We start from the raw sequence: 55,242 nt of genomic DNA, 5'->3' as shown, positions 1-55,242 counted from the left end.
CATGGTGTCCGGCATGAACCCGGATGCGGGCCGCGCCATGACGACCCGCACCGTTCCGGCGGCGCCCGCTCCCAAGGTCGTCGACCGCGCCGCCGAGCGCAAGGCCGCCGAAGCCGCCGCCCTGGCTGCCCGCAAGGAGGCCGAATCCGAGAAGCTCGCCGAGGCGCGCCGTCTCGTCGAGACCAGCAAGGCCGCCGAGAGGAAGGCCGCCGAGGCCAAGCTCACGGACGCCCGCAAGCTCGCCGAGGCGAAGAAGCTCGTCGAGACCCGCAAGGCCGAGGCCGCCAAGGCGGTGGCCGAGTCCAAGGCCGCCGATGCCAGGAAGGCCCATCCGCGTCCGGGCCAGGCCGTCGCCAAGGCCGACGACAAAGCCGTGCGGAAGATCGAGATCAAGGAGGCCAAGGCCGAGACGAAGCCCGATGCCGCCAAGGTGAAGGCCGACGCGGCCAAGGAGACGGCGAAGAAGGCCGCCGAGGCCGAGGCCAAGGTCGCCAAGCTCGAAGCCGCCAAGGCGGCCAAGCAGGTTGTCGAGGCCAAGGCCGCCGAAGCCGCCGCCAAGGAAACTGCCAAGGAAGCCGCGAAGACGCCCGTGAAGGTCGCCGCCGTCGAGACGCCGAAGGCCGAGCCCGCCAGCACCGGCTCGGTCGCGTCCGACACCTCGTTCCGCTGGCCCGCCAAGGGCCGGGTGATCTCGGGCTACGGCTCGTCCGGCAACGAAGGCATCAACATCTCGGTGCCCGAGGGTACGGCGGTGAAGGCGGCCGAGGACGGCACGGTGGCCTATGCCGGCTCAGACGTGAAGGGCTACGGCAAGCTCGTCCTCGTGCGCCACACCAACGGCTACGTCTCGGCCTACGCCCATAACGGCGAACTCGATGTCCGCCCCGGCGAGAAGGTCAAGCGCGGCCAGACCATCGCCAAGTCTGGCGCATCCGGCAACGTGACCTCGCCTCAGCTCCACTTCGAGATCCGCAAGGGCGCGACCCCCGTCGATCCGATGCCGCATCTCGCCAGCAACTGAAGCGGCCCGCAGGGGCTGAAACGAAGAACGGCGGCTCCCCAGGAAGCCGCCGTTCTTCGTTTGGGGAAAGGCGACCTGCCTTCAGCGCAAGAAGTCGCCGAAGGATCGGGGACCGTCGGGGACCGGGATCTCCTTCGTCACCTTGAGGGTGGCGGCGTCGAGGATGCTGAGGGTGTTCGAGCCCCAGTTCGCCACCACCAGGCTCGTGCCGTCGCGGGTGGCGGCGATGCCCTCGGGGTGGTCGCCGACTTCGATGGCCGCGACGCTGGTGAGGGTCTGGAGATTGAACACGCTCACCGTGCCCGCATACTGGTCGGTGACGAAGCCGCGGTTGCCGGCAAGGGCCACCACGTAGGGCCGCTCGCCCGTGGTCACCCGGCCGATTTCGGTGCCGGCCGCGACATCGATCACAGAGACGTCGTTCGAGGTGACGTTGGCGGTGTAGGCGCGGGCGCCCGCCGCATCGAGGGTGAGACCGAACGGGTGCCGGCCGACGGGAATCGTGCGGGTCAGGGCCAGGGTGGCGGCATCGACGACGGAGACCGAATCGCCCTCACGGTTGGCCACCAAGATCGTGGCGCCGTCCGGCGTCACGGCGATGCCGGAGGGCGAGGCACCGACCTGGAACTCGGTCTCGAGGCGGGAGCCATCGGCAGGGATCACGAAGACCCGGCTGCCGTACCAATCGGCCACGTAGACGACACCGGACTTCGGGTTCACGGCGATCCCGAGCGGGCCACCCGGCAGGGCGAGGGTGGTGGTGACGGTGCGGGTCGCGAGGTCCACCACCGCGAGGCCCGGGCCCTCGGGGCGGGTGACGTAGGCGGTCTTGCGGTCCGGCGAGAGCGCGATGCCGGCGGGCGCGCCATCCAGGGCGATCTGGCCCACCACCGCACCGGCCTCGAGGTCGACCACGGCCAGGACATTGGCGCCCTGCGCCGTGACGAGGGCTTCTTCGGCGCGTGCTTGCGCCGTGACGAGCATCAGGGCGAGGAGGAGAGGGCCGGCATGACGCCGGCCCTTCCGTGCTGCGCGATGCGAGCGGATGTCGCTCAAGAACCGCTCTTCTCGACCTTGGCCTTGAGGGCGTCGAGACCGGTGCGGTAGAGGCCGCGCACGGCCTTCTGGGACGCTTCGTCGTTCAGCTCGGGCGGCGGATCGTTGTTCATGTAGCCGCGGTAGAACGCGCCGTCCCACGACACTTTGGTCTTGCCGCCGGCATCTTCGACCTTGATGGTGGACGAGTAGTCGTTCACCGGTAGAGTCTTCACGTCGACCTTGGTGATCCGGTACGAGTAGCTCATCTTCTCGGCCGAGTACTTGTACAGCTCCTCGTCCACCGTGGCGCCGCCCTTCAGGGTCAGGGTCCGGGTGGCCTTGATCTCGTTGCCGCCCTTGCCCTCGGTCTTCTCGACCGGAGGCAGCCAGCTCATGTCCTGGAAGTTCGAGATCACGGCCCAGACCTTATCCGGCGTGGCGTTGATCTCGACGGTCTCCTCGACCTTCTTGCGGGTGGGGCCGTGCGCCTGGGCGCCGAACGAGACGAGGGCGAAGGCCGCCGCCGTCGTGAGTGCCAAAAACTTCATCGGGGTCTCGTCTCCTCGGGAACACACACTCTTAAGGTGCTGCGGGGGGCTTATCGAGGATGCGGTCGTCGCGCCCGAGGGCGGCGGCGACCTTGTCCTCGATCCAGTCCCAGGCCTCGCGCTCGGCGGGCCCGGCGGTCTTGGCGATCGCGATGGCGTGGTAGCGCATCTCGGTCAAAATCTTGTCGGGGTCCAGCATCTGGAGGCGCGTCGAGAGGATCGCCGCCTCCAGCACGGCGGCCTGCGCCCGGTTGTAGCCGAAGAACGGGATATGGGCGGCGGAATGGACCATGCGTCCCCGATAGCGCGGACGGGTCTCGTCCGGTTCCACCCCCACCACCTCGAATTCGGCGTGGCCAAAGCTGTCGGCGAGGCGCCGGCCGGGAATGCGGTCGCAGGGCAGGGTGGCCCAATCGCGCCGGCCGGTGACGGCGCCGGCGATGACCCGGATGTCGCTGGGGCTCGATGCGGCGAAGACCGGATTGGATTCGAGGTTGAGGATGGTGGGCGACGGCCGGAACGGGGCCAACACCCACTCCGCCCCGTCCTGGATCAGACCGAAGGGCACGAGGTGCAGGTCGCCGGCGGGCGAGGTCGTGGTGACGACGGTCTCGAGGATCAGCGGCACGGCGTTACGCTTTCCCGGCCGGTACGAGCTTGCCGCAGACGATGCGGGCGCCGGCCTCCGACGGCACCTCCGACACCGCATCGGCGGCGGACGTCTCCCCTGGGCCCAAGGTCTCGGGCCGGCCCGCATCGGCCTCGGGCGATGTGGTATCGCGGCTCGCGCCGTCCGGGCCGGAATGCTTGGTGTGCCCGGCCTTCTTGAAGGCGGTGGTGTCCTCGATTTCGGCGTCGGCGGCCGCACCCCAGACCAGGGCCTCGTCCTGTACGTAGCGCTTGCCGAGACGCCAGGCGGTCTCGGCCTTGGTGAGTTCGCCGCCGAGGTAGAAGGCGTGGGCGCCGTCCTGCGCCACGTCGAGATCGGGGAAGAACGCCATGGCGTTGGTGCCGATGGCATGGGTATCGCGGTTGAACACGTGGATGCCGTCCTCCGCGACCGCGATGCGGTAGTTCGGGTCCTTCACCTCGGCCGCCTGGGCCGCGATCTCGTTTGGGGTCTGCACATAGGGGCGCTTGTCGTGGAGCGCCAGGAGGGAGCGGCCGTAACCTTTCGGCAGGGCCGAATCCGCCTTGGCCGCGTACATCACCCGCCGCGCCGCGTCGTGCTCCTCCACCGTGCGGCGGGTATGGTTCGAGACCTGGACGATGAGCACGTTGCGGATGGCGAGTTCCGAGCACATGCCCACCAGCAGCGCCGTGACCCCGAGGCTGTCGGCCTCGGTGAGTTCGGTGAGATTGCCGGTGCCCATCATCATCTCGATGCCGGGCCAGCGTCGCCGGGTCTCGTGATAACGCGTGATGGATTCGACGAAGCCGAAATGGATCGGCTCCAGGATCGGGTCGGCCATGTAGGGACGCCCGGCCTTCTCCATGCGCTCGATGGCCCGGTCGAGGGAGGCGAGATCGTCGGGCCGCACGGGCACGAGGACTGGCACCGCGTCGGTCTCGAAGGCGAGATCGAGGGTGTCCTCGTTGAGGCTCAGGAGGAAATCGGCGCCCGCCTTGGCGCCGCGGGTGAGTTCGTCGAGGGAGAAGGAATCGACGCTGACCTTGAGGCCGGCGCCCTTCAGGAGGCGCACGCAGTCCTCGAGGTGCGGGAAATCGGTGTCGGGCAGACCGCCGAGATCGATGACGTCCGCGCCACGGCGGGCGAGGTCGAGGCCCTTCGCGAGGATCTGGTCGGGAGTCATCTTGGAGGCGTCGACGATCTCGGAGAAGATCCGCAGGTCGTGGCGCGACAGATCCACCGTGCGTCCGGCGAGGCCGAGATAGGCCGGCAGGTCGACGATCTCGTCGGGGCCGCGCTCCACCGGCAGGCCGAAATGTTGGGCCAGGGCCTCCGGGTTCGCCCGGCAACGGCCCGGCAGGACGATGCGGGTGGCGCCCTCGGGAATCGTCACCCGGCGTCGGATGATTTCTTCGGTCATCAGGGCCGCGACCTTCACCCCGGCATCGGCGATGCTCCAGGCGAAGCGATCGGCCGGGAGCGTGGCGGCGACCTTCTCGAGGCGCGCCTTGGCCATGCGACCGGTAATGAAGACGAGGTGTTCGGGGGTGCTCATGCGGCGGCCCTGGTCTCGGCTGGGCCACGCAGGACGACGGCACCGGTGTAGCGCGCCGCGAAGGCTGGGAACGCGGCGTCGACGAGGCCGAGACGGGCGAGGTGCTCGAACGATGCTCCCATGGGCACGAGGGCGGATTTCGCCAGGACGCAGCGCGGCGCGTTCCATTGCGTGGCGAGCCACACGGCGAGGCTGTCGGAGGTGACGTCCCAGGTCTCCGGGATGTCGGGATGCCCGGCCTTGAGGGTGATGGGGTCCCAGACCGGCACACCGCCGCGGGCGAGGATCGCCGATGCCGCATCCCACGTCGTGGCGATGGCCAAGCGCGGCTCGAACGCCGAAAAGATCTCGGCCATGCGGCCCATGGCGTCGAGGGCGAGGCGGTGGGCCAGCGCATCGCCGAAGCCGAGCGCCGCCTGAGAGGTCCGCACGGCCTCGGCGAACGGGCCGCCGCCGGGGACCACCACGCAGGGGCCGTCCCGGCCCTCCGCGAGGCCGGCGAGGACAGCGCGCAGGCGGCCGGCGTCGGACAGGAGGCTGCCGCCGACCTTCACGACCATGACTTCGGAACTCATGCGGCGTCTCGGCGGGCGCGAGCGCGCAAAATCCGCACGGCCTCCGCCACCCGGGCCGGATCGAGGCCTTTCGTGCGATCGCTGTCGTGGCACAGGCCGCCGCGGAAGCCGAGGTAGTGCGGGCCGACAGGAGCCAGGCTCTTGATGTCGGCGAGCGCGAGGGAGCCGGCGAGGCCCGAGACGAGGTCGTGCCGACGGCAGGCGCGGGTGAAGGCCGTCAGGACCGGAATCGGCAGGAGGTCGGGCAGGCGGCGCCCGTCCTTGGTCGCCGTGTCGATCATGGCACCGACGAATCCGGCCGCCGCCACACGCGCCACGAGAGCGGGCGCGGGTTCATGCTCGGCGAACAGCACGGCGATGAGCCGGCCGGGCGCGGCCGCGGCGGCCTCGGCCAGTGCCGTGTCGGGAAAGTCCCCTTGCACGGCGACTTTCACGTAGTTCACCCCCGTGGCGGCCATGGCGGCGACGCAAGGGGCGAGGGCGGTCGCGTCCGTCGGCTCGCCCGCCACGGCGCTGGTGACGGCACGTCCAGCGATGCGATCGACGAGGGCGCGCACCGTCGTGACGGGGAGGGCACCGAGGGCCCCCCGGTCCGGGTCCTTGGCATCGACCAGATCCGCGCCCGCGGCAGCGGCGGCCAGGGCCTCGTCGGCGTCGCGTACGCTCACGAGGAGACGCGGAACGGCGTCGTCGGGATACGCACCGCGTTCGAAGGGGGAGGGCATCAACAACGGTGGTTTCGACTCGCTCGGACTCATGGGATCGGCAACGTTCGGGATCGGCAACGTTCGGGATCGACAACGTTCAGCTGGCTTTCCGCGCAACCCTGCGCGGATGCGACGTTGGCCCTAGCAAAAAACCGGACGCATCACGAGCGGTTCGGCAGGGGTTCGGCGAGCAGGCGGTTCTTCACCACCCAGCGCATGGCATGCGCCCAGGTGTCGTCGGTGTCGGCCCGGATCACCACCCGGCCGCCGCGCACGATCTTGCCGGTGGCCGCGTCCGCGATGGTCACCGTGAGGTTGAAGATCTGGTTCGAGCCCTTCTCGACGTAGCCGCTGATGGCGAGGTCCGCCCCGAGGGTCTTGGCGATGCTGGCGGCGCAGCCGTCGCACTTGTAGAGCGGTGCTTGCTTGGCGATCTCGGCGGCCTGCGGCGCGACGTCGATGGGCTCGACCGCTTCAGCGAGGGCCTTGCGCAGCTCCTCCGTGACGAGGACGAGGCGCCGGGTCTCGTCCGGCCGCGCCTTACGGCCCCCGACCACGCCGGGATCGAACAGTTCGATGCCGAAGATCGCCGCTTTCTCGGGGGCGGCTTGTGCGGGTGCTCCCACGGCCAGGGCCAGCAGGAGACCGAGGCTCGCGCAAACGTGTCCGGCACGGGGGAGGGGGATCGGTCGCGTCATGACTTCGCTCGTCTCGCGTCGGGCGCAGCCCGGGCCTGTCGGCAGGATGATACCCGAACCACCGGCTGGCAACGCCGGGGGAGGCAGGGTGATCCCTGCATCCCGGCGGTATCCTGCCGCGTGCACCGTGCGCCCGGAACGGCTCGGGCTGCAGGCGGGGCTTATGATTTCCTTATCAAACGCCGATTGAGCGTGGCGGAACAATGTTGTTAGCGTGATCGCCTCATGCAGGCTTCGACGCGCTCCCCCCTCGCCCCATTCGCTCTCCTCCTCGGGTTGTGCGGCTCGTGGTGTCTCCCCGCCGTCGCGCAGGAGCCCGCACGCTCGGAGGCGGCGGCGGCTCCGACGCCCGCCGCGACGGAAACCCGGATCGGGCTGATCTACCGGCCCGAGCTCGCCCCCTCCTCCTACGATGCCGAGGCCGCGCCCGAGGACGAGGGCGTGGCCGGCGCGCGCATGGCGATCAAGGACAACAACACGACCGGCCGCTTCACCAAGCAGACGTACGCCCTCGATGAGATCGCCCTCGACGCCACGAAGAGCCCCGTCGATGCCGCCCGCGAACTGACGGGGCGGGGCATCAAGTTCCTCGTCCTGGCACTTCCCGCCGACGCGGTCCTGGCCGTCGCCGATGCGGTGAAGGGGGAGGGCGTCACGGTCTTCAACGTCGCGGCCCCCGACGACCGCCTGCGCGGGGCCGATTGCCGGAGGAACGTGTTCCATGTCTTGCCCAGCCGGGCGATGCAGACGGACGCGCTGGCGCAGTTCTTCACCCTGATGCGCTGGCGCAAGATGTTCCTCATCACCGGCCCGCAGGACGGGGACCGGCTCTACGCCGAGGCGTTCAAGAACTCGGCCCGCAAGTTCAACCTCAAGATCACGGCCGAGAAGCCCTGGACCTTCGGGCCGCTCGCCAAGGCGCGGGGCGACACGCCGACCCGCTCCGAGGCGATGGTGTTCACCCGCGGCGTCGATTACGACCTCGCCATCGTGGCCGACGAGGCCAACGACTGGGGCGACTACGTCCCGTTCCGCACCGTCGATCCGCGCCCCGTGGCCGGCACGCAGGGGCTCATCGCCACCACCTGGCATCCGACCCTGGAGACCTGGGGCGCGGCGCAGGCGCAGAACCGGTTCCGGCGCCAGGCCGGGCGGCTCATGCGGCCCCTCGATTATCAGGCCTGGGCGGCCGTGCGCTCCATCGGCGAGGCGGCGACGCAGAAGAAGACCGCCGACCCCGCCGTGCTCGCCCCCTACTTCGCCGACCCCGCCTTCAGCCTGCCGGCCTACAAGGGCGTATCGCTCACCTACCGGCCGTGGGACCACCAGTTGCGCCAGCCGGTGATCGTGGTTCAGCCCAAAGCCATGGTCTCGGTGGCGCCCGAGCAGGGCTTCACCCACCAGCGCACGCCGCTCGATACCCTCGGGATCGATCTCCCCGAGACCACCTGTAAATTTCCCTGACGGGGGTCCCTGATCGACCGGGGCCTGCGGCAATGGGTGACCGTCCCGCTTGCGGTCCGGCGCTCCCCGTGAGACGGGGCTGCACTATAGTAACGCTGCATGCCCAACCGCGCGCGAGACAGCGGTGGGCGCGAGGAGGACACAGGATGAGCCGCGGCTTCAAGGCGAACGCGTCGGGATCGGTCTTGGCATGGGCGCTCCTCGCCGCCACGACTCTCGCCGGGACCGGTTCGGCCAGCGCCTACACCGTCTACGTGACCAACGAGAAGGGCAACTCGGTCAGCGTCATCGACAGCGAGACCCTGGCGGTGACGGGCACCTGGAAGGTCGGCCGGCGCCCCCGCGGCGTCACCACCAGCAAGGACGGCAAGGAACTCTTCGTCTGCGCCAGCGACGACGACCGCATCGACGTCCTCGACACTGCCACCGGCAAGGTGGTGCGCTCGCTCCGCTCGGGGCCCGATCCGGAGCAGTTCATCCTGGGGCCGACGGGGAACCTGCTCTACGTCGCCAACGAGGACGACAGCCAGGTCACTGTGATCGACGTCGAGAAGAACAAGGTCATGGCCGAGGTGCCCGTGGGCGTCGAGCCGGAGGGGATGGGCCTGTCGCCCGATGGGAAAATCCTGGTCAACACCTCCGAGACCACCAACATGGCCCACTTCATCGACACCACCACGTTCCAGGTGATCGACAACGTGCTTGTGGATGCCCGCCCCCGCTTCGCCGAGTTCACCGCAGACGGGAAGTTCCTCTGGGTCTCGGCCGAGGTCGGCGGCACGGTGAGCATCATCGATGTCGCCGCGCGCCGCGTGGTCAAGAAGATCACCTTCAAGATCCCGAGCGTGAACGACGAGGCGATCCAGCCCGTGGGCATCCGCATCACCAAGGACGGCTCGAAGGCCTTCGTGGCGCTGGGCCCCGCCAACCGCATCGCGGTCATCGATGCCAAGACCCACACGGTGGAGAAGTACCTCCCCGTCGGCCAGCGCGTTTGGCAGCTCGCCTTCACCCCCGACCAGAAGCTGCTGTTCTCCACCAACGGCTCGTCGAACGACATCTCGGTGGTGGATGTGGCCGCCGAGAAGGTGGTGAAGAGCATTCCGGTGGGATTGCTGCCGTGGGGCGTCGCGGTCTCACCGAACTGATCTTTTGGGGTGCGTTCGCCCTTCCCGGCGTGGGGAGGCAAACGCCATGGGGCGGCAAACGGGAGGATCCGCGGACGTGATGAAGCGAATGATGCGTGCGGCGGCCCTCGGGCTCGCGGCCTGGATGATGGCCGGACCTGCCTCCGCCGTCGATCTCACCAAGAAGCGGTCGAACCTGCCCGATCTCGTCCTCGGCAACGAGGAGGGCAACGATTACGTCGTCGAGAACCGGGAGATCGAGCTCGAATCCGGCAAGGCCTACCGCCTGCGCATCGTCGCCAAGGGCCGGCAAGAGTACAAGTTCTACGCCACCGAGTTCTTCCGCAACATCTGGTTCAACCAGATCGTCATCCAGCACCTCGAGATCCACGGCAGCGGTCCGCCGGACCACCTCGAATTCGACGATCCGGGCGAGATCGCCATCGAGTTCGTGACGATCAAGCCGGGCGAATACCCCTGGTCAGTCCATGGACTGGAGTCCAAGGGCATGACCGGCAAGTTCATCGTGAAGTAGGGGATGTTCATGCGCTTGCCCCTCCTCGCCCTCGCCGCCGTCGCCCTGGCGAGCCCGGCGCTCGCCGACGACAGGACCGCCTGCACGGACGGCATCGGCATGATCCGGATGGAGTTCGGCAAGAACCCGGCCGAACCCCTCCAGGGCAAGCTCAAGAAGGCGCTCCGAGTCGCCGAGCGCGAGCTGGGCGAGGGCGAGTTCGACGAGTGCCTCGACGCCGTCGGCGACGCCCGCCGGGCCCTGAAGCCTTGAGCGCCGACCTCGTGACGGAGAGCACCGCCCTCGAGGTCGCGAACGTGAGCCATCGTTTCGGCTCCCGCGCGGCCCTGTCCGACGTGTCCCTCAGCGTCGTTCGCGGCCGGTTCACCGCCCTCCTCGGCCCCAACGGAGCCGGCAAGACGACATTGTTCTCGGTGATCACGCGGCTCTACGCCAACCAGGACGGACGGGTCTCGATCCTCGGCCATGCCCTCGACCGGGAGCCGAGCCGGGCGCTCGCCCGCCTCGGTGTGGTGTTCCAGGCCCGCACCCTGGATACCGACCTCACGGTGGCGCAGAACCTCCTCTACCATGCGAGTCTCCACGGCATGACCCGCAGGGCGGCCAAGGAACGGATCCAGACGCTGCTCACCCGCGTCGGGCTCCTTGATCGGCGCGACGACAAGGTCCGGACCCTGTCGGGCGGCCAGTCCCGGCGCATCGAGATCGCCCGCTCCCTCATCCACGGTCCGCGCCTGCTTCTGCTCGACGAGCCCACCGTCGGCCTCGACCTCGAATCGCGGGCCGACATCGTCGCCATCGTGCGGGCGCTGGTGCGCGAGGAGGGCCTGTCGGTCCTGTGGGCGACCCACATTTTCGAGGAGATCGAAGCAGGCGACGCCGCCATCGTCCTGCACAAGGGCCGCATCGTCGCACGCGGCACCGCCGGCTCCATCGCCCAGGGGACCGAGTCCCTGGAAGCCGCCTTCCGCCGCCTCGTCGCCGAACCCGCCAAGCAGGCTGCATGAGCAAGATCCTCGCACCGACCCCCGTCGACAAACCCGTGACTCATCTCGGACGCCTCGACGCCGTCGGCTACCTCATCTGCCTCGGCGGTATCGTTCGGCGCGAGCTGCTGCGGTTCTTCAATCAGAAGGAGCGGTTCTTCTCCGCCTTGGTGCGGCCCCTGGTGTGGCTGTTCATTTTCGCAGCGGGGTTCCGCAACACGCTCGGCGTCTCCATCGAGCCGCCCTACCAGACCTACGTGCTCTACGAGGTCTACGTGGTGCCGGGTCTCGCCGTGATGATCCAGTTGTTCAACGGCATGCAATCGTCCTTGTCGATGGTTTACGACCGCGAGGTCGGCTCGATGAAGGTGCTGCTTACCAGCCCCTATCCGCGCTGGCTGCTGTTGCTCGCCAAGCTGATCGCCGGCGTCACCGTCTCGGTGGTGCAGGCTTACGCGTTTCTGGCCATCGCCTGGTTCTGGGAACTCGACATTCCGACCATCGGCTACGTCGCGGCCCTGCCCGCCTTCATCGCGGCGGGGCTCATGCTCGGCTCCATCGGCTTGCTGCTGTCGTCGATGGTCAAGCAGCTCGAGAATTTCGCCAGCGTGATGAACTTCGTGATCTTCCCGATGTTCTTCGCCTCCTCGGCCCTCTACCCGCTCTGGCGCATCCGCGAATCCTCCGAGACCCTCTACCTCATCTGCATGGCGAACCCCTTCACCCATGCGGTGCAGCTCGTGCGCTTCGCCCTCTACGGGCAGTTCGCACCCGTCGCCTGCGCGGTCGTCCTCGGGACGACCCTTGCCTTCTTCACCCTCGCCGTCGTCGCCTACGATCCCGGCCGTGGCATCATGGCCCGGCGCGGTGGCCCGGCCGGAGACCCCGCATGATCCGCTCCATGATCCGTTCTTGCACCCTCTCGCTCCTCGCCCTCGGTCTGCTGGCCGGACCGGCCCTCGCCCAGCCCAAGGGCGATCCCGATTGGCCCTGCGTCCAGCGCAAGGTCTCCACCCTCAGCCCCGGCACGGTTTGGACCGGGCCGGATCTCGCCGAGGCCGGCGCCTGGGGCGACGATTTCGAGGCGGCGCAACTCGCGCAGAAGATCGCCTCGCGCCGGACGCCGCTCAACGAGGTCGATCCGCTCCTCGACGCCTTCGGCGAGACCGCCGGAGCGGAGAAGGGCAAGCGTCTGACCCGGGTCTTCGCCGGGGTGTTCGAGGTCCTCAACGGCGAGCGCAACAAGGTCATCGCCGGTATTGGCCGCTACGCCCAGGGACAGCGCCGCATGGCCGAACGCATTCGCGACGAGGCCGACAAGATCAGCGCGACGAAGGACGGTCCGAGCGCGCAGGACGCGCGCGACATGCCCAAGGAAGCGTCCGAATTGGAGACCAAGTTCGCCTGGGACCGGCGCATCTTCCAGGAGCGCAGCCAGTCCCTGACCTATGTCTGCGAGGTTCCGACCCTCCTGGAGCAGCGCCTGGGCGAGATCGCCCGCAAGATCCAGGCACGCCTCTGATCTCCCAGGCACGCCTCTGATCTCCAGGACCGGTCCGCCCCCTGCTCGCCGTGCCGGCGAGGCGCGGGGACCGGTCTTCTCGCTCGGCATTCGGCGCGGCTTCCTCGGAGCCGCGCCGTTTGCGTTTCGGCCTGCGCGATGGCCCGCTTCGATGCGGGCACCCGCTGGCCGGGCTCCAGGTTCCGAATCAGGGAAAAGTCCCAGTGGGTATTGCCAGATTCTCCCGGGTCAATTAGGCAATTCGGCGAGACGGCGTAGCTCGCCGCGGGGGGCTCCGGTACCCCGAGACCAGATCCGCCCTCGACCTCGGAGAACGGTTTCGTTCTGCGTCCTGATTTTAGGAGACTTCTTATGATGACGTCGCGTTTGTCCGCTGCCGCCCTTCTGTTCGCCGCCCTCGGCCTCGGTGTCGCCGCCCCCGCCTTCGCCGCCCCGGCCAGCGTCGCGGCGTTCGATCCCGACAAGGATGGCACCATCGATCTCAAGGAGGCTCAGGCCGCTGCTGCGAAGCAGTTCGACATGCTCGACCCGGACAAGGACGGCACCCTCGACGCCAAGGAGCTGAACGGCCGCCTCACCGCTGCCGAGCTGAAGGCCGCCGATCCGGACAGCGACGGCACCCTCGACAAGAAGGAATACCTCGCCGTGGTGGCTGCGCGCTTTAAGGCCGCAGACCCGGATGCCGAGGGCACCATCGATGCCAAGGAACTCGCTTCGCCCGCCGGCGCTTCTCTTGCGACGCTGTTGCAGTAAGCCGTTCCTCAGGGGCGGCCGTCCCTCAAGGAAATAATTGATGCAGATTCGCTACGTTCTGCCGGCCGCCCTCCTGATGCTCGGTTCTGCCGGGCCTGTCCTCGCCTCCTCCTGTACCGATCAGATCGCCACCATCGAGCGGCGTCTCGACAGCACCGGTGCGGAGAAGGTGACCGGCAAGGAGCCGGCCGGTGGTCCGACGACATCCAACTCGGACAAGGCCCTCGACAAGCCCCCGGCCGGCAAGCCCACCGATCCCTCGACCAAGGCGAGCGCCGGTGGCGTCGCCGAGGCGCGCGACCTGATCAAGAAAGCGCGTGCTCAGGACAAGGCCGGCGATACCAAGGGATGTGAGGATACCATGACCCAGGTGAAGGAGAAGGCCGGCGCCTTGCCGTAGCCCTTCCGTCTCCGGCTCGTGTCAGAGAGGGTCGTTCCCGGTCGGGAGCGGCCCTCTTCGCATATCAGGCGAGGGCCATGACGACCTCGGCCATGAGGGGCCTTCGCATCACCTCGGGCTGCGTGCAGGCTTCCGCGAGGGCGACGAGGTCCGGCAAGGGGGCGGAGCAGCAGGCCAGCAGCTCGCCGAGTAGAATTCCCCAAGCCCGCACCTCGATCCGCCGAAGGGACGCGCCGGCATCGCCGGGCGGCAGACGGCAGGCGGCGCCGAAATCGCTCAGGACGGCTTCGCCCATCGTCCCGTCCCACAGAATGTTGTGAGCGTAGAGATCGCCGTGCAGGAGGCCGCCCGCGTGCAGATGGCACGCCGCCGTCGCGATGCTCCGGGCGATGGCACGGACCACCTCCTCGTCGAAGCTCAGGCCAGGCTCGTAGACGTCGCGGCTACAGCTTTCCAGGCTCGGCGGCCCGGCCAGCACCCGCCAATCACCGGGCAGGCGCGGCATGATGAGTCCTTGCGCTCCTTCCGGATGATCGACGAGGCGGCCGAGGCCCCCGGTGAGGTTCGGGTGCGGCCCCGCTGCGAGGCATGCCTCCATCTCGCGGTCCGGCAACCCGTCGCTGGTCATGGCGCCCTTGAACATCTTCAGGGCGACGGGCGTGTTCGGGGTGGCAGGATTGTTCGAGGTGGAAGGCTTGTTCGAGGTGACAGACTCGCCGGCTTCGATTCCGTCGCGTTTCCACAGGGCCGCGAAGACCTGTCCCGATGCGCCCTCGCCGAGACGTTCGCCGACCGCGAGGTCGGACCACGGGATTCTTCTGTCATCCGCCGGTAGGGGGCCGCCTTCCAACGGGTTGCCGGCCCAGGTCGGCCAAGCCAGGGACGGCAGCGCTGCGAGCCAAGCCGGCAGAGCATCCAGCGCGTTGGCGGAGAGCCTGAGCAATTGGAGGTGTGCGGCGTCCGCGAGACTTTCGGGCAGGGCGGTGAGTCGGTTTCCCGACAGCATCAGCTTCTGCAACCCTCGCCGTTGCCCGATGGCGTCGGGCAGGCGGGCGATCCGGTTGTCCGTCAGGGTCAGCCAACGCAGGAGCGGCGGCAGGGCCTCGCCGGGAACCTCCCTCAGGCCGCAGCCGCGAAAGCCGATCTGGCTGAGGGCCGGGCAGTCACCGAGCGCGGGCGGCAGCCGGTCGAAGGGATTGCCGGAGCAGAACAGCACTCGAAGCTTGGTCAATCGCCCCAGATCGTCGGGCAAGCGGGTCAAGGAGCCGGCGCCGAGGTCGAGAATTTCCAGGCTGTCGGCGAGACCGAAGAGATCGCGCGGAAACTCCGTGAGGCCGCCTGACAGGCGTAGTTCACGGATGCCGCCGAGATCGCCGCGTCCCAGCGCATCGAGCTGTCGAGCCGTCCCTGCGTTCGTTGTCATGCCGTCGCTCCCGCCCCGATCGTTCGCCCCCGAAAGGGCGTCTTCGATCCGGGCGTGCGGATCAATATGCGTTCTGGGTCCGGAACAGCGACAGAGGTGTCGCGAGCATGATCTTGATGTCGAACAGGACCGACCAGTTTTCGATATAGTGCAGGTCGTGTTCGACCCKGCGCTGGATCTTGTCGCTGGTGTCGGTCTCGCCACGCCAGCCGTTGACCTGCGCCCAGCCGGTGATCCCCGGCTTGACCTTGTGGCGGGCGAAATAACGCATGGGGCCGTGGTCCGACGAGGGACAACTCGCCCTTGATCACGTTGAACAGCTGCGGCAACTCGTCCAGGGACGTCCGGCGGATGAAGCGGCCCACCGGCGTCACCCGCGGGTCGTTGCGCGTCACCAGCTTGGCGGCTCCCGCATCGCTCTGGGTCACGTACATCGAGCGGAACTTGTAGACCTCGATGAGTTCGTTGTTGAAGCCGTAGCGCTTCTGCCGGAACAGGACCGGACCGGGCGAGGTGAGGGCGACGGCCAAGGCCACGCCGAGCATCACCGGGCYGAGCGCCACCAGCATGGCGAGRCCGACGAGGCGGTCGAACACGCTCTTGGCGATGATGTCCCAGTCGGCCATCGGCTTGTCGAACACGTCGAGCACCGGCACCGTGCCGAGGTAGGAGTAGGCGCGCGGGCGCAGGCGCAGTTTCGAGGCCTGGGCCGAGAGGCGGATGTCGATGGGCAGGACCCAGAGCTTGGCCAGCATCTGGAGGATGCGGTCCTCGGCGGTGATGGGGATGGTAAAGATGACGAGGTCGAGGCGGGTGGTGCGGGCATAGGCGACGAGGTCGTCGACGGTGCCGAGCTTGGGGTACCCNCCGACGAGGCGGTCGAACACGCTCTTGGCGATGATGTCCCAGTCGGCCATCGGCTTGTCGAACACGTCGAGCACCGGCACCGTGCCGAGGTAGGAGTAGGCGCGCGGGCGCAGGCGCAGCTTCGAGGCCTGGGCCGAGAGGCGGATGTCGATGGGCAGGACCCAAAGCTTGGCCAGCATCTGGAGGATGCGGTCCTCGGCGGTGATGGGGATGGTGAAGATGACGAGGTCGAGGCGGGTGGTGCGGGCATAGGCGACGAGGTCGTCGACGGTGCCGAGCTTGGGGTACCCCGCCACCACGGTGTCGGAGCGCCGGTCGCCGCGGTCGTCGAACACGCCGACGATGCGGATGCCGGACTCGGCCTGGGCGTCGAGGGCGCGGATCAGGTCCTCGGCCACGGGCCCGCCNCCCCGCCACGACGGTGTCGGAGCGCCGGTCGCCGCGGTCGTCGAACACGCCGACGATGCGGATGCCGGACTCGGCCTGGGCGTCGAGGGCGCGGATCAGGTCCTCGGCCACGGGCCCGCCRCCCACGATGGCCGTGCGCCGGTCGAACCGGCCACGCCGCGTCTGGGCACCGATGATCCGGGACAGGATGAAGCGGCCCAGCAGGAGCAGGCCGAGGCCCGCGACGAAGACGGTGCCCAGCCAGACGCGCGAGTAATGGTCGGCGACCTTGGCAAACACCATCACGGTCGCCACGACGAGGAGAACGAGCGTCCAGGCGGCCACGAGGCGCAAGGCCGGCTTCAGGAAGCCGCGCAAGGCCCCGATGCCGTAGAGCCCCATGACTTGGAAGAGGATCACCGCGACCGTGGCGATGCCGAGGATCGCCGTGGCGTAACGCGGACCGAGCGGAACGACGCCCGCGAGCTGGAGCCATTGCGTGGCCAGACCCGTGACACCGATGAGGGCGAACTCCGCGATCCGCACACAGCCCGTCAGCACGACGGGCGAGAAGGCCGGTGCCGGCCGAGCCGTGGCCTCGGCCGGGGGGATCGCGCTCGAGCCGCTCGGCAGAGAAGCTTCCTGTTCGGAAGCGGGAAACGGTCGGGCCGCGGCTTCCAAAAGGTCGCGGACGTCGAAGGCACTCATCGTCAGGGCTTCCGGACTTCGGTCAACGTCGCGTCACCACGACGATGATCCACTCTGTCAGGAAGGCCTCACGGAACGTTTAACGGCCCCGGTGGTACGGGCTCCGGATCAGATCGCCTGTCCCGCATGCGCGGCGGCGGGCTCGGCTTTGACACGGGCTCGGAAGGCGGCGGCATAGCCCGACAGGACATCGGCGCCCATGCGCTTCATCGAGAAGCGCACCTGGACCGAGGCACCGAGATCGGCGAACCGCGCCGCGCGGGCATCGGGGGCTTCGTCGAGCACCCGGACGATGGCGTCCTTGAGAGCGCCCGCATCCCGGGGAGGGACGAGGTGGGACGCAGCCGCCCCGAAGATTTCGGGAATCCCGCCGACATTCGTCGCCACCAGGGGGTGCTGGGCCGCAGCCGCTTCGAGCACCACGTAGGGCAGGGATTCGGCCAGGGACGGCACCACCATGATCCTGCCCCGCGCCAACACGGCACGGATGGGCTGAGGCGCCTCGAACGCGACGGCGTCGCCGAGTCCCATGGCCCGGACACGGGCGGCCAGGAGGTCGGCATCGGGACCGGAGCCCACCATCAGCAGGCGTAAGTTCCGGCCCTCTTCTCGCAAACTCGCCAAGGCTTCGAGGAGAAAGGGCACACCCTTGGCATCCCGCAATTCGCCGATATAGAGCAGATCGTAGGGATCTGCCGCGGGCGCGACGGGCAGGAACTCGGATTCGCAGATCCCATTGTGGACGATCCGGGTCAAGCGGGCCGTACCCGCATGAGCGCGGTGGCGCCCGGCGACGTACTCGCTCTCGAACAGGAACAGATCCGTCCGCAGGGCCAGAAGGCGCTCGATGCCCATGTAGAGCCTGTGCCGGATCGTGCCGGGCTTGTAGTTGTAGCTGCCCCCATGGGGCGTATAGGCCCGAATCGGATTGGGTCCGGCGACCCTCGCCGCCCGCGCGTAGACGCCGCCCTTGGCTCCATGGCCGTGCAGCACCGTAGCCCCCGTGATCCTGGCCCGCTCGGCGAGGACGCGCAGAGCCGTCAGGTCGGAGGGATGGGGATTCCGGTGCATCGGCACCCGAACGATCCCGAGTGCCAGGCTGGGCGCGAGTGCTGCGAAGGCCTGGGCCGCCCGATCCCCACCGGTGTTCGCATCGCAGACGATGCCGACCTGATGACCGGCCGCTGCCTGCAGTCGGGCGAGATCGACCACGTGGCGGAACAGGCCCCCCACGGGGGCTCGGAAAACGTGGATGATGCGGTGAGAGGTGGGTGACGGGCCTTCGGCCAGGGTGGCGGAACGAGATGCGTTCGAAATGGAAGCGGACGCACTCACGATCGGATTCTCCACGCGGCAACCGGTGGGCGGCGGCGCCCGGATGGCCGTGATCCTGTCGTCAGCGGGATGGCGGGAACATTAAGAGCATCCCGGTCACATGCTCCAACTTCGACTTGCGGTTACGCAAGGCTTAAAGGCGCCGTTTCGCGCGGATGCCTCAGAAGAAGCGCTCCTTGACCACAATGGTGTCGCCCGGGCGAACCGGGTAGGTCATCGGCACGATGCCCGAGACGAGGCCGCCACGACCCTCACGGGTCAGGACAGCGTAGTCGCGCGCCGCCCGCGGGCCGAATCCCGCGGCGATGGCCACGGCCGTCTCCACGGCCATGCCGTTGACGTAAGGGTATTGGCCGGAGTTCGTGACTTCGCCCAGGATGTAGAATGGGCGGTAGGCATCGACCTCCACGGTGACGTGCGGCTCACGCACGAAGCCGGACGCGAGCTTGGCCTCGACGGTACGGGCGGCCTGCGCCGTGGACTGACCGCCAACCTTGACGAGGCCGATGAGGGGCATCGCGATACTGCCGTCCCCATCGACGGCATAGATGTTGGATAGGTTGTCCTGCCCGAAGACGATCACCCGCAGGCGGTCGCCCGCCGACAGGGTATAGCGCGCACCGATCGAGCCCGTCGTCGTGGCGTCGAGCTGTTCCGTCCGGAAGTCCGGACGCAGGCAGCCGCCCAGCGCGAAGCTGGACGAGAGAGTGAGAAGAAGTGTGCGTCGGTTCATCACCAATGCCGCCATGACCATGAATTCTGGTCTCGATCCCTAGGGGCATATGGTTAAGGAATGCTGATCCGGGCTCCTGCCCGGTGGTTCTGTGCCGGGACTGCCCGGTCTTAACGCGTGATCAACCTTAATATGATTGCCTGATGCGACGAAGGCCGGCCTACGGCCGCTGCCTCGCACGAGCGTAAAGATCGATCCATGCCTCGCTCATCGCCGAACTTTGCCGGTCCGTCGGTCCTGCACAGGGCCGGGGACGGCCTCGGGCTCGCCCAGCTCGCTAGCCTTCTGCGCCGCTCCTGGCGTTGGATCGCCGTCCCGACGGTGGTCGCGGGGCTCGGTGCCATCGCGTTCGTACAGGTTGTGCCGCCGCGCTACACCGGCGAGGCGAAGCTTCTCCTCGAGAGCCGGGAGGCAGCCTTCACGCGCTCGACCCAGGAGCGGGGCGAGCAGGTGGCGCCCATCGACGAGCAGGCCGTCGCCAGTCAGGTCCAGGTGGTGATGTCCCGCGATCTCGCTCGCGAGGCGATTCGCCGGCTCAAACTCGTGGGCAACGCCGAGTTCGATCCGGAGGTGGCCGGCATCGGCCCGGTTCAGCGTCTTCTCATGATGATCGGCCTCGCCAAGAACCCCCTGGAACGGGCGCCCGAGGATCGGGTGCTCGAAGCCTATTTCGACCGACTCCTGGTTTATCCGGCGGGGAAGTCGCGGATCCTCACGGTCGAGTTCCGCGCAAAGGATCCGGAACTCGCCGCGCAGGCCGCCAACACCATCGCCGAACTCTATATCACCTCTCTGGAGGCCGCGAAGACCGATACCGCCCGCTACGCCTCGACCTGGCTCGGCGGCAACATCGAGACCCTGCGAACCCGCGTCGCCGAAGCCGAGGCGAAGGTCGAGGCGTATCGTGCCCGCAACGGCCTCATCGGAGGCGGTACGGCGAGCCAGCCGCTGAGCGCGCAACAACTCGGCGAACTCTCGACGCAGCTATCGCAGGCCCGCACCGTCAAGGCCGATCTCGCCGGACGGGCCAAACTGATCAAGGAAATGATCAAGGACGGTCGTGCCTTCGAGATCCCGGATGTCGCCAACAACGAAATTATCCGCCGCACGGTGGAGCAGCGCATCACCCTGCGCGGCCAGCTTGCCCTGGAGGCCCGCACGCTCCTGCCGGCCCACCCGCGCATCAAGGAACTGACGGCGCAGATCGCCGACCTCGACACGCAGATCAAGGCCACCGCCGAGCGCATCGTCCGGACCATGGAGAACGACGCCCGGATCGCCGAGGCCCGCGTCGAAAGTCTGAGTGCGACCGTCGATGCCCAGCGCGATGTCGTCTGGAAGGGCAATTCGAGCGAGGTTCAACTGCGGGCCCTCGAGCGCGAGGCCAAGGCGCAGCGTGAGCAGCTCGAATCCTACCTGTCCCGCTACCGCGAAGCCTCCGCTCGCGACGCCGAGAGCGCGACCCCCGCCGACGCCCGCATCGTTTCGCGCGCCGTGGTGCCGGAAACTCCCTCCTTCCCCAAGAAGCTGCCGGTCATCACGCTGGCTGTGATCATGGCTCTTCTGTTTTCGATGGGCGGCGTCATCGCCCGCCATCTTCTCACGGATCCCGATGATATCCGGCGCAAGCGCGCGGATGCGGATGCTGAGACCAAGGCCGAAGCCGATGTGGGCGAGCCGTCCGGCTCCGCATCGTCGCGCTTCACCTTCCCGGAGGCGTCGCCGGCATTGGCCCGCCACGGCGTCACCACCGCGACTTCCTTCGAGCCCATGGTCGCCTCGGCATCGGTCGTTCCCGCCGCCGCGCCCGTTCCTGCAGTCACTCCGGCGCCCGGCCGGTTTGCGCTCGACGGGCTCGTGGCGCGCCTGAGTGAGGATGCGTACGCGGGAATCGGCGGCCGGGTCCTCTTTGCGGAAACCCTGGATCCGGTGGAAACCCAGGACGGCGGCATGGGTGACCCCGCCGGAACCCTGGCGGGTACCCTGGCCGAAGCCCTTGCGGTCGGTGCGCGCACCGTGGTGCTCGATCTGAATGGCCCAGCCTGTGGCCCCGAGGATGCCGGCCTCACGGACCTCGTCGCCGGCGAAGCGGCTTTTCTCGATGTGATCCAGCGAATTCCCGGGTCGCGCCTCGACAGGGTCCAGCGCGGCTTCCTCGACATCGACGTGCTGAGCGAGGAGCCGGAAGCCTTGGAGATTGCCCTCGATGCCCTGGCGCAAGCCTACGATTGGGTGCTCTGCCGCCTTCACGGAGCGGAGACCGAAGCGGCCCAGGCGCTTCTGTCGGCGGTGGGCGGCGCCATGGACACGGTGGTGATCGCTTCGAACCGGGAGGCGGACGATGCCGAACTCGTTCATCTCTTCGCCCTGGCAGAAGCATCCGGCGCCAGCCGTATTCTCGTGGCCCGGGACCGGACCGTCGCCGAGACACCCGTTCGGGGGTTCGGTGCCGACCTCGAACTGCGTCGCTCGGCGGCCTGAACGGGCGCCGACCGCTGCGCCTTCCGAGCGCCGGCCGCCCCCCGAGCCGACGCCTCCCGCGCTACTGCGCGAGCGCACCTGCCCGCCAGTGGCGTAGGCGGCCGACCAGGGTCGACAGGCGCGGATCACGCTTGATCCGCCGCTTGAGCCGGGCAACGCCCACGGTCTTGAGGAGGAGGATCCGACCGGGCAGGGACACGGGAATGGTGACCTCGCCGAGCTCGATGGTCTCGTCACATGTGTTGGCCTTGTAGCGCGCCTCGCCGACGCCGAGGTCGAGGGCGCGGCGGCCACGCTCCGCCTGATCCCGGATCAGATACTGCAGCAGAATATCACCGGGGCTCGATCGGCTCACAGCCGGATCCTGGTCGAACGACGTCATCATGCCGCTGTAGCGGGCCGCGTCCACGGCGCCGGCGAAGACCGCGAACACCCGCCCGCTCTCGGTGCCCACCAGGGCCGCGACTTCGATGGCCGGTTCGTCGGAGCGTCCGTTCCGGCGCGCGCCGGCGGCGAGGAAGCCGCGCACGCCCGCATCGGCATAGGGGTTGGCGATCCCCATGGCGGAAAAACGCGATGCCTTCTGGGCGTAGAACGCGTCGAGGTAGGCGGTGACCTCCGCATCGGTCCGCGCCATCCGGTATGCCACCGGGCCGAACGCCTCGACGAGCTTCTTCTCCTTGGCGCGCAGTTTCTTGCGGGCGTCGGTGCTGAACACCCGCTTGACCGTGGATTCCGCATCGGGCCCCAGCAGGAGGCCGTAGGCGTCGCTCGGCGAAGGCTCGGCCCGGAAGCCGAGGGGGTTGGCGGCACCCTCCCAAAAAAAGGGCTGGTGCGAGAAGGCGTAGGCGGCGATGCCGGTGGCCCGGGCTGCCGCTCGGAGAGGCTCTGCCAGATCCTCGGGCCGCAGGGCGGCTGCCGCGCGCGAGGCGAAGAGGGGCATATGGAAGTTGGCGTGCTTCCCGCCGACGACCCGTGCGACGCGCAGGCCGTGCTCGTACGTCAGGTGACAGGGGATCAGCACCTGCGGTCGACCGGCCGCGTCGCGTACCACGAAGACACGAAGCACGGCGTCCGGTTCGGTCCGCAGATAGGCGGAGACCCAGTCGAAGCGCTGGTAGGGGGTCATCAGGACAGCCGGATCGGCTTCCAGGCCGCGCCACAGGGCCTCGACGGCGGCCAAATCGGAATAGACCTCCGTGGTCAGGCTGCCGCGCGCCGTATCCCGTATCATCTCCACTCCGCCTAGATCGTGCACGCCGCCCGTCACCACCGTCGCTCCCGCTCGCTCGGCGTCGAGGGAGCGCTCAGGCTCTTAAACGACGGGTGAAGCGCCGGGGCCGTCCTGTCGGCGTGGGTAACGAAACCTTGCCGGTTCCGGGACGACTATCGCTGGCCCACGTTCGGAGTTTCGATGTCGACAGCCCGCCGCCACCGCCTGTTCGAGGCCGGGTTCCGGACCATCGCGGCAACGGGGGCCGACCGCTGGCTCGCGCCCCTGGCCCGGGGACGGGGGGTGATCCTCACCTTTCATCATGTCCGCCCCGAGCCGCCCGGCGCCTACGCGCCCAATCGGCTGCTGGCCATCACACCGGACTTCCTGGATCACGTCCTCCTCACCCTGGCCCGACGCGGGTTCGAGGTGATCTCCCTCGATGCGGTGCCCGAGCGGCTCGCGGGGACGGGGCGCGCGCCCTTCGCCGTCCTGACCTTCGACGACGGCTACCGGGACAATGTCGAGCACGCCGCCCCGGTCCTGAGACGGCACGGCGCCCCCTGGACCCTGTTCGTCACCAGCGACTTCGCCGGTGGGCGCGGTCGCCTGTGGTGGCTCGAACTGGAGCGGGCGATCGGTCGCCTCCGGCGGGTGCGGCTTCCCGGTACGCAGATCGACCTGCCCGCGGGCAGCGACGCGGAGAAACGGGCGGCGTTCGAGGTGGTCTACCGCCACCTGCGCGCCGGACCCGAAGGGCATCTTCTCGCGGAGATCGCGGGCCTGTGCGAGCAGGCCGGCATCGCGGCAGGGACCCTGGCACGCGAACTGTGCCTGAGCTGGGACGAGCTCAGGGGGCTCGGCCGCGACCCGACCGTGACCTTCGGCGCCCATACGATCAGCCACCCGATGCTCGCCAAGCATGACGCGGCGACCCTGCGGCGGGAGGTCGAGGCGGGCCGCGAGGATCTCGCCCGCGAACTCGGCCGCCCGGTGCGGCACCTGTCCTATCCGGTCGGCGACCCGAGTTCCGCGGGCCAGCGGGAGTTCGCCCTGGCGCGGCAGCTCGGCTTCTCGACGGCGGTGACGACGCGGCCGGGCCACCTGTTCCCTGGGCACGTCGACCACCTGCAGGCCCTGCCGCGCGTCTCGGTGAACGGCTGCCACCAGAGCCCGGCCGCCCTCGCGTCCCTGCTCTCGGGTGTGCCGTTCCTGGCCTGGAACCGGGGGCGGCGCCTCAACGTCGGTTGAACGGAAAGGTCTTGGCGATCAGTCGGATCAGCGCCGGCGGTGACGGCGATACGAGCGCGACCCGCCGCCGGTGTCGAAGCTCGCGCTCTGGCGGCCGTGGCGGCCGTAGCGACTGCGCCGTCCCCGACGGCCGGTCTCCTGCACCGTCGGCAGGGCGGCGGCGATGCTGGACGGCAGGGCCGCCAGGGCCGTGGCGACGGAGGCCGAGGCGGTCGCCGCTCCTGCGGAAATGCCGGCCGCAACGTTCTTGGCGGCAGGGCCGAACATCGCCAGGCACTGGTTGTAGGCGAGATCGTTCTTGAGGCGTTCGCACTCGCCCACGGAGCGCGGTGCGCCTTGGGCGGCGGCCAGGGTGGGGGCGAGGAAGGCCAGGAGAACCAGAGTCGGGCGGAGCGGCATGATGCGGGGAATCGACCTTCGGCGCGTTCGGGAGCGGGGCCGTTTGTGCCCCGCGAGTGCGGCGAAATCCCGGCGCCTTCCGGTCAAGCGTCGGAGTCGGGCCGCTGCATCCAACTGATGAGGGGCATCAGCGGGATGATCCAGGCGATGCCCAGGATGCAGTAGAGCACCGCCTGCACGGGGGCCGGGGTCTGCGAGATGCGGCTGTCGGCGAGCGCCATGGCGAGCGGCGCGTAGACGACGACGAAGGCCAGCATCGTGATGGTGCCGATCAGGGAGCGGGTGCGGCGGCGCATCGGCCTTCTCCTCGGGCGGTCCTACGGAGAAAACGGACGCCCCGGGCGGGGTTAAGCCCGGCGCACGCGCGGCGCAATGCGCCGGTCCGTCGCCCGGATGGAACGGCGCACGCCCCCCATGCGCCGAAGGCGCCGGTACGGTTCGGCCGGCGCGGCGCCGTCACAGCTCGGCCGAGCGGCCCGACAGTTCGGCCCGCAACTGGCGGGCGGCCTCCAGCAACGCGGCGTCGCGGCGGCGGCGGGGCCGGGGCACCGTGACGGTCATCTCCGCGGCGACCCGGCCGGGGGCGCCGGCCAGGACCACCACCCGGTCGGCCAGGGTGACGGCCTCGTCGATGTCGTGGGTGACGAACAGGATGGTCTTGCCGGTGGCCGCCTGGATGCGCTGCAGCTCGTCCTGCAGGCCTTCGCGGGTGAAGCTGTCGAGGGCCGAGAACGGTTCGTCCATGAGGAGCACGTCGGGATCGACGGCGAGGGCCCGGGCGATGGCGACGCGCTGGCGCTGGCCGCCCGAGAGCTGGTGCGGCCAGCGCTGGCCGAGGTCGGCCAAGCCCACCAGCGCCAGCATCTCGGCCGCCTTGGCGAGGCGCTGGGCCTTGGTGAGGCCGCTGCCCTCCAGCCCGAAGGCCACGTTGGCGACGACCCGGCGCCACGGCAGCAGGCGGGCGTCCTGGAACACCAGGGCCATGGGCGTGCGGCAGCCGGGGCGGGGCTCGACGCGCACGGTGCCGGCGCTCGGCTGGGCGAGGCCGATGAGCACCCGCAGGACCGTGGACTTGCCGACCCCGGATTCGCCGACGATGACGAGGAATTCGCCCCGCGCGATGGTGAGGTCGAGGTCGGCGAGGATCGTGTTGCGCACTCCTTCCCGCTCGTAGGCGAGGCTGAGGCCCTGGATGGCGATGATGGGCGAAGAGACGGGCGGGGGGACGGGCGTGCTCACGCGCGCCACCGCAGGAGCCAGCCCTGGAGGGCGACGAAGCCGGTGTCGAACAGGCCGTAGAGGCCGGCCATGGTGAGCATGTAGACGACCACGATGTCGGTGGAGAGGAGGCTGGAGGCCTGCATCATCCGGGCGCCGACGCCCGGCACGCCGAAGATCTCGGCGGCGACCACGGCCATCCAGGCCTGGCCCAGGGCGGTGCGCAGGCCCACGAGGATGCCCGGGGTGGCGGCCGGCAGCAGGATCTTGACGAGGCGCGACCACGGCGAGCGGAAGCCGAAGGCCTGCGCCACCTCGACGAGGTCGCGGTCGACGCCGCGCACGGCGCCTTGGGTGGCGAAGAACACGATCCAGAACACGCCGATGGCGATGATGAACACGGCGGCCGAGGGCTGGACCCCGAACCAGATGATGGCGAAGGGCACCCAGGCGAGGCCGGGGATCGGCCGCAGCAGCCGCACGATCCAGGCGGTGACGGCCTCGAACCCCGAAAACATGCCGCTGAGGAGGCCGAGCGCGATGCCGGCCCCGGCGCCCACAGTGAGGCCGACGACGTAGTGGCTCAGGCTCGACCACACGGCCTCGCCCCACACGCCAAGCTGGATCTCCCGCAGGAAGGCGGTCGGAATCGTGCTCGGCGGCGGCAGGAAGGCCGGGTTGATGAGGCCGAGGCGCGGCATCGCCTCCCAGAACACCAGGAAGGCGGCGAGGCCGAGGGCGGAGAGCGCCGTGGCGCGGAACGCGGGCATGCGGTTCAAGCGGGCGCGCGGCTCAGCGCGCGGTCGCCTTCTCGTAGGGGCGCGGGTCGAACAGACCGTCCAGCGGCACGTCCTTGTCCAGCGTCCCGATGGAGACCTGATAGGCCTGCATCGCCTTGGTGGCCTCGACGATGGCGCGGGGATCGGCGGTGAATTTCGCCGCCGGCGAGGTGATGGCCTTCTGGATGGTGGCGAGATCGGTGATGCCCTTGCCCAAAGCCGCCTCGACGGGCTTCGCCGCGCGGGCCGGATCGGATTTCAGCAACTCGCTCGCCTTGATCACGGCCTTCACCAGGCCCTCGACGGCCGCCGGGTTCTTGTCCGCGAAGGCGCCGAACACGCCCACCACGGTGCCGGGCTGGTTGGGGAACATCTCACCGCCCGTGGCGATGAGTTTGATCGCCGGGTTGCGCTGCTGGACGATGGTGAGCGCCGGCTCGCGGATGGAGGCGCCGTCGACGGCCCCGGCCAGCACCGCCTGCTGGGTCGCGTCGATGCCCATGGCGACCACCTCGGCATTCGCCTTGTCGGCCTTGGCGACCTGCCAGAGCCAATGCTGCAGGGTGGTGTTGGGCACGGAGCCCGGCGGCTGGGTGGCGAGGCGGGCGGGCCGGCCCTCCTTGGCCTTGAACTGGGCGAAGGCCTCGGCCTTGCCGGCGCCGTTCGCGAAGTAGGGGGCGAGCTTCGGCCCGGCCACGAACACCATCTCCTCGATGGCGGTGGCGGCCACCACGCGGACGTCGATGCCCTTGGTGCGGGCGACGGCGAGCGGCGCGACGCCGGCGACGTAGACGTCGATGGTGCCCGACGCCAGGGCCTGGATCATGTTGGGGCCGGATTCGAAGGTGGTGAAGGTGGGGGCGAGCCCCGCCTCCTTGAGCCAGCCCTCGCCATTGGCGACGAAGACCGGCGCCGCGCCGACGACCGGGATCACGCCGATGCGCACGGGCACGGGGGCGGTGCTCTGGGCCGAGGCGACGCCCGTCATGGAGAGCAGCAGGGCGAAAACGGGCAGGAGGCGCATCGGTCAGGTCCGGTCAGGGGCGTCGAGAAGGGTGGCCGACGGCACGGGGCGCCCCAGGGCTCCACCGCACGGATCGATCGGGGCTTCTGGTCCCGGGCCTTGGCACGGGGCGCCGGGGCACGCAAGAATTTGCTCGCGTCTCCGGCCTGTTGCCCCGTGCTTTGGAAGATCCCTCTCCGTTCGCGGGGGCGGGCAGGGCGGTTCTGTCGCGGCCCGGGCGGGTTCCGGCGCGGCTTTCGGGAACGGCCTCGTCTCGCTTCCGTTATCCCCCCGCTGCGGCCACCGGGCCGGCGGCGGCACCAGAATCAGGGATTTCCACCATGAGCCTCCTCGGCAGCATCGTCAGCAAGATCCTCCATCCCTTCGGAGGCGGCGACGCCCAGGCCAAGCCCGCCGACGCCCCGGCCACCACCGGCGGCTCCGACGCCTCCACCTCGACCGGCACCGCCACGGGCGGGTCCGTCCCGGCCGGCTCCGTCGATGTCGAGGAGGTTCTCAACGGCATGGCCGCCAAGAACGGCCAGACCCTCAACTGGCGCACCTCCATCGTCGACCTGATGAAGCTCCTCGACCTCGATTCGAGCCTCACCGCCCGCAAGCAGCTCGCCGATGAGCTCCACTACACGGGCGACAAGGAGGATTCGGCTTCCATGAACGTCTGGCTGCACAAGCAGGTGATCAAGAAGCTTGAAGAGAACGGCGGCAAGGTGCCGGCCGATCTGAAGGATTGATTGTCAATTCAGGCTCGGAGCGCATTCGCGCCTGAGCTGTTCGGCAGGCCCGGTTGCCCTTGCGGCAGCCGGGCCTTCGTCGTTTGAATGCCGAGGGGAAGGCAGCAAAGCCGCTTGGACGTCTCGGATACGTCGGCCCGTGATCCTACGCGCACCGACCGGGCATCGATCGTGGCGAAGATCGAAGGCGGAGGTCTTGCTGGCGATCCAAGGGTGTCGTGGGAGCCGTGCCTCCGGTTCAAAGCGTAGGTTGCCCTCGGCAAATCGAGGTGTACCTTCTGTCGCTTCGAAGCGGGATCTATCAACTTCGCTTTAGGATTGCGTGTGCATAGTGTGTGCAAACTAGGGTTCGCACATGCATCCGAGAGTCTTGGCGTCGACCAGTGCCGCCGCCGTGACGGCGTGCGCCCTCGGCATGACGGTCGCGACCGGGCTTCGGGTCGAGTTGTCTCACTTGCTGCTGTGGGCTGCGGGCATCTGCGTCCTCTTCGCACTCCAGGCGTTCTACACCTTCTACCGACGGGAACCTTTCATCGCCGATAGCCTCGGTACGCTCGCCGTGACCGGGTGCAGTCTGACCATGCTTGGGGTTCTTGCGTTGGCAGGCCTGGCCGTCAACGCGCCGCTCATCGATGGGGCGCTGATCCGAGCCGATGAGATGATCGGTCTCGATGCGCGAACGATCGTGGCGTTCGTGTCCCGGGTGCCGGCACTGCACCACCCCCTGGTCTTCGCTTACCACGCGTCGTTCAAGGTACTCATCTTCGTGCCCCTGATCCTCATTCTCATGCGGAGAGCGGACGCGGCATGGCGGTTCTGTGCGATGATCGCGCTCGCCGGATTCGCCTGTGCCCTCATCGCGATTCCATTTCCGGCCATCGGAGCCTTCGCCGGACTGCAACTGGCCGAGGATGTCGTTTCACAACTACCGGAGGGCGCGGGCCTCTATCACCTCGCAACGTTCGATGCGTTCCGCTCCGGAACGACGAAGCATGTCCGTCTTTCCGAGTTGAATGGAGTCATCACGTTCCCCTCGTTTCATGCGGCCTTCGCCTGTGTGACCGCCCACGTGTTCATGTCCTTGCGAATATTGCCCGTGCGCCTGTTGCGCCTATCGATCCTGATCTGGACCGCCATCGTCATGGTATCGACGATCGTCATCGGCGGGCATTATTTCGTGGATGTGTTCGCCGGTGTCGCCCTGTTTGCGGTTGTGGTGTCGATCACGCGGACGCGGAAGCCCTCTCCCGATCTGTCCATGCCGTTGCGAGCCCTGAACCCCGCGACGTGAGGGGGGGTCGGCTCGCGACCGTTCCGACGAGGGTTACCGGTAACACCCTGCGCCTCGAACGTGGTCTCGGCCGGGACGCTCCTCGCAGGGCGCGCCCGGCCCGGCGCCAGAGAGGGGCGATCCGGTTTCGGGATGTCCATTCAATCGAAGGCGGCGCTTGGAGCCTTCTTCCCGCAGGAGTATGCCTCGGTGAGCCGCAGAGGCTGGTTCGAGGAACTGGGTCATGGCGTGGAGCGCGCGAACCTTCTGCATCGTCATTGGCGGCGCTGCCGCACAGCTTCTGGTCTATCATGCCCTGCGAGGGTGGGCCGGTCTGACATCACCCGTGGCGAGCGTGCTTGCGGGTGTGCTCGTCACCTCCGCCTGTCTCCTTGTGGCGAGCGAGCGCCCCGCGCGTCTGCGATGGGGGCTCGAGGACTATTCTGCCCTTCACATAGTCTCGTTTCTGGCACTGCTGCCGGCGGCGCGCGATGGGTTCAATCTCTTCGTCGGGTTGCCCTCCGATTCGTTTGCGGCGGCGACCGCTTTCATCTGCCTCCCGTTGCTGGCGATCCAGGCGCTTACCCGACGCATTCTCTTCAGCCGGGCGGAAATGGAGAGCCTGCGCGGAGACCGAATCCGGTCCCGCGCGCTCGAGGAAGAGCGGGGCGTTTAGTGTCTGTCACAAAACTCCCGCTGCACCGCCGTATTCAGAGCGAGAACCGATGGTGACCGGCAGGTTTGCGAGGCACTCTTAGCGCCCGTCCCCGCGTCCGGGCTAGAAAGCGGGAGCGTGCGCCGGACGATCCGCGCGGTCACCCCAACCGCTGCCCAAGCCGCCCCGCCAGATCCTGAATGTACTGGAACGCCGTGCGCCCCGAGCGCGAGCCCCGGGTGGTCGCCCATTCCAGGGCCTCGGCCCGCACGGTGTCGGGGTCGGCGGTCAGGCCGTGGCGGGCCACGTAGGCGCGGACCATGGCGAGGTATTCGTCCTGGCTGCACTTGTGGAAGCCGAGCCACAGGCCGAAGCGGTCGGAGAGCGACACCTTCTCCTCCACGGCCTCGCCGGGATTGATGGCCGTGGAGCGCTCGTTCTCCACCATGTCGCGGGCGAGCAGGTGCCGGCGGTTGGAGGTGGCGTAGAACAGCACGTTCTCGGGGCGCCCCTCGATGCCGCCGTCCAGCGCCGTCTTGAGGGACTTGTACGAGGTGTCGTCGCCGTCGAACGACAGGTCGTCGCAGAACACGATCCAGCGGTGCCGGTCGCCCCGCAGGGTCGCCATGAGGTCGGGCAGGGCCTCGATGTCTTCGCGATGAATTTCCACGAGCTTGAGCGGGAGGGCGTCGCCCCGGCCCGCGTTGATCTCGGCGTGCACGGCCTTCACCAGGGACGACTTGCCCATGCCGCGCGCCCCCCACAGCAGGGCGTTGTTGGCCGGCAGGCCGGCGGCGAAGCGCCGGGTGTTCTCCGCCAGCGTGTCGCGGGCCCGATCGATGCCCGTGAGCAGGCCGATCTCGACGCGGTTGACGGAGCGCACCGGGATCAGCCGGCGCTCGGGCCCCCACAGGAACGCGTCGGCCGCCGCGACGTCCACCGCCGGGCGGGCGGGGGGCGCGGCCCGCTCCAGGGCGGCGGCGATGCGCTCCAGCACGGGCAGCAGATCGGGGTGAAGGGTTTCGTGCGGGGCCGGGTCGGTGGCAGAGGTCATCGCGAAAGGTCCTTCGGGCGGGCGCGGGGGCCGGTTTAGGGCAAATCCGCCGAAAGATCAGCGTCCCCGGGGCAGGGGGCTTGCGCCCGGGACCGTTTCGCCCCAGGCCCACGCCGTTGCTTTCACTTAGGCCGTGGCTATAGTCCGCGCGCTTTTTCGACAGGCCCGCACGCCCCCTCGCTCGAGGGGATCGGGGCCGTATCCTTGAGGAGTCACGCGCTTGATCACCCCCGCCTTCGCGCAAGGGGCCTCCGCGGCCGCTGGCGGAGCGGACATCGCCTTGCAGGTGGTGCCGTTCGTCCTCATCTTCGTCATCATGTACTTCCTGATCCTCCGCCCGCAGCAGCGCCGCGTGAAGGAGCATCAGAGCATGGTCAAGAACGTGCGCCGCGACGACACCGTCGTCACCACCGGCGGCATCGTCGGCCGCGTCACCAAGGTCGCCGACGACGCCTCGGAGATCGAGGTCGAGATCGCCCCCAACGTCCGCGTCAAGGTCGTCCGCACCATGATCGCGGAAGTCCGGGTCAAGGGCGGGCCGGTCAAGGCCGCCTGAGCCATCGACGGACGAGGCCGGCGCAAGGGCCGGCCTCGCAATCAAGAAACGGCAAGGGACGGGACTTCCGGATGCTGCGCTTCTCGCGAACCAAGATCGTCACGACGCTGGCCGTCATCCTCATCGGCCTGAGCCTCGCCGTGCCGAGCTTCTTCTCGCCGGAGCAGCGCAAGGGCTTCATGGCGGGGCTGCCGGGCTGGTTCCCGAGCTGGATTATCCCCCAGCGCGCCATCGTGCTCGGCCTCGACCTCCAGGGCGGCTCGCAGCTCCTGCTGGAGGTCGACCAGAACGAACTCGTGGCGTCCCAGGGCAAGGCGCTCCGCGACGACGTGCGCCGCATCCTCCAACAGGAATCCGTCCGGGCCGAGGGCGGCATCCAGCTCTTGCAGCGCGGCGTTCAGGTCCGCGTCCCCGACGATGCGGCGCGCGCCAAGGTGCTGCCGAAGCTGCGCGAACTCGCCCAGCCCATCGCCAATCCCCTCGTTGGCCAGGGCTCGGGCCGCACCCTCGACATCGCCGAGCAGCCCGACGGCGCCATCCGCCTGAGCCTCACCGATGCGGGCATCACCGAGCGCACCCGCCGCGCCGTGAGCCAGGGCATCGAGGTCATCCGCCGCCGCCTCGATTCCACGGGCACCACCGAGCCGTCGATCCAGCAGCAGGGCGCCGACCGCATCCTGATCCAGGTGCCCGGCGAGCAGAACCCGGAGCGCCTCGAGAAGCTCCTGGGGAGCACCGCCAAGCTCGAATTCCGCATGCTGTCGGACTCGCCCTCGGGTGACGTCGATCTGCTGCCTTCCAAGGACGAGAAGGGCGCCAAGGTCCCCGTCGAGCGCCGGGTCATGGCCGATGGCGGCGACCTCACCGACGCCCAGCCGGCCTTCGACCATCAGACCCAGGAGCCGATGGTCTCCTTCAAGTTCAACCTGAAGGGCGCCCAGCGCTTCGGGCAGGCGACGGCCGAGAACGTCGGCCGCCGCATGGCCATCGTGCTCGACAACGAGGTGGTCTCGGCGCCGCGCATCAACACGCCGATCACCGGCGGCTCCGGCCAGATCACGGGCAACTTCACGGTCGCCCAGGCCAACGACCTCTCGGTGCTCCTGCGCGCCGGCGCCCTGCCGGCGAAGTTCACCGTGGTCGAGCGCCGCGTCGTCGGCCCGGGCCTCGGCCGCGACTCGATCCAGGCCGGCAAGCTGGCGACGTTGGTCGCCGGCGCCCTGGTCATCGTGTTCATGTTCGCCACCTACGGGGTGTTCGGCTTCTTCGCCAACATCGCCCTCATCGTCCATGTCGGCCTCATCCTGGGCCTGATGTCGGTGCTGGAGGCCACCATGACCCTGCCGGGCATCGCCGGCATCGTGCTCACCATCGGCACGGCGGTGGATTCCAACGTGCTGATCTACGAGCGCGTGCGCGAGGAGGTGCGGGCGGGCCGCTCCATCGTCTCGGCCCTGCAGGCGGGCTTCGACAAGGCGTTCGCCACCATCATCGACTCGAACTCGACCATGGCCATCGCCGCCCTGATCCTGTTCTTCCTCGGCTCCGGCCCGGTGAAGGGCTTCGCCGTGGTGTTCATCCTCGGCATCCTCACGACCGTCATCACCGCCGTGACCCTGACCCGCATGATGATCGCCCTGTGGTACAATATCGCCCGGCCGAAAGCCCTGCCGTTCTGATCGTCCCCACCGGGGACGCCCGCCGGCCCTTTCGACCCTGAGACACATTCGAGACCGATCATGCGTCTGCTCCGCCTCTGGCCCGACGAATCGCACTTCGATTTCATGCGCTTCCGGCGGTTCACCTTCCCGCTTTCGGCGCTGATGTCGGTGGCGACCGTGATCCTGTTCCTCACGGTGGGCCTCAACTTCGGCATCGACTTCAAGGGCGGCACCCTCGTCGAGCTCCAGGCGAAATCCGGCACCGCCGATGTCGGGGCCGTGCGCCACACGGCGAACGGCTTCGGCTTCGGCGAGACCGAGGTGCAGGAACTCGGCGGCCAGGGCACCATCCTGGTGCGCTTCCCGCTCCAGGCCGGCGAGCAGGGCCAGACGGCGGTGATGCAGAAGGCGCACGCCTCGTTCGACGCCGAGTACGAATTCCGCCGCACGGAGACCGTCGGCCCCCGCGTCTCGGGCGAACTCGTGCAGTCCGGCACCATCGGGGTGGTGCTCTCGGTGCTGGCGGTGCTGTTCTACCTGTGGTTCCGGTTCGAGCGGGAACTCGCCCTCGGGGCGATCGTGGGCACCCTCCACGACATCGTGCTCACCATCGGCATCTTCGTCATCACCCGCATCGAGTTCAACATGACCTCGATCGCCGCGATCCTCACCATCGTGGGCTACTCGCTCAACGAGACCGTGGTGGTGTTCGACCGGACCCGCGAACTGATGCGCCGCTACAAGACGATCCCCACGGTGGAGCTCCTCAACCTGTCCATCAACTCCACCATGTCCCGCACGGTGATGACGGCGACCTCCGCCTTCCTGTCGCTGCTCGCCCTGGTGCTGTTCGGCGGCGAGGCGATCAAGGGCTTCGCCATCGTGATGCTGGCCGGCGTCGTCATCTGCACCTACTCGGCGATCTTCGTCTCGACGCCGGTGCTGATCTACCTCGGCCTCATGCTCTCGGGGGTGAAGGCGCAGGCCGCCCGGTCGGGCGGGCGGGTGCCCCAGGCTGCGGAGTAGCGCATGGCAGCCGGCAGCCTCCACGACGGCTACGTTCCCGGCCGCCACATCATCGACGCCTACGGCAACGGCGGCTTCCGCTTCGCCGAGATGTCCCATCGCGGCTCGATCCTGATGCTGCCCTCGGGCGTCCGCGCCTGGGCGCCCGACGACGCCCGGGCCATCGACCGCAACGCCCTGCGGCCCGTGGTGGCGGAGGGGGGGGCGGTCGAACTCCTCCTCATCGGGACCGGCCTCGACATCGCGCCCCTGCCCGACGCCCTGCGGCGCTGGCTGAAGGAGGCCGGCATCGGCCTCGACGTGATGCAGACGGGTGCGGCGGCCCGCACCTACAACATCCTGGTGGCCGAGAACCGCAAGGTCGCCGCCGCCCTGGTGGCGGTCGCATGACGGACACGGACACCAAAGCCGGCCCGGCCGGCGGCCTCGACTTCGCGTTCGGGCATTGCGAGGCCCTGGTGAAGGCGGGCGACCCAGACCGTTACTTCGCCACCCTGTTCGCCCCCGCGAGCGCCCGGCCGCACCTCTTCGCCCTCATCGCCTTCAGCCTCACCATCGCCCGCACCCGCGAGGCGGCCTCGAACCCCATGGCGGGCGAGATCCGTCTGCAATGGTGGCGCGACGCCCTCCAGGGCGAGGCGCGGGGCGACGTGAAGGCCAACCCCGTGGCGGCGGCCCTCGACGACGCCATCGTCAAGCGCAAGCTCGGGCGCCAGCCCTTCGTCGATCTCATCGACGCCCGCGTCTTCGACCTCTACGACGACCCGATGCCGCGGGTGAACGACCTCGAGGGCTATTGCGGCGAGACGGCCTCGGCCCTCATCCGCCTCGGCGGCCTCGTCCTGTGCGACGGCGCCGAGCCCGGCGGCGCGGCGGCCGCCGGCCATGCGGGCGTCGCCTACGGCATCACCGGCCTGCTGAGGTCCCTGCCGTGGCATGCGCGCGGCGGCCAGGTCTACCTCCCGGCCGACATCCTGAAGACCTACGGCGTCACCCGCGAGGACGTGGTGACGGGCCGCGGCGGCCCCGGCCTCGTGCACGCCTGCGCCGACCTTCGGGCGCTGGCCCGCCGCCACCTCGCGGCCTACGCGGCGGCGCGCGGCACCATCGCGCCCGCCGCGCGGGCCGCCTTCCTCCCCGTGGCCCTGGTGGAACCCTACCTCGCCGCCATGGAACGCCCGGGCTACGACCCGCTCAACACCCTCATCGAGATCCCGCGCTGGCGCCGGCTGTGGCGCCTGTGGCGGGCGTCCCGGGGGGCGTTCTAGGGGCGAACGCGTTTCGGTCGGGTCCGAACCCATGGGGCCGGGCAAGGATGCGTTAGGGGTTGACCCCTGCCCGTAAGATCGGACTCATGACCACGCTGAAAGCTAGGCTTCAGGCCCTCTACGAAGGCGACACCGACCGAGCGCACCGCTTCCGTTACGCACTGCTGGCGTTTGACATAGCGACGATCGCTTTCGTCATCGTCACATCTTTTCTGCCACTTTCACTTTGGATCGTCGTACTCGACGTGGCGCTTGGCGCAGGTGTTCTGGCCGATTTCCTCGGCCGCCTGCTGATTAGCCGGGCGCCGGCCCGCGAGTTCCTGCGGCTGAGCACTTGGACGGACGTGGTGGCGATCGTCTCATTCCTGGCGCCAATGGTCGTGCAGGGCGTCGGCTTTCTGCGCATCCTGCGCACCCTTCGACTGTTGCGCACCTACCAACTGCTTGAACGGTTGCGGCACGATAGTCCGTTTTTCCGGCGGAACGATGATGCCATTCTGGCCGCCACCAACCTTATGGTGTTCGTGTTCGTAATGACCGGTGTCATCTACGTCACGCAAGCAGGGAGCAACCCAGCGATCGGCAGTCCGGTCGACGCACTGTACTTCACGGTCACATCCCTCACGACCACCGGCTACGGCGATATTACGTTACCGGGACCGACCGGGCGCCTGATCTCGGTGTTCGTGATGATATGCGGGGTGACACTCTTCTTCCGGCTCGCCCAAGTCGTATTTCGCCCCTACAAGGTACGCTTCCCGTGTCCGACCTGTGGGCTGCAGCGTCACGAGCTGGATGCTGTACACTGCAAAGCCTGCGGCACCACGCTGAACATCCCCGACGAAGGCGCATATTAAGACAATTGTGTAGGGCGGGATCAGGCTCGGGAAGAAGTCCGACCGACGCAGATCGCGGCAGCACTCCAACGATGGACGTTCCAAAGGCTCCAGTTCGTTGAATTTCGGTCATTACGGAGGGCACACCCCAACGCCGATGATGGACCGGGGGCGGAGCGTCCGCTTCAGGGCAAGGGGTCAGGGCCCGCTCCCCACCCACCAAGGGCGCCACGCTCCCGGGTTGACAGCGAGGTCTGCCGGCGCTTCTGTCATGTCGGCTCGTGCAGCCGGCCGCTCGCGCCGCAAGGCATGGTGAATGCACGTTTCCCCCGATTCGGTCTGACCCCCTGGGCGGTCCCCTCGGCAAAGCGAGCCCCGATACGAGCGACTGCCCGGTTCGAGGATCGGACGCATGCATATCCCACATGACCCGAAGGCGATGGCCAAGAGCCTTCGTCAGGCGCTCGCCGAGCGCCGTGTCGAGATTTCCCACGGCGACAGTCTGGAATGTGTCGCGCGTCAGTTCGGCTGGCGCGACTGGAATACCCTGGCGGCCCAGCTCGACCGGCCCGTCCTGCGCCTCCCCGAAGATTGGACCGTCGCCGGCACCCGCAGCGACGATTACGAGATGGGTCTCGATCCGGCGGAAGGCTGCGCCCTCATCCGCCACCGGGTCGCCCTGGCCGACCCGTCCCTCGGTCCGGCATCGACGGGCTTCGGGGCGCTCATGCAGAACTTCCGCGCCGATGGCTTCCGCGACAAGCGCCTCGAACTCAGCGCGCACCTGAGAGCACGGGACGTCACGGGCGCCGGATCGCTGTGGATGCGGATCGATGGTGACAAGGGGCGCATGCTGGCCTTCGACAACATGGATGGGCGCACGCGCGAGGGGCCGCTCGTCGGCACCGTCGGGTGGCAGGAACGGTCCATCGTCATGGACGTGCCCCCGGAGGCCCAGTCGATCCATTTCGGGTTTTTCCTGCGCGGCGGAGGCAGCCTGTGGGCCCGGCGGTTGCGCTTTGCCGAAGTGGGGGCGTCCGTGGCGGTGACGGATCACGCCGTCCCCCGGCGGGCGGCCCCGACGAATCTCGATTTCGCAGCCGGCGCGTCGTCTCGGGGCCAGTCCGGGCGACGGTCGCCCGGACTGGCCACGTGCTCGCAAACCACCCGGACCAAGATGCGCAGCCGCCGCAGACGGAGCGATCCGAGCGCGCAGTCAGGGTCGACACGTTCGGCCGAACCAGAAGGGGCGGCCCCGAAGGAGCCGCCCCTGTTTCACATCGAGAGAACCCGCCTCAGCGCGCCTTGAGGGTCAGCTTCTTGGCGATCTCGAACATCTCCTCCGGGGCGTAGTCCGGGGTGAAGGCCGAGGGGACACCCGTGAGCTGGTGGATCTTGCCGCCGTCCGGCATGCCCTCGACGACGGAGAGCTCGCCGGGCGGATCGCCCGGAAGGGCGACTTCGCCGTTGCCCCAGATGCCCGCCATCTCCTTGTAGTCGCTCGGGCTGAAGGTGTAGAGCCGGCGGTGCGAACCCTCCTGCAGGTACTTCTGACACTCGGGGATCTTGTCGAGATTGATGTTCGGGGTTGGCAGGAACTTGTCGAGCTCGACGCCGGTGATCTTCTTGAGCGCCAGGGCGTAGGCGTGGGCGTGGACCGAGCCGCGCACCAGAAGATAACCGCAGACTTCGCGGCCCGTCGGGTCGGTCAGGGTTTCGTAGACCCGAAGCTTATGCAGGCGCGCGCCGCATTCGAGGTGGAAGTTGTGCAGCAGATCGACCACCACGTTGCCCGTGGTGGTGATGAAATCGTTGTTCCACGAGGCACCGTTGGAATTGACCGGGGTCACGCCGCCGCCGTTGGACAGGAACGCGGCCGCGAGGCGAATGTCCTTCATGTCCTCGAACGGGGCGCCCGAGATGTCGCCGCCGTTCGTCTCGTCGCCGTCGTTGTCCGGGCCGTTGTTGAGCATGGCGACGCCGTTGCTCACGAGCTCGACATGGCCGAGTTCCTCGGCCGTGATGGCTGCAACCAGACTATAGAACGGACGCAACTTGGACTTGCTGCGGAAGTTGAAGCTCTGGAACATGTAATTGCCCAGTGTCGACATCTCACCGTACTTGCCGCCGAGCAGTTCCTGTAGGGCCGCGGCGGCGTTCGGATCTTTCTTTTTCGGGGCGGGAAGCTCGGCTTGAAGCTGATCGACGCGCATAAACATAAGTTATTCTCCGGTTCCGGGGCTGATCGGCGTCTCGGTGGAACCGGAGCGAAGCGGGCATGTTCCGCCGTTGCGCCATGATCACGCAGGCGCGACCGAGCCGGAACCGACGGGCCGCACGCGCCACGGCCCCGGCCGGCCCCGTGGTGGCGCGCTCGCAACTGTCTCTGAATACATGATTAACCCGCGTTGAGCCGGCTCCGGGCGTCTGCTAGCAACGATTCCAAGGTTCCGGCGGAGATCGGGGCCACCTTGGGAGGACGTTGCCCGTGAACACCGTGACCACCTGGAATCAGGTCTACGACCCGTTCGGGAGCCCCTGGCTCTCGACGCTCGCCGCCTCGCTGCCGGTCATCGCGCTACTGGGCATGATCGCCAGCGGCAAGGTCAAGGCCCACATCGCCGCCGTCCTCTCCCTGGTGCTGGCCTTCTGCGTCGCCGTGTTCCTGTTCGGCATGCCCGCCGATCTCGCCGCCCGCGCCTCCGGCTACGGCATCGCGCTCGGCCTGTTCCCCATCGGCTGGATCATCCTCAACGTCATCTTCCTCTACCGCCTGACGGTGGAGAAGGGGTGGTTCGCCACCCTTCAGCAATCGGTGGCGGGCATCACCACCGATCGGCGCCTGCAGCTGCTCCTCGTCGCCTTCGCCTTCGGGGCGTTCTTCGAGGGCGCCGGCGGCTTCGGCACCCCCGTGGCGGTGACCGGCGCCATCCTCATCGGGCTGGGCTTCTCGCCGCTGGCGGCTTCCGGCCTCTCGCTCATCGCCAACACGGCGCCCGTGGCCTACGGGGCGCTCGGCGCCCCCATCGCCGGCCTCGCCTCCGTGACGGGCTACGACCCCTACATCCTCGGCGCGATGATCGGTCGGCAGCTGCCGTTCTTCTCCGTGCTGGTGCCGTTCTGGCTCATCTGCGTGTTCGCGGGCTTCCGCGGCATGCTCCAGATCTGGCCCGCCATCCTCGTCTGTGGCGGCTCGTTCGCGCTCGCCCAGTTCGGCATCTCGAACTACGTCAACCCGTGGATCGTCGATATCGGCGCGGCGCTGGTCTCCATGGGCGCCCTGGTGCTGTTCCTGCGCTTCTGGCGCCCGGCCGTGATCTGGACCTCGCCGGCCCTGCGCGGCAACGACCCGTCCATCGGCTACGTCACCGCCGTCGACGGCCCCAAGGCCGCCGCCGCCACCCGCACCGCCACCTCCTCCGAGATCCTGCTGGCGTGGGTGCCGTGGATCATCCTCTCGGTGATCGTGGCGATCTGGGGCACCAAGTTCTTCAAGGATATCGTCGATCCGATCTTCATTTGGAACTATCCGGTGCCGGGCCTGCACAACGTCATCATGAAGGTGCCGCCGGTGGTGGCCACCGCCCATCCGGAAGCCGCCGTCTTCAAGTTCGCCTACATGTCCTACACCGGCACCGGCGTGCTGTTCGCGGCCATCCTCTCTGGCCTGCTCATGCGGTTCTCGCCGTGGCGCCTCGTGACCGCCTACATCGAGACCATCTGGGTCCTGCGCTACTCGCTCATCACCATCTCGGCGATGCTGGCGCTCGGCGTGCTGACCCGCTACGCGGGCGTCGACGCCACCCTCGGCCTCGCCTTCGCCGGCACCGGCATCCTCTACCCGTTCTTCGGCACCCTGCTCGGCTGGCTCGGCGTCGCGCTCACGGGCTCCGACACGGCCTCGAACGTGCTCTTCGGCGGCCTGCAGAAGATCACCTCGGAGCAGCTCGGCCTGTCGGGCATCCTCATGGCCTCGGCGAACTCGTCCGGCGGCGTCATGGGCAAGATGATCGACGCCCAGTCCATCGTCGTCGCCTCCACGGCCACGGGGTATTTCGGCCAGGAGAGCAAGATCCTGCGCTTCGTGTTCTGGCACTCCATCGTGCTCGCCTGCCTCGTCGGCGTGCTGGTGATGCTCCAGGCCTACGTCTACCCGTTCAACGCCATGGTGATTCACCCCTGAGGGTGAACGCCCGACGAACGCGACGCAGCCCGCCCCGGTCCGCCGGGGCGGGTTTTTTCGTGCGGGGTGTCCGGCCGGGGCCCCGGACAGTGTGGCCGGATCGTCCGGCGCCATCGCTGTCGCGGGGGCGGGGAGGCAGCTATCGCCGGGGTTCCTCGCCAGAAAAGGGACCCCGATGCGACGGACGACGCGGGGATGGGGCAGCGGCCTCCTTGGAATCCTCATCTTCAGCGCCTCCCTGCCGGCGACGCGGGTCGCCGTCGGGGGCTTTTCGCCCCTGTTCCTCACCGCGGCACGGGCGGTGATCGCCGCGCTCCTCGGCGCGGGGCTGCTCCTGGCGCTCGGCCAGACCCGGCCGGCTCGGCGCGACCTCGGATCCCTGGCCCTCGTGGCCGTCGGGGTGGTGGCCGGCTTTCCACTGCTCACGGCCCTGGCGCTCCAGCACGTCACGTCCGCCCATTCCGTGGTGTTCGTCGGCCTGCTGCCGCTGGCCACCGCCGGGTTCGGAATCCTGCGCGGCGGCGAGCGGCCGCGTCCGGCCTTCTGGGCGTTCTCCGTTACCGGGGCGGCGGTGGTGGCGGGCTTCGCCCTGGCCCAGGGCGGCGGCGGCTCGTCGGTCGGCGACCTCCTGATGCTCGCCGCCATCCTGCTCTGCGGCCTCGGCTACGCCGAGGGCGCGGTCCTGTCGCGGCGCCTCGGCGGCTGGCAGGTGATCTCGTGGGCCCTCGTCCTGTCCCTGCCGGCGATGGCGGCCCTGGCCCTCGCGACCTTGCCGGCGACCTGGCGCGGGATCGGCTGGCCGGCCTGGGCCGGCCTCGCCTACGTCTCGGTGTTCAGCATGCTCGTCGGCTTCGTGTTCTGGTATCGTGGGCTCGCGCTCGGCGGGATCGCGGGCGTCGGGCAGCTGCAGCTCCTGCAGCCGTTCTTCGGCCTGGCGCTGGCCGGGCTCCTCCTGCACGAGCCCGTCGCCTGGTCCATGCTGGCGGCGGCCGGCCTCGTCGTCCTGTGCGTGGCGGGAGCCAAACGGTTCGCGTGAAGACCCGATGATGGGCTAGGATGGCGGCGCCATGTTCAAGCTCGCCACGCGCTACTCCCTCGCCAAGCTCTCCCCCGTGGAGACCGCCCGCCTGCGCCTCGCGCCCCTGGGGCCCGGGGACGCCGAGGCCGTGCGGGCGCTCACGGACGATCCGGCCATCACCGGCGCCATCGACTTCCTGCCCAGCCCCTTCACCCTGCAGGCGGCGCGCGGGCTCATCGGCCCCGCCAAGGTGAGGACCGATTGCTTCCTGGGCGCCCGCACGCATGCGGGGGCCCTCGTCGCCATCGTCGGCCTGCACCTGCGCGGCGACCACGCCGTCGAACTCGGCTACTGGGTCGGGGGCGGGGCACGGGGGCAGGGCTATGGCGCCGAGGCCGTGACCGCGGCCATCGGCCTGCTGCGCCAGCGCTTCCCCCACCGATTCCTCGTCGCCGAGTGCCGCCCGGACAACGCCGCCTCCCGCGGCCTTCTCCTCAAGGTCGGGTTCCGCGACACCGGGGACGAGGGCCACCGGCCGGGGCGGACGATCTTCGCGTACGAGCCGAAAGCGGATTGAATCGAGGACGATCGAGGCATGCGTCGCGCGCCCTCGATGCGACGCGATCAACCGGATTTGGTCTCCGCCGCGTCCTTCCCCAGAAGACTGCTCCAGTCGATGCCCAGGGCCCGCAGAGCGGCCTCCGGCTCCCGGTCGAAGATGGTGAGGAGCGATCGTGCGGCCGGGTCGGGCACCTTCCGGCCTTGTTCCCAGTTCCGGTAGGTCGTGACCGGAACACCGAGGGCATCGGCGAAGGATTGCTGCGTGACGCCGAGATTCTTCCTGATCTCGGCCGGCGCGCGCGCGAGAACATACCCTGTGGGGGCTGCGTCCGGGTCACCTCCGTCCTCGCGGGTATCGCGGCGGATGTCGGCCTCGGTCGTGGCTTCGATCTTTTCGCGGTTCGCCTGAGGACGGTTCAGTCGAAGTTGATCGAGGCTGATGCGTGCCATCGTTGGCGCTCCCTGCGATTTGCGCGACGGGCCGAAATGATCCACCGCACAGAGCCGCGATCCGTAAAGGTAACGTGGGAGAGATCGCCCTCGATCTCTCCCAGGGCGTTCTGGCGAACCTCGCCGTAATCCCTCCGGTCGTCGGACTTCAGGAGCGTGCGCCCGAGGAAGATCAGGGCGGCGAAGTCGAAGCCGAATCCGCGCTCCCCAAGATTTCGGTTCGACTTCTCATCGTGCCACGCGAAGTCCATGGGTCAATCTACGCCCAGGGCTCACGGAATGCAACGAGCCATACGCCCTGGGCGCAGTGATGGTCCGGGCGTGTCCGGCGCGATGGAGTCGGGGAAGGCGCCCGCTACTCCGCTGCGATCCGCGCCGCATCCGCCCCGATCCAGGCGGCGAGATCCGCCCGGCCGCGATCGGTGAGGGCCTTCTTCTTGGCCACCGCCTTCTCCGGCCCGCGCAGGCGCTTGCCGGCCTCGCCCTTGGGGGCGTGGTCCAGGGGCGGGAACAGGCCGAAATTTACGTTCATCGGCTGGAACGAGCGCGGGGCGCCCGCATCCTCGGCGGCGATGTGCCCGCCGGTGATGTGGCCGATCAGCGCCCCGAGCGCCGTGGTGGGCGGTAGCGGCGCGAGCGTCTGGCCCCGTGCCTCCGCCAGGGCGAAGCGTCCCGCCATGAGCCCGATGGCGGCGCTCTCGACGTAGCCTTCGCAGCCGGTGATCTGGCCGGCGAAGCGGAGCGAGGGCCGTGCCTTCAGCCGCAGGGTCGCGTCGAGGAGGCGGGGGCTGTCGAGGTAGGTGTTGCGATGCAGGCCGCCGAGGCGCGCGAACTCGGCGTTCTCGAGGCCCGGGATCGTGCGGAACACCCGCACCTGCTCGGAATAGGTGAGCTTCGTCTGGAATCCGACCATGTTGTAGAGGGTGCCCAGCGCGTTGTCCTGGCGCAGCTGGACGATGGCGCAGGCCTTCACCGTCGGGTCGTGCGGGTTGGTCAGGCCCACGGGCTTCATCGGGCCGTGCCGCAGGGTCTCGGGACCGCGCTCGGCCATCACCTCGATGGGCAGGCAGCCGTCGAAATAGGGCGTCGAGGCCTCCCACTCCTTGAACCCGATCTTGTCGCCGTCGACGAGGGCCTGGATGAAGGCGTCGTACTGATCGCGGTCCATCGGGCAGTTGATGTAGTCGGCCCCCGTGCCGCCGGGACCGACCTTGTCGTAGCGCGACTGGAACCACGCCTTGTCCATGTCGATGGAATCGCGATGGACGATGGGCGCGATGGCGTCGAAGAACGCGAGCGACTCCGCACCCGTCAGGTCGCGGATGGCTTGCGCCAGGGACGGCGCGGTCAGGGGTCCGGTGGCGACGATGGTCCGGCCCCACTCCTCTGGCGGCAGGCCTTCGACCTCCTCGCGCACGATGGTCACCATCGGATGGGCTTCGAGGGCGGCGGTGACGGCGGCGGCGAAGCCGTTGCGGTCGACGGCGAGCGCCCCGCCGGCCGGCACCTGATGCGCGTCGGCGGCCTTGAGGATGAGGGAGCCGAGGGTGCGCATCTCCTGGTGCAGCAGGCCGACCGCGTTGCCGTTGGCGTCGTCGGAGCGGAACGAGTTCGAGCAGACGAGCTCGGCCAGATCCTGGCCGTGATGCGCCTCGGTGCCGCGCACGGGGCGCATCTCGTGCAGCACCACCGGGTGGCCGGCTTGCGCGATCTGCCAGGCGGCTTCCGAGCCCGCGAGCCCGCCGCCGACGATGTGGATTGGCAAAGGGTCTGCTCTGTCCGTCATCGTGTCGGGATAGACCCGCCGGGCGCCCGGATCAATGCAGGGGCGGAGAGACGAGGAAGCGGTCGCGGTTGGCCGACGTCACCGCGAGCTTGATGGTCTGGCCGTCGCGCCGGATGGTGAGGGGCACGCGCACCCCGGCCTCGCCGAGCGCCCAGACCTGCCGGAAGAAGCCCGCCAGATCCGCCACCGGCTCGCCCGCCACGGCGGCGACCACGTCGCCGGCCCGCAGGTCGGCGGCCTCCGCCGGGCCGTCGTCGGCGAGCCCCATCACCACCACGGCATCGTCGCCGTCGCTGGCGTAGAGGCCGAGCCAGGGCCGGGGCGCCCGGTCGGCCCGGCCGCGGGTGACGAGGTCGTCGAGGATCGGAGTCAGGAGGTCGATGGGCACGATCATGTTGATGGTCTTCGGCCCCTCCGGGGTGCCCTGCTGGAGCTGGAGCGAGCCGATCCCCAGCAACTCGCCGGCCGCCCCGATGAGGGCGGCGCCGCCCCAATGCGGGTGGGCGGGGGCGGTGAACAGGGCCTCGTCGAGGACGTATTCCCAGTAGCCGGCGAATTCCTGACGGGCGACGATCTCCACGGCGACGCTGCGCTGGCGGCCGCCGACCCCGGCGACGATGGCGCGGTCGCCGACCTTCACGCCGGCGGAGCGGCCGAGCGGCAGGGCCGGCAGGCCGAGGGTGCCGAGGGCCTGGACGAGGCCGAAGCCCGTCACCGCGTCGTAGCCGACCACATGGCCGGGGATCGAGCGTCCGTCCTGGGTTGTGAGCCACACGGTGTCGGCCTCCATGACGAGGTAGCCGATGGTGACCACGAGGCCGTCGTCGCCGATGACGACGCCGTTGCCGGCCCGCTCGGTGCCCAGCGTCTCGGCCGTGAAGGCCTCGTCGGGCACGCGGGTCGAGAGGGCGACGATGGCGGTCAGCGCCTGCGCGAGGTCGAAGGCATAATCGGCGGCCTTGGGCTGCACGGATGCGGGGATTTTCCAGTCTCCGGGCGAAGCCATGGGGGCGTCTTTCCTACCGTCTTCATGCGAGAGACCGTGAGATAGGTCGCCGGCCAAACTTTCAAAAGGTTCGGGCGGCGTCTTCCCGCAGCGACCGCCGCCCGGACTTGGGCGAAGGCTGCCCTCAGACCAGCAGTTTGTCGAGGGTGATGGGGAAGTCGCGCACCCGCACGCCGGTGGCGTGCCACACGGCGTTGGCGATGGCGCCCGCCGTGCCGGTGATACCGATCTCGCCGACCCCCTTGATGCCGAGCGGGTTCACGTGCGGATCGTGCTCCTCCACCAGGATCGCCTCGATGGACGGCACGTCGGCGTTCACCGGCACGTGGTACTCGGCGAGATTCGGGTTCATCACCCGGCCGGACCGGGTGTCGACCACCGCGTGTTCGTGCAGCGCCAGGGACACGCCCCAGATCATGCCGCCGTAATACTGGCTGCGCACGAGGCGCGGGTTGACGATGCGCCCGGCCGCGAACGCGCCGACCAGCCGCGTCACCCGGATCTGCCCGAGATCGGGATCCACCGTCACCTCGGCGTAGACCGCCCCGTGCGCGTGCATGGCGTAGGTTTTTCGCGATGCCGGGTCGCCCGCCCCCGTGCCCTTCGCCTCCACCGAATCGCGGCCCGCTCGCGAAAGGATCTCCGCGAAGCCCTCGGCGCGGGTGGGGTCGTCGCGGCGGACGAGGTGCCCATTCTCCGCCACCGTGCCGGCATTGCCGGCGCCGTAGAGGGGCGAGGCCCGGTCGTTGACGGCGAGGTCCGCGAGCTGCGCCAGGGCCGCTTGCGTCGCCGCGTGCACGGCGCTGCCGGAGGTGGCGGTGCCGGTGGAGCCCCCGGCCAGCCCGCCGTTCGGAAGGTCGGAATCGCCGATGCGGAGTTCCACCCGGTCGCCGTCGAGGCCGAGGCCGTCGGCGGCGATCTGGGCCAGCACCGTCCAGGCGCCCTGGCCCATGTCCTGGGCGGCGGTCTCGATGAGCGCCGTGCCGTCGGCCCGGATGGTGGCGCGGGCCTCGCCCTGCATCATCCCGGCCGGATAGGTGGCGGTGCCCATGCCCCAGCCGACGAGGAGGCCCTGGTCGTCCCGCATCTGGCGCGGCTGTTTCGGGCGCCTGCTCCAGCCGAAACGCTCGGCGCCCTGCGCGTAGCATTCGCGCAGGGCCTTGGAGGAGAACGGCCGGTGGGTGATGGGCTCGACCTCGGCGTAGTTCCTCAGCCGCAGGTCCAGCGGGTCCATGTCGAGCCGGAGGGCGAGTTCGTCGAGGGCCGATTCCACCGCGACGCTGCCGGGGGCCTCGCCGGGGGCGCGCATGAAGATCGGCGTGCCGATATCGGCCCGCGAGACCGCGTGCGTCGTGGAAATCGCCTCGGAGGCGTAGAGGTGGCGGGCGATGAGGCCGCAGGCCTCCACGAAATCGTCGTGGCGGCTCGTCAGCGTCAGCGTGTGGTGATCCAGCGCCGTGAGGGCGCCGTCGGCCCGGGCGCCGAGCTTGAGGGTCTGGCGGGTCGACGCGCGATGGCCGACGGGGCCGAACATCTGCTCGCGCCGGGTCACCAGCTTCACCGGCCGGCCGACCAGTTTGGCCGCCATGATCCCAAGAATCTGCGGGGACGAGATGAAGCCCTTCGAGCCGAAGCCGCCGCCGAGATAGTGGCTGACGATGTGGATGTTGCCTTCCGGAATCCCGAACAGGCCGGCGAGGCGGCCCTTGGCGATCCACAGGGCCTGGGTCGGCGTGTGGAGGGTGAGGCGGTCGCCGTCCCACTGCGCCACGCTGGTGTGGGGTTCCAGCGCGTTGTGATACTGCGCCGCCGTCTCGTAGGTGGCCTCCATCCGGGTCTCGGCGGCGGCGAACCCGGCCGCCAGGTCGCCCGCGCCCTCCTGGGTCGGCGAGCCGGCACCGACGGTTCCGGGCGTGAAGATCTCTTCGCCGCCCAGTTCCACGCTCGCGGCTTGCGCCTCGTAGCGGGGATTGAGCAGGGCCGCGCCCTCGGTGGCCGCCTCCAGGGTCTCGGCGATCACCACCCCGATGGGCTGGTTGGCGTAGCGGACGCCCGAATTCTGTAGGAGGTCGAGGCGGAACGCGAAGGGATTGTCCTTGTCGTCCGGGGATTTGGCGAGTTTGGGCGCGTTCTCGGGCGTCATCACGGCGACGACGCCCGGATGCGCCTGCGCCGCCGCGACGTCGAGGTGGGTCACCCGGCCGCGGGCGATGGTGCTCACGGCCAGGACGGCGTGGAGCATGCCCGCGGGGTGGAAGTCGGCGCTGTAGCGGGCCTCGCCCGTGACCTTGGCGGGGCCGTCGCGCCGGGTCAGGGGCTGGCCGATGGAGGCGCCGTGGCGCATGCGCTCGGTCATGGTCGGGCTCCGAAAGGACTGGCCGGCAGGGCCGGGATGCGCGCTGGGGTGCCGGCCTGCGCCAGGGTGAGCGCCCGCACGACGATGCGGCGGGCGAGCTCGATCTTGGCGGCATTGTCGCCGGACGGCCGCGCCCCGGCGAGCGCCGCCGCGGCGGCGCTCGCGAACAGTTCGGGGCTCGGAACCTGCCCGGCGAGCAGGGCTTCCGCCTCCCGCGCCCGCCAGGGCTTGAGGGCGACGCTGCCGAGGGCGAGGCGGGCCTGCCCGATGCGGCCCCCGTCGAAGGTGAGCCCGACGGCCGCCGAGACCAGCGCGAAGGCGTAGGAGGTGCGCTCGCGGACCTTGAGGTAGCGCGAATGGGCCGCGAAATCTTTTGCGTCGGGGGGCAGCCGGACAGCCACGATCAATTCGCCCGGCGCCAGCTCGGTCTCGCGCTCCGGTGCGTCGCCGGGCAGGCGGTGGAAGTCCGCGAGCGGGATGTCCCTGCGTCCGGCCGGGCCCTCGACCTCCACCACCGCGTCGAGGGCGGCCAGCGGCACGCAGAAATCCGACGGGTGGGTGGCGATGCAGTGCTGGCTCCAGCCCAAGATCGCATGGGTGCGCGTCGCCCCGCCAATGGCCTCGCAGCCGGCGCCGGGCGCGCGTTTGTTGCAGGCGCTCGCCGTGTCGTAAAAGTACTGGCAGCGGGTGCGCTGCAGGACGTTGCCGGCGGTGGTGGCGGCGTTGCGCAACTGCGCCGAGGCGCCCGACAGCAGGGCCTCGGCCACGGCCGGATACGCCCGGGCGAAGGCCGGATCGTGGGCCAGCGTCGCGTTGCGCGCCAGGGCGCCGATGCGGACGCCGCCGTCCGGCAGGGTCTCGACGGCATCGAGGCCCGACACCCGCGAGATGTCGATGAGGCGTTCGGGCCGGGTGACGCCGCCCTTCATCAGGTCGAGGAGGTTGGTGCCCGACGCCAGATACGCGGCCCCCGCCCCGTGGGCCGCCACGGCCTCGGCGACGCTGCCGGCGCGGACGTAGTCGAACCGGTTCATGCCGCGTCCTCGATCAGGTGGCCGCCGGGCAGGACGTCCGGCGCGTTCATGGCCGCCTGCGCGGCGAGCACGGCTTCGGTGATCCCCGCATAGGCGCCGCAGCGGCACAGGTTGCCGCTCATGCCCTCGCGCACCCGCTCGGGATCGTCGCCGGCCTGGCCCTCCCGGATGAGGCCGACCGCGCTCATGATCTGGCCCGGCGTGCAGAAGCCGCACTGGTAGCCGTCGTGATCGACGAAGGCGGCCTGGACCGGGTGCAGCACGTCGCCGTCGGCCAGCCCCTCGATGGTGGTGATGGCCGCGCCGTCGTGGCTCACGGCCAGCGCCAGGCAGGCGTTGATCCGCACCCCGTCGAGCAGGATGGTGCAGGCGCCGCACTGGCCCCGGTCGCAGCCCTTCTTCGAGCCGGTGAGGTCGAGGCGCTCGCGTAAGGCGTCGAGGAGGGTGACCCGCGCATCCTCGAGGACGAGGCTGCGGGATTCGCCGTTCACGATCAGCGTGATGGGAAAGCTCATGCTCGGGCGGCTCCGCGCGGCTTGTCTGGAACCCGTCCAGATAGGGCCGGGCCGGAGTGCGACCAGCGGGGGGACGGATCGGGCGCGGGGGCGCCCGAGACGTTCCGATGGCGTACTCTGGCCCCGGCGCGGCCTTTCTACTTCGCCGGCGCAGGCTTGCGCTTCAGGATCGCCTGCATCTGGGCGATCTCGGCATCCTGGGCCTTGACGATGCTCTCGGCCAGCGCCCGCACCTCGGGGTCCTTGGAGTATTGCAGGGCGACCTTGGCCATGGCGATGGCGCCCTGGTGGTGCGGGATCATGCCGGCGGCGAAATCGCGGTCGACGTCGCCCGAATAGGCGATGTCCATGTCGCCGTGCATCTGCGTCCCGGCTTCGCGGAAGGCGCGGGTGGAGGGGGCTTCGGCGCCCGGCGCCGGTACCGGATGGACATGGTGGGGCGTGCCGTGGCCCGCATGGTCGTCGGGCCCGGGGGCGGCCTGGGCCGGGCCCGAAATCAGGGCCAGGCCGAGGAGGAGGGCGCCGGCGCGGGCGGTCCTGTTCGAGGGGGAAGTCTTGTTCGAGGGGGAAGGCGTGTTCGTGTTGGAAGGCGGGTTCGTCTTGCGCGTCATGGCGGTGCAGCTCTCTTCGGAACGCGGATGGGTGCCGGAACGGGGCGAGGCGCCGAGGAGTAGGATCGGGGCGCGTCCGTTGTCGAGGCGTCTCGCGCCCAGCCGGCGGCCCGCCGCGCACGGTCCTCGACCTCCATCCTTGGCCTCCATCCGTGGCGTTGTCCCGCCCGGGCTGGCCGTCGCCCCGCGACAGAAGCGATTTTCTCGCTTAGGCTGACGCCGCGGCGCGAATTCCGGTTCGTCGCCGTAAGAGCATGATAAGACAGGGACTTCGGGCCGGACTTCGGTCCAGGGAACGAGGCCGAAGCCGGGCGATGGGTCTGAGAGCGCGTCACATGTTGCGAACCATCCGGGTCATCGGCATCGGGACCGGCAACCCCGAGCACGTCACCGTCCAGGCGGTGCGCGCCCTCAACACGGTCGACGTGGTGTTCGTCCTCGACAAGGGCAGCGAGAAGGCCGACCTCGTCGCCGTGCGCCGCGAGATCTGCCAGCGCTACATCACCGAGCGGCCCTATCGCTTCGTCGAGGCGCAGGACCCGGAGCGCGACCGCAACCCGGCCGATTACGGGGCGACGGTGGAGGCCTGGCACGCCGCCCGGGCCGCCCTCTACGAGGCGATGATCGAGGGCGAATTGCGGCCCGACGAGTGCGGCGCCTTCCTCGTCTGGGGCGACCCCTCCCTGTACGACAGCACCCTGCGGATCATCGAGCGCATCGTGGCGCGCGGCCGCGTGCCATTCGTCTACGACGTGATTCCGGGGATCAGCAGCGTCCAGGCCCTGGCGGCGAGCCACCGCATCGCCCTCAACCGCATCGGCGCGCCGATCCACATCACCACGGGCCGGCAGATCGCCGAGGGGCTGCCCCCGGGCGCCGACACCACGGTGGTGATGCTCGACGGGCATCCGCGCTTCGACCACCTCGACCCGGAGCTCACGATCTACTGGGGCGCCTACCTCGGCACCGCCGATGAGATCGTGCTGTCCGGCCGCCTCGGCGACATCGCCGACGCCATCGGCCGGACCCGGACCGAGGCCCGCGCCCGCCACGGCTGGATCATGGACACCTACCTGCTGCGCGCGCCCGGCGAGGCGTGAGCCGCCCAACCCCTTGCCCCTGCGACATATTCGGCCGGCCTTGAGGATGCGATCCTGCGTGCGGCGTTCGCGGCGGGAGATCGATCCGCCCGCGTCGGCACGGGCAGGCGAGACCGTCTCCGGAGGCCCGCGCGCCGCCCGGCGCGGCGATTTCCGGCGCCGGTGGGGGATTTGCCGGAGCCTCGCCAGGGGCGATCATCACCCGAACGCGTCGTTGCGACGCGTTCGGGAGGCCTTTGGTCGGATGGCAACGCGTACGGGAACGGCAGGGTGGGGCGGACGCCTCGGACGCATCCTCGGGGCCGGCACCGCCTGCCTGACCGGGGCCGGGTGCCTGACCTTCGCAACCCTCGCCTGCCTCGACCGGCCGGGCATGAACGACCCGGGCATGAACACCAGTGTGAGCACCGGTCTGGGTCCGGTCATGAGCGCGGCCTATGCGGCCGTGTCGCTCCGCCTGGAAGAGCGCTTCGGCACCCAGACGCCCGCCGCGCCCGCCCGGGTCGTCCTCGGGCCCCACGGCCGCGACATTCGCCTGTCCGGCGAGCTGGGGGAGGGGACGGCGGAGCGCCTGCGTGCCCTCCTCGACGCCAATCCCCGGGCCGAGCGCCTGCACCTCACCAGCGAGGGCGGTCTCGTGGAGGAGGGCCAGGCCCTCGGCGACCTCGTCGCGGCGCGGGGGCTCGCCACCTACGTGCCCGATTACTGCGTCTCGGCCTGCACCCTCGCCTTCGTGCGCGGGCCCCGGCGCTTCCTCGTGGAGGGCGGCCGCCTCGGGTTCCACGCCCCCTACGAGGCCGGCCTGTTCGGGCAGGTCATCCAGGCGGATGGGACGTTCGAGCGCGCGGCCTACCTCGCCGCCGGCCTCGACCCCGCCTTTGTGACCGAGGCCCTGGCCACCGCCTCCGCCGACCTCTGGGTTCCGGAGGCAGGCCGGCTTCTCGCCGCCCGCGTCGTCACCGAGATCGTCGACACCGGGCGGTTTCCCGACTCGACCCTCGACGACGATGCGAGCCCCGCCGGTGCCCGGACGGCGGTCCTGCGCACCCTGCCGCTCCTCGCCGCGGCCCCGGGCGCCGTGGACGGGCTCGCCGCCTGGTACGCCGACGCCTACCGCGACGGCCGCCCGGAGGCCGAGTCCGTCGCGGGCCTGCGCCGGCGCGCGGCCCTCGGGGTCGCCCGCGGCCTCGCCCGCGCCGACGATCCGACGGTGCTGGCCGCGGGCCGCGTGCTCCTGCGGGCCATGCTGGCCGCCCGCACGGACGACCGGGACGCCTGCGCGCGGATCGGCGCGGGGGCCGACCTCGTCGAGGCCGGGGAGGTGCTGGCCGATGCGACGGAGGTGCCGGCCCTGGTGGCCCGCACCGGGCTCGCCCCGTGGATCGAGCCCGTGTCCGACGCCGCGGCCGCCGCGCCGCGCGGCTGCACCGCCGAGATCCACGCCTATGCCCGGGCCCTCGGCAAGCCCCCGGCCGAGGCGGCCCCGGCCCTGCGCGCCCTCGCGGCGCGGGTGGCCCGCCCCGTGCGCGCGGCGTCCGCCCTGCCGTGACCGCGCGGGGGGGGCGGGTTCCGCCGATCCCCTCAGAGGAAGCGGCGCGGATCGAACGGCGCGAGGGGGATCTCGGGCTCGGCCCGGCTCACGAGCTGGGCGACGAGGCGGCCGGTCCGGGCCGAGCCGACGAGGCCCACATGGCCATGCCCGAAGGCGTAGATCACGTCGGCGGTGGTCCGCGCCGTTCCGATGCAGGGGCGCCCGTCCGGCATGCTCGGCCGGTGGCCGAGCCAGACCCGCAGGCCCTCGGCCGACACGGATCCGGCGAGATCCGGGAACATCGAGACGAGGTGATCGCGCAGGATGTCGGCGCGCTTCCAGTTGGGCAGCGCCGCGAGCCCCGCGAACTCGACCTGCCCGGCGGCGCGCAGCCCGCCGTTCATGTGGTTGACGATCATCTTGGCGTCGGAGGCCATCACCGGCGTGCGCGGACCCACCGCCGCGTCGGGCAGCATCACGTGGTAGCCGCGCTCGCACTCCAGGGGCAGCGGGTCGCCGAGCGCGGCGGTGAGCGCCTTCGAACGCGCGCCGGCCGCCACCACGGCGCAGTCGCACGCGATCTCGCCCTGCTCGGTCACCACGGCGCCGAGCCGGCCCGCCGCATGGCGGAACCCCGTCGCCCGGGTGGTGACCGGGGTCGCGCCCCGCGCGCGGGCCAGATCCGCCAGGGCGGCGACGTAGCCGCCGGGATCGCGGCAATGCCCCGCCTCCTCGACCACGACGCCGAAGGTGTAGCGCGGATGGAGATGGGGCTCGCGCTGCCGCACCTCCTCGGCCGAGAGTTCGAGCCATGCGACGCCGACCTTCCGGCGGATGGCCCAGGACCGGGCCTCGGCCGCGAAGGCCGCCCGGTCGGGATAGACGTGCAGCACGCCGCGGCGCTCGATGAGGTGCGACACCCCGGCCTCGGCCGCCAGACCCGCGTGGAGCTTCGGCGCATCCACCAGCAGCGTCCGCATCGCCCGCGCCGTCCGCTCGATCAAGGCCGGATTCCGGGCCGCCAGCAGGTAGCGGATCAGCCAGGGCATGACCTTGGGCAGGTAGGTCCAGCGGATCGAGAGCGGGCCGAGGGGATCGAGGAGGAACGAGGGGACCCGCCGCCACATCCCCGGCTCGGCCGGCGGGATCACGGAATGCGAGGAGAGCCAGCCGGCGTTGCCGTAGCTCGTGGCGTGCTCGCCGCCCGGCTGGCCCGGATCGACCACGGTGACGCGGTGCCCCGCCCGCAGACATTCGAGGGCACTCACCGTGCCCACCGCGCCCGACCCGATGACGACGACGTGGCGACCTGACCCTGCGGACATCCGCTGCCTTCCCAAATGCACTGGCGCGTCGTCGCCCGGCCCGTGGCCGTGGGCACGATCGCGTTCGGAAAGGCCGGTGTAGATCATCTTCCGGGGCGAGGGGGGGCGGATTCTCGCCGTCGGCCCGCCGTTGCGGCGAGGCGGGGGCCGGGTTCGCCGCGGGCCGCGATCCCGCCGGATCGATCCGAAGGGGTCGCCGACTCCCACGGAAGGCCACGGCGCGGCAGGAGCCGCGGCCCGGCAGGGGGTCAGTGTCGGCGCTCGCCGGCCGCGTCCCGGAGGTGGCGGGCGAGTTCGCGGCCGATCTCCCGCATCAGGCCGTCGAGGAGCCGGGCGAGGGCAGGGCGGTGCAGGTGCCCGACGAGGCCGTGCAGGGCGATGGCGTGCTCGGCCATGCGGTTCACCGCGTGCTGGGCCGGCCGGTCGAGCCCTTCCTCGTGGGTGAGGTCGAGGGCGATGCCGCGCCCGTGCCGGGGCTGCCCGGCGTCGTCGCACTCGATCCGTCCGCGCAAGGACAGGGTGCGCCCGCTCCGCGCCGTGCGGAAGGCCACGTCGAACGGCGCGGCGCCCACGATGGCGGCGTGGACGACGTTCTCCACCCGGGCACGATCCTCGTCGTGAATTCCGCCGAGGAGGCTCTCCAGCGGCATGCCGGGCGCCGCAGGTTCCTGCTTGGGATCGAGTTCCTGTCCGGGCTCGAGTTCCTGCCTGGCATCGAGTCCTTGCCCGGGATCCAGGATTTCGGCGAGGTCGCCCGAGAGCACGAGGCGATCCGTCCAGATGTCGTAGGTCCACAGGCCGACGACGCCGGAGGCCGCCAGGGCCGCCTGCACCTCGTCGCCGTTCGCCGCCGCGTGCATGAGCCGGGACATGGATCTCCTGGAGGGGGCACCGCGAAGGGGCACCGCCGGAGCGCGGGGTCCGGAGCCGGTCGCGGGGCAGGCGATGGAATTTACCTGAGGTTGATCGTGCGCGCGGCGCAACACGCCCTGGTCGACCCAGGCTACCCGTGAAACCAGCTCAGGAGAAGGGGGCGGTTGCGCTTTTATGGCCAACCAGCAACCTCAGATTGGATTTTGGGAGTGGCGGCGGGGGCGGAGGACGGGCCGCGGTTTAACGAAGGATTAACCATGATCGGAGAGATGGATCAGGTCATCCTTGCGTCACAGGACGAACCGGCCCGCGCGGCAGGTCCTGGGTGGCCGGGACACGTCGAGAGCCGCGAAGGGGCGCCAGGATGAAGGCCATCACGTTCGTCACGCAGAAGGGGGGCAGCGGCAAGAGCACCCTGTGCATCTCGCTCGCCGTCGCCGCGCAGGAGCGCGGCCTGT

Annotated in this window: 56 protein-coding genes and 2 pseudogenes (2 of these 58 cut by a window edge); 28 read left to right on the top strand and 30 right to left on the bottom strand. The window is 69.7% G+C overall.

Annotated features, from left to right (window positions below):
* Positions 1–1,021, top strand: partial view of a M23 family metallopeptidase gene (locus ASF22_RS06430; RefSeq protein ID WP_056262562.1) — the 3' portion only. It extends 338 nt beyond the left edge of the window; only the last 1,021 of its 1,359 coding nucleotides appear in the window; its start codon lies off the left edge, out of view; it ends in the stop codon at positions 1,019–1,021.
* Between the two features lie 81 nt (positions 1,022–1,102).
* On the opposite strand, the gene ASF22_RS06425 is transcribed toward ASF22_RS06430, so the two are convergent.
* From ASF22_RS06425 to ASF22_RS06395, 7 genes are all read right to left on the bottom strand, one after another.
* Positions 1,103–2,005, bottom strand: coding sequence for a YncE family protein (locus ASF22_RS06425; RefSeq protein WP_056262715.1), 903 nt, complete (start codon positions 2,003–2,005; stop codon positions 1,103–1,105).
* Between the two features lie 68 nt (positions 2,006–2,073).
* Complete coding sequence (locus ASF22_RS06420; RefSeq protein ID WP_056262559.1) at positions 2,074–2,607, bottom strand: SRPBCC family protein; 534 nt, start codon at positions 2,605–2,607, stop codon at positions 2,074–2,076.
* Between the two features lie 31 nt (positions 2,608–2,638).
* Positions 2,639–3,235, bottom strand: coding sequence for a DUF447 domain-containing protein (locus ASF22_RS06415; RefSeq protein ID WP_056168166.1), 597 nt, complete (start codon positions 3,233–3,235; stop codon positions 2,639–2,641).
* 4 nt (positions 3,236–3,239) lie between these two features.
* Positions 3,240–4,793 (bottom strand): DUF6513 domain-containing protein, encoded by a 1,554-nt coding sequence (locus tag ASF22_RS06410; RefSeq protein ID WP_056262558.1) that lies wholly within the window; start codon positions 4,791–4,793, stop codon positions 3,240–3,242.
* The gene (locus ASF22_RS06405; RefSeq protein WP_056262555.1) at positions 4,790–5,368 is read right to left on the bottom strand and encodes a uridylate kinase; all 579 of its coding nucleotides are present in this window, start codon (positions 5,366–5,368) and stop codon (positions 4,790–4,792) included. Before ASF22_RS06405 ends, ASF22_RS06410 begins: the two co-directional genes overlap by 4 nt.
* Complete coding sequence (locus tag ASF22_RS06400) at positions 5,365–6,093, bottom strand: (5-formylfuran-3-yl)methyl phosphate synthase (protein ID WP_056262552.1); 729 nt, start codon at positions 6,091–6,093, stop codon at positions 5,365–5,367. Before ASF22_RS06400 ends, ASF22_RS06405 begins: the two co-directional genes overlap by 4 nt.
* A gap of 143 nt (positions 6,094–6,236) precedes the next feature.
* Entirely contained in the window at positions 6,237–6,773 is a 537-nt protein-coding gene (locus ASF22_RS06395; protein WP_056262549.1) for a DUF3280 domain-containing protein, read from the bottom strand.
* A 225-nt stretch (positions 6,774–6,998) separates the two neighbouring features.
* Here ASF22_RS06395 and ASF22_RS06390 point away from each other — a divergent pair, with 225 nt between their 5' ends.
* The 9 genes from ASF22_RS06390 to ASF22_RS06350 all read left to right on the top strand — a co-directional run bounded on the left by ASF22_RS06390 (position 6,999) and on the right by ASF22_RS06350 (position 13,560).
* Positions 6,999–8,237 (top strand): ABC transporter substrate-binding protein, encoded by a 1,239-nt coding sequence (locus ASF22_RS06390; RefSeq protein ID WP_082483552.1) that lies wholly within the window; start codon positions 6,999–7,001, stop codon positions 8,235–8,237.
* A gap of 146 nt (positions 8,238–8,383) precedes the next feature.
* On the top strand, positions 8,384–9,385 hold the full coding sequence (locus ASF22_RS06385; protein ID WP_056168152.1) for a YVTN family beta-propeller repeat protein: 1,002 nt from the start codon (positions 8,384–8,386) through the stop codon (positions 9,383–9,385).
* A gap of 79 nt (positions 9,386–9,464) precedes the next feature.
* Positions 9,465–9,899, top strand: a complete 435-nt coding sequence (locus ASF22_RS06380) for a hypothetical protein (protein ID WP_056262548.1) — start codon at positions 9,465–9,467, stop codon at positions 9,897–9,899.
* Between the two features lie 9 nt (positions 9,900–9,908).
* Complete coding sequence (locus ASF22_RS06375) at positions 9,909–10,151, top strand: hypothetical protein (protein WP_056262707.1); 243 nt, start codon at positions 9,909–9,911, stop codon at positions 10,149–10,151.
* Positions 10,148–10,906 carry an ABC transporter ATP-binding protein gene (locus ASF22_RS06370; protein WP_056262544.1) on the top strand — a complete coding sequence of 253 codons (759 nt, stop codon included), beginning with the start codon at positions 10,148–10,150 and terminating at the stop codon, positions 10,904–10,906. The genes ASF22_RS06375 and ASF22_RS06370 overlap by 4 nt, the downstream gene beginning before the upstream one ends.
* Positions 10,903–11,778 (top strand): ABC transporter permease, encoded by an 876-nt coding sequence (locus ASF22_RS06365; protein ID WP_056262542.1) that lies wholly within the window; start codon positions 10,903–10,905, stop codon positions 11,776–11,778. Before ASF22_RS06370 ends, ASF22_RS06365 begins: the two co-directional genes overlap by 4 nt.
* Before the next feature lie 8 nt (positions 11,779–11,786).
* A complete protein-coding gene (locus tag ASF22_RS06360) occupies positions 11,787–12,407 on the top strand; it encodes a hypothetical protein (RefSeq protein ID WP_056168376.1) in 621 nt (206 codons plus the stop codon).
* 354 nt (positions 12,408–12,761) lie between these two features.
* Positions 12,762–13,160, top strand: a complete 399-nt coding sequence (locus ASF22_RS06355) for a calcium-binding protein (protein WP_056168372.1) — start codon at positions 12,762–12,764, stop codon at positions 13,158–13,160.
* Between the two features lie 40 nt (positions 13,161–13,200).
* Complete coding sequence (locus tag ASF22_RS06350) at positions 13,201–13,560, top strand: hypothetical protein (RefSeq protein ID WP_056262539.1); 360 nt, start codon at positions 13,201–13,203, stop codon at positions 13,558–13,560.
* A gap of 64 nt (positions 13,561–13,624) precedes the next feature.
* Here the strand turns inward: ASF22_RS06350 and ASF22_RS06345 are convergent, their stop codons facing one another.
* The 5 genes and pseudogenes from ASF22_RS06345 to ASF22_RS06325 form a co-directional block, all read right to left on the bottom strand.
* Entirely contained in the window at positions 13,625–14,983 is a 1,359-nt protein-coding gene (locus tag ASF22_RS06345) for a leucine-rich repeat-containing protein kinase family protein (protein WP_056262536.1), read from the bottom strand.
* A gap of 61 nt (positions 14,984–15,044) precedes the next feature.
* Positions 15,045–15,849 (bottom strand): annotated as a pseudogene (locus ASF22_RS06340) (exopolysaccharide biosynthesis polyprenyl glycosylphosphotransferase); the annotation flags it as partial.
* A 409-nt stretch (positions 15,850–16,258) separates the two neighbouring features.
* Positions 16,259–16,945 (bottom strand): annotated as a pseudogene (locus ASF22_RS22840) (undecaprenyl-phosphate glucose phosphotransferase); the annotation flags it as partial.
* Between the two features lie 108 nt (positions 16,946–17,053).
* Entirely contained in the window at positions 17,054–18,262 is a 1,209-nt protein-coding gene (locus ASF22_RS06330; RefSeq protein WP_244474214.1) for a glycosyltransferase family 4 protein, read from the bottom strand.
* A 178-nt stretch (positions 18,263–18,440) separates the two neighbouring features.
* On the bottom strand, positions 18,441–19,013 hold the full coding sequence (locus ASF22_RS06325; RefSeq protein WP_056171477.1) for a polysaccharide biosynthesis/export family protein: 573 nt from the start codon (positions 19,011–19,013) through the stop codon (positions 18,441–18,443).
* A 198-nt stretch (positions 19,014–19,211) separates the two neighbouring features.
* Here ASF22_RS06325 and ASF22_RS06320 point away from each other — a divergent pair, with 198 nt between their 5' ends.
* Positions 19,212–21,494, top strand: coding sequence for a GumC family protein (locus ASF22_RS06320; protein ID WP_056262529.1), 2,283 nt, complete (start codon positions 19,212–19,214; stop codon positions 21,492–21,494).
* A gap of 61 nt (positions 21,495–21,555) precedes the next feature.
* On the opposite strand, the gene ASF22_RS06315 is transcribed toward ASF22_RS06320, so the two are convergent.
* Positions 21,556–22,728: a GNAT family N-acetyltransferase gene (locus ASF22_RS06315; RefSeq protein WP_056262526.1), complete on the bottom strand. Its 1,173-nt coding sequence runs from the start codon at positions 22,726–22,728 to the stop codon at positions 21,556–21,558.
* Between the two features lie 180 nt (positions 22,729–22,908).
* On the opposite strand from ASF22_RS06315, the gene ASF22_RS06310 reads away from it, so the two are divergent.
* Positions 22,909–23,958, top strand: a complete 1,050-nt coding sequence (locus tag ASF22_RS06310; protein ID WP_056171470.1) for a polysaccharide deacetylase family protein — start codon at positions 22,909–22,911, stop codon at positions 23,956–23,958.
* A gap of 27 nt (positions 23,959–23,985) precedes the next feature.
* Here the strand turns inward: ASF22_RS06310 and ASF22_RS06305 are convergent, their stop codons facing one another.
* The 5 genes from ASF22_RS06305 to ASF22_RS06285 all read right to left on the bottom strand — a co-directional run bounded on the left by ASF22_RS06305 (position 23,986) and on the right by ASF22_RS06285 (position 27,342).
* Positions 23,986–24,357: a hypothetical protein gene (locus tag ASF22_RS06305; protein WP_056171468.1), complete on the bottom strand. Its 372-nt coding sequence runs from the start codon at positions 24,355–24,357 to the stop codon at positions 23,986–23,988.
* Positions 24,358–24,440: 83 nt separating this feature from the next.
* A complete protein-coding gene (locus tag ASF22_RS06300) occupies positions 24,441–24,653 on the bottom strand; it encodes a DUF2842 domain-containing protein (RefSeq protein WP_056171466.1) in 213 nt (70 codons plus the stop codon).
* A 160-nt stretch (positions 24,654–24,813) separates the two neighbouring features.
* On the bottom strand, positions 24,814–25,596 hold the full coding sequence (locus tag ASF22_RS06295; RefSeq protein WP_056262698.1) for an ABC transporter ATP-binding protein: 783 nt from the start codon (positions 25,594–25,596) through the stop codon (positions 24,814–24,816).
* Complete coding sequence (locus tag ASF22_RS06290; RefSeq protein ID WP_056262694.1) at positions 25,593–26,345, bottom strand: ABC transporter permease; 753 nt, start codon at positions 26,343–26,345, stop codon at positions 25,593–25,595. Before ASF22_RS06290 ends, ASF22_RS06295 begins: the two co-directional genes overlap by 4 nt.
* A 22-nt stretch (positions 26,346–26,367) precedes the next feature.
* Positions 26,368–27,342 carry an ABC transporter substrate-binding protein gene (locus tag ASF22_RS06285; protein ID WP_244472929.1) on the bottom strand — a complete coding sequence of 325 codons (975 nt, stop codon included), beginning with the start codon at positions 27,340–27,342 and terminating at the stop codon, positions 26,368–26,370.
* A gap of 356 nt (positions 27,343–27,698) precedes the next feature.
* Here ASF22_RS06285 and ASF22_RS06280 point away from each other — a divergent pair, with 356 nt between their 5' ends.
* From ASF22_RS06280 to ASF22_RS06270, 3 genes are all read left to right on the top strand, one after another.
* The gene (locus ASF22_RS06280; RefSeq protein ID WP_056262523.1) at positions 27,699–28,109 is read left to right on the top strand and encodes a DUF3597 domain-containing protein; all 411 of its coding nucleotides are present in this window, start codon (positions 27,699–27,701) and stop codon (positions 28,107–28,109) included.
* Between the two features lie 370 nt (positions 28,110–28,479).
* A complete protein-coding gene (locus ASF22_RS06275; RefSeq protein ID WP_056262520.1) occupies positions 28,480–29,400 on the top strand; it encodes a phosphatase PAP2 family protein in 921 nt (306 codons plus the stop codon).
* Positions 29,401–29,623: 223 nt separating this feature from the next.
* Positions 29,624–30,055, top strand: a complete 432-nt coding sequence (locus tag ASF22_RS06270) for a hypothetical protein (protein ID WP_056262517.1) — start codon at positions 29,624–29,626, stop codon at positions 30,053–30,055.
* A 139-nt stretch (positions 30,056–30,194) separates the two neighbouring features.
* On the opposite strand, the gene ASF22_RS06265 is transcribed toward ASF22_RS06270, so the two are convergent.
* Complete coding sequence (locus ASF22_RS06265) at positions 30,195–31,088, bottom strand: ATP-binding protein (protein WP_056262515.1); 894 nt, start codon at positions 31,086–31,088, stop codon at positions 30,195–30,197.
* A gap of 220 nt (positions 31,089–31,308) precedes the next feature.
* Between ASF22_RS06265 and yajC the strand changes: the two genes are divergently transcribed.
* The 7 genes from yajC to ASF22_RS06230 all read left to right on the top strand — a co-directional run bounded on the left by yajC (position 31,309) and on the right by ASF22_RS06230 (position 37,744).
* The gene (yajC, locus tag ASF22_RS06260; RefSeq protein ID WP_056171456.1) at positions 31,309–31,644 is read left to right on the top strand and encodes a preprotein translocase subunit YajC; all 336 of its coding nucleotides are present in this window, start codon (positions 31,309–31,311) and stop codon (positions 31,642–31,644) included.
* A gap of 71 nt (positions 31,645–31,715) precedes the next feature.
* On the top strand, positions 31,716–33,323 hold the full coding sequence (gene secD / locus ASF22_RS06255) for a protein translocase subunit SecD (RefSeq protein ID WP_056171453.1): 1,608 nt from the start codon (positions 31,716–31,718) through the stop codon (positions 33,321–33,323).
* A gap of 60 nt (positions 33,324–33,383) precedes the next feature.
* Positions 33,384–34,331 (top strand): protein translocase subunit SecF, encoded by a 948-nt coding sequence (gene secF, locus ASF22_RS06250; protein WP_056171451.1) that lies wholly within the window; start codon positions 33,384–33,386, stop codon positions 34,329–34,331.
* 3 nt (positions 34,332–34,334) lie between these two features.
* A complete protein-coding gene (locus tag ASF22_RS06245; protein ID WP_056171450.1) occupies positions 34,335–34,721 on the top strand; it encodes an MTH938/NDUFAF3 family protein in 387 nt (128 codons plus the stop codon).
* Positions 34,718–35,599, top strand: coding sequence for a phytoene/squalene synthase family protein (locus tag ASF22_RS06240; RefSeq protein ID WP_056171448.1), 882 nt, complete (start codon positions 34,718–34,720; stop codon positions 35,597–35,599). The genes ASF22_RS06245 and ASF22_RS06240 overlap by 4 nt, the downstream gene beginning before the upstream one ends.
* Positions 35,600–35,685: 86 nt before the next feature.
* Positions 35,686–36,456, top strand: coding sequence for an ion channel (locus ASF22_RS06235; RefSeq protein ID WP_056262512.1), 771 nt, complete (start codon positions 35,686–35,688; stop codon positions 36,454–36,456).
* Between the two features lie 391 nt (positions 36,457–36,847).
* Positions 36,848–37,744, top strand: a complete 897-nt coding sequence (locus tag ASF22_RS06230; protein WP_156647621.1) for a glyoxalase superfamily protein — start codon at positions 36,848–36,850, stop codon at positions 37,742–37,744.
* Here the strand turns inward: ASF22_RS06230 and ASF22_RS06225 are convergent.
* Positions 37,731–38,654, bottom strand: a complete 924-nt coding sequence (locus ASF22_RS06225) for a manganese catalase family protein (protein ID WP_056168855.1) — start codon at positions 38,652–38,654, stop codon at positions 37,731–37,733. The two genes, ASF22_RS06230 and ASF22_RS06225, sit on opposite strands and share 14 nt — an antisense overlap.
* A 278-nt stretch (positions 38,655–38,932) precedes the next feature.
* Here ASF22_RS06225 and ASF22_RS06220 point away from each other — a divergent pair, with 278 nt between their 5' ends.
* From ASF22_RS06220 to ASF22_RS06210, 3 genes are all read left to right on the top strand, one after another.
* Positions 38,933–40,618, top strand: coding sequence for an L-lactate permease (locus ASF22_RS06220; RefSeq protein WP_056169028.1), 1,686 nt, complete (start codon positions 38,933–38,935; stop codon positions 40,616–40,618).
* A gap of 175 nt (positions 40,619–40,793) precedes the next feature.
* Positions 40,794–41,654, top strand: coding sequence for a DMT family transporter (locus tag ASF22_RS06215; RefSeq protein ID WP_056262507.1), 861 nt, complete (start codon positions 40,794–40,796; stop codon positions 41,652–41,654).
* 31 nt (positions 41,655–41,685) lie between these two features.
* A complete protein-coding gene (locus ASF22_RS06210) occupies positions 41,686–42,213 on the top strand; it encodes a GNAT family N-acetyltransferase (protein ID WP_056168862.1) in 528 nt (175 codons plus the stop codon).
* A gap of 47 nt (positions 42,214–42,260) precedes the next feature.
* On the opposite strand, the gene ASF22_RS06205 is transcribed toward ASF22_RS06210, so the two are convergent.
* From ASF22_RS06205 to ASF22_RS06170, 8 genes are all read right to left on the bottom strand, one after another.
* On the bottom strand, positions 42,261–42,647 hold the full coding sequence (locus ASF22_RS06205) for a helix-turn-helix domain-containing protein (protein ID WP_156647620.1): 387 nt from the start codon (positions 42,645–42,647) through the stop codon (positions 42,261–42,263).
* Positions 42,614–42,898 (bottom strand): BrnT family toxin, encoded by a 285-nt coding sequence (locus tag ASF22_RS06200; RefSeq protein WP_056262504.1) that lies wholly within the window; start codon positions 42,896–42,898, stop codon positions 42,614–42,616. Before ASF22_RS06200 ends, ASF22_RS06205 begins: the two co-directional genes overlap by 34 nt.
* A 104-nt stretch (positions 42,899–43,002) precedes the next feature.
* Positions 43,003–44,433, bottom strand: a complete 1,431-nt coding sequence (gene trmFO / locus ASF22_RS06195; RefSeq protein ID WP_056262502.1) for a methylenetetrahydrofolate--tRNA-(uracil(54)-C(5))-methyltransferase (FADH(2)-oxidizing) TrmFO — start codon at positions 44,431–44,433, stop codon at positions 43,003–43,005.
* 31 nt (positions 44,434–44,464) lie between these two features.
* A complete protein-coding gene (locus ASF22_RS06190) occupies positions 44,465–45,439 on the bottom strand; it encodes a S1C family serine protease (RefSeq protein ID WP_056168873.1) in 975 nt (324 codons plus the stop codon).
* A 124-nt stretch (positions 45,440–45,563) separates the two neighbouring features.
* Positions 45,564–47,795, bottom strand: coding sequence for a xanthine dehydrogenase family protein molybdopterin-binding subunit (locus ASF22_RS06185; protein ID WP_056262499.1), 2,232 nt, complete (start codon positions 47,793–47,795; stop codon positions 45,564–45,566).
* Positions 47,792–48,829, bottom strand: a complete 1,038-nt coding sequence (locus tag ASF22_RS06180) for a xanthine dehydrogenase family protein subunit M (protein WP_056262497.1) — start codon at positions 48,827–48,829, stop codon at positions 47,792–47,794. Before ASF22_RS06180 ends, ASF22_RS06185 begins: the two co-directional genes overlap by 4 nt.
* Entirely contained in the window at positions 48,826–49,344 is a 519-nt protein-coding gene (locus ASF22_RS06175) for a (2Fe-2S)-binding protein (protein WP_056168881.1), read from the bottom strand. The genes ASF22_RS06180 and ASF22_RS06175 overlap by 4 nt, the downstream gene beginning before the upstream one ends.
* Before the next feature lie 137 nt (positions 49,345–49,481).
* On the bottom strand, positions 49,482–49,955 hold the full coding sequence (locus tag ASF22_RS06170) for a DUF305 domain-containing protein (RefSeq protein WP_056169030.1): 474 nt from the start codon (positions 49,953–49,955) through the stop codon (positions 49,482–49,484).
* A gap of 338 nt (positions 49,956–50,293) precedes the next feature.
* On the opposite strand from ASF22_RS06170, the gene cobF reads away from it, so the two are divergent.
* Together cobF and ASF22_RS06160 are read left to right on the top strand one after the other, a co-directional pair.
* The gene (gene cobF, locus ASF22_RS06165) at positions 50,294–51,055 is read left to right on the top strand and encodes a precorrin-6A synthase (deacetylating) (RefSeq protein WP_056262687.1); all 762 of its coding nucleotides are present in this window, start codon (positions 50,294–50,296) and stop codon (positions 51,053–51,055) included.
* A gap of 244 nt (positions 51,056–51,299) precedes the next feature.
* Positions 51,300–52,604 (top strand): hypothetical protein, encoded by a 1,305-nt coding sequence (locus tag ASF22_RS06160; protein WP_056262495.1) that lies wholly within the window; start codon positions 51,300–51,302, stop codon positions 52,602–52,604.
* Between the two features lie 32 nt (positions 52,605–52,636).
* On the opposite strand, the gene ASF22_RS06155 is transcribed toward ASF22_RS06160, so the two are convergent.
* Together ASF22_RS06155 and ASF22_RS06150 are read right to left on the bottom strand one after the other, a co-directional pair.
* Positions 52,637–53,911 (bottom strand): FAD-dependent oxidoreductase, encoded by a 1,275-nt coding sequence (locus tag ASF22_RS06155; protein ID WP_056262684.1) that lies wholly within the window; start codon positions 53,909–53,911, stop codon positions 52,637–52,639.
* A gap of 248 nt (positions 53,912–54,159) precedes the next feature.
* Positions 54,160–54,783 (bottom strand): hypothetical protein, encoded by a 624-nt coding sequence (locus ASF22_RS06150; RefSeq protein ID WP_056262490.1) that lies wholly within the window; start codon positions 54,781–54,783, stop codon positions 54,160–54,162.
* Positions 54,784–55,148: 365 nt separating this feature from the next.
* Here ASF22_RS06150 and ASF22_RS06145 point away from each other — a divergent pair, with 365 nt between their 5' ends.
* Positions 55,149–55,242 carry the start of a ParA family protein gene (locus ASF22_RS06145; protein ID WP_056168893.1) on the top strand. It continues 545 nt past the right edge of the window, so the window shows 94 of its 639 coding nt (coding positions 1–94); the start codon lies at positions 55,149–55,151; its stop codon lies off the right edge, out of view.

It is taken from the genome of Methylobacterium sp. Leaf87 (assembly GCF_001422775.1).
Lineage (GTDB): Bacteria > Pseudomonadota > Alphaproteobacteria > Rhizobiales > Beijerinckiaceae > Methylobacterium.
Note: the sequence above shows the minus strand (reverse complement) of the source record. Positions and strands in the feature narration are given on the sequence as shown.

Coding starts and splice junctions, on each gene's coding strand:
- ASF22_RS06425 (WP_056262715.1), bottom strand. CDS start 2,005: ATGCTCGTCACGGCGCAAGCACGCGCCGAAGAAGCCCTCGTCACGGCG.
- ASF22_RS06420 (WP_056262559.1), bottom strand. CDS start 2,607: ATGAAGTTTTTGGCACTCACGACGGCGGCGGCCTTCGCCCTCGTCTCG.
- ASF22_RS06410 (WP_056262558.1), bottom strand. CDS start 4,793: ATGAGCACCCCCGAACACCTCGTCTTCATTACCGGTCGCATGGCCAAG.
- ASF22_RS06405 (WP_056262555.1), bottom strand. CDS start 5,368: ATGAGTTCCGAAGTCATGGTCGTGAAGGTCGGCGGCAGCCTCCTGTCC.
- ASF22_RS06400 (WP_056262552.1), bottom strand. CDS start 6,093: ATGCCCTCCCCCTTCGAACGCGGTGCGTATCCCGACGACGCCGTTCCG.
- ASF22_RS06395 (WP_056262549.1), bottom strand. CDS start 6,773: ATGACGCGACCGATCCCCCTCCCCCGTGCCGGACACGTTTGCGCGAGC.
- ASF22_RS06390 (WP_082483552.1), top strand. CDS start 6,999: ATGCAGGCTTCGACGCGCTCCCCCCTCGCCCCATTCGCTCTCCTCCTC.
- ASF22_RS06385 (WP_056168152.1), top strand. CDS start 8,384: ATGAGCCGCGGCTTCAAGGCGAACGCGTCGGGATCGGTCTTGGCATGG.
- ASF22_RS06380 (WP_056262548.1), top strand. CDS start 9,465: ATGAAGCGAATGATGCGTGCGGCGGCCCTCGGGCTCGCGGCCTGGATG.
- ASF22_RS06375 (WP_056262707.1), top strand. CDS start 9,909: ATGCGCTTGCCCCTCCTCGCCCTCGCCGCCGTCGCCCTGGCGAGCCCG.
- ASF22_RS06365 (WP_056262542.1), top strand. CDS start 10,903: ATGAGCAAGATCCTCGCACCGACCCCCGTCGACAAACCCGTGACTCAT.
- ASF22_RS06360 (WP_056168376.1), top strand. CDS start 11,787: ATGATCCGTTCTTGCACCCTCTCGCTCCTCGCCCTCGGTCTGCTGGCC.
- ASF22_RS06355 (WP_056168372.1), top strand. CDS start 12,762: ATGACGTCGCGTTTGTCCGCTGCCGCCCTTCTGTTCGCCGCCCTCGGC.
- ASF22_RS06350 (WP_056262539.1), top strand. CDS start 13,201: ATGCAGATTCGCTACGTTCTGCCGGCCGCCCTCCTGATGCTCGGTTCT.
- ASF22_RS06345 (WP_056262536.1), bottom strand. CDS start 14,983: ATGACAACGAACGCAGGGACGGCTCGACAGCTCGATGCGCTGGGACGC.
- ASF22_RS06325 (WP_056171477.1), bottom strand. CDS start 19,013: ATGAACCGACGCACACTTCTTCTCACTCTCTCGTCCAGCTTCGCGCTG.
- ASF22_RS06320 (WP_056262529.1), top strand. CDS start 19,212: ATGCCTCGCTCATCGCCGAACTTTGCCGGTCCGTCGGTCCTGCACAGG.
- ASF22_RS06315 (WP_056262526.1), bottom strand. CDS start 22,728: ATGATACGGGATACGGCGCGCGGCAGCCTGACCACGGAGGTCTATTCC.
- ASF22_RS06310 (WP_056171470.1), top strand. CDS start 22,909: ATGTCGACAGCCCGCCGCCACCGCCTGTTCGAGGCCGGGTTCCGGACC.
- ASF22_RS06305 (WP_056171468.1), bottom strand. CDS start 24,357: ATGCCGCTCCGCCCGACTCTGGTTCTCCTGGCCTTCCTCGCCCCCACC.
- ASF22_RS06300 (WP_056171466.1), bottom strand. CDS start 24,653: ATGCGCCGCCGCACCCGCTCCCTGATCGGCACCATCACGATGCTGGCC.
- ASF22_RS06290 (WP_056262694.1), bottom strand. CDS start 26,345: ATGCCCGCGTTCCGCGCCACGGCGCTCTCCGCCCTCGGCCTCGCCGCC.
- ASF22_RS06285 (WP_244472929.1), bottom strand. CDS start 27,342: ATGACGGGCGTCGCCTCGGCCCAGAGCACCGCCCCCGTGCCCGTGCGC.
- ASF22_RS06280 (WP_056262523.1), top strand. CDS start 27,699: ATGAGCCTCCTCGGCAGCATCGTCAGCAAGATCCTCCATCCCTTCGGA.
- ASF22_RS06270 (WP_056262517.1), top strand. CDS start 29,624: ATGGCGTGGAGCGCGCGAACCTTCTGCATCGTCATTGGCGGCGCTGCC.
- ASF22_RS06265 (WP_056262515.1), bottom strand. CDS start 31,088: ATGACCTCTGCCACCGACCCGGCCCCGCACGAAACCCTTCACCCCGAT.
- secD (WP_056171453.1), top strand. CDS start 31,716: ATGCTGCGCTTCTCGCGAACCAAGATCGTCACGACGCTGGCCGTCATC.
- secF (WP_056171451.1), top strand. CDS start 33,384: ATGCGTCTGCTCCGCCTCTGGCCCGACGAATCGCACTTCGATTTCATG.
- ASF22_RS06245 (WP_056171450.1), top strand. CDS start 34,335: ATGGCAGCCGGCAGCCTCCACGACGGCTACGTTCCCGGCCGCCACATC.
- ASF22_RS06240 (WP_056171448.1), top strand. CDS start 34,718: ATGACGGACACGGACACCAAAGCCGGCCCGGCCGGCGGCCTCGACTTC.
- ASF22_RS06235 (WP_056262512.1), top strand. CDS start 35,686: ATGACCACGCTGAAAGCTAGGCTTCAGGCCCTCTACGAAGGCGACACC.
- ASF22_RS06230 (WP_156647621.1), top strand. CDS start 36,848: ATGCATATCCCACATGACCCGAAGGCGATGGCCAAGAGCCTTCGTCAG.
- ASF22_RS06225 (WP_056168855.1), bottom strand. CDS start 38,654: ATGTTTATGCGCGTCGATCAGCTTCAAGCCGAGCTTCCCGCCCCGAAA.
- ASF22_RS06215 (WP_056262507.1), top strand. CDS start 40,794: ATGCGACGGACGACGCGGGGATGGGGCAGCGGCCTCCTTGGAATCCTC.
- ASF22_RS06210 (WP_056168862.1), top strand. CDS start 41,686: ATGTTCAAGCTCGCCACGCGCTACTCCCTCGCCAAGCTCTCCCCCGTG.
- ASF22_RS06205 (WP_156647620.1), bottom strand. CDS start 42,647: ATGGCACGCATCAGCCTCGATCAACTTCGACTGAACCGTCCTCAGGCG.
- ASF22_RS06200 (WP_056262504.1), bottom strand. CDS start 42,898: ATGGACTTCGCGTGGCACGATGAGAAGTCGAACCGAAATCTTGGGGAG.
- trmFO (WP_056262502.1), bottom strand. CDS start 44,433: ATGACGGACAGAGCAGACCCTTTGCCAATCCACATCGTCGGCGGCGGG.
- ASF22_RS06190 (WP_056168873.1), bottom strand. CDS start 45,439: ATGGCTTCGCCCGGAGACTGGAAAATCCCCGCATCCGTGCAGCCCAAG.
- ASF22_RS06185 (WP_056262499.1), bottom strand. CDS start 47,795: ATGACCGAGCGCATGCGCCACGGCGCCTCCATCGGCCAGCCCCTGACC.
- ASF22_RS06180 (WP_056262497.1), bottom strand. CDS start 48,829: ATGAACCGGTTCGACTACGTCCGCGCCGGCAGCGTCGCCGAGGCCGTG.
- ASF22_RS06175 (WP_056168881.1), bottom strand. CDS start 49,344: ATGAGCTTTCCCATCACGCTGATCGTGAACGGCGAATCCCGCAGCCTC.
- ASF22_RS06170 (WP_056169030.1), bottom strand. CDS start 49,955: ATGACGCGCAAGACGAACCCGCCTTCCAACACGAACACGCCTTCCCCC.
- ASF22_RS06160 (WP_056262495.1), top strand. CDS start 51,300: ATGGCAACGCGTACGGGAACGGCAGGGTGGGGCGGACGCCTCGGACGC.
- ASF22_RS06155 (WP_056262684.1), bottom strand. CDS start 53,911: ATGTCCGCAGGGTCAGGTCGCCACGTCGTCGTCATCGGGTCGGGCGCG.
- ASF22_RS06150 (WP_056262490.1), bottom strand. CDS start 54,783: ATGTCCCGGCTCATGCACGCGGCGGCGAACGGCGACGAGGTGCAGGCG.